The organism is Paenibacillus sp. DS2015 (assembly GCF_050433705.1).
Classification (GTDB): domain Bacteria; phylum Bacillota; class Bacilli; order Paenibacillales; family Paenibacillaceae; genus Paenibacillus_AQ.
Genome location: NZ_JBNPWS010000036.1, coordinates 1 through 51,393, shown reverse-complemented (window position 1 = coordinate 51,393; position 51,393 = coordinate 1). Strand labels below are relative to the sequence as shown.

General features: G+C 38.3%; 49 protein-coding genes and 2 pseudogenes. 45 read left to right on the top strand and 6 right to left on the bottom strand.

From position 1 onward, the window contains the following. Positions 1-152 precede the first annotated feature (152 nt). Positions 153-860: an ImmA/IrrE family metallo-endopeptidase gene (locus J2T13_RS22625; RefSeq protein ID WP_429374631.1), complete on the top strand. Its 708-nt coding sequence runs from the start codon at positions 153-155 to the stop codon at positions 858-860. 169 nt (positions 861-1,029) lie between these two features. Here the strand turns inward: J2T13_RS22625 and J2T13_RS22620 are convergent, their stop codons facing one another. After that, positions 1,030-2,046: a hypothetical protein gene (locus tag J2T13_RS22620; protein WP_429374630.1), complete on the bottom strand. Its 1,017-nt coding sequence runs from the start codon at positions 2,044-2,046 to the stop codon at positions 1,030-1,032. 199 nt (positions 2,047-2,245) lie between these two features. Here J2T13_RS22620 and J2T13_RS22615 point away from each other — a divergent pair, with 199 nt between their 5' ends. The 22 genes from J2T13_RS22615 to J2T13_RS22510 all read left to right on the top strand — a co-directional run bounded on the left by J2T13_RS22615 (position 2,246) and on the right by J2T13_RS22510 (position 25,144). After that, positions 2,246-2,392, top strand: coding sequence for a hypothetical protein (locus J2T13_RS22615; protein ID WP_429374629.1), 147 nt, complete (start codon positions 2,246-2,248; stop codon positions 2,390-2,392). Positions 2,393-2,468: 76 nt separating this feature from the next. Next, positions 2,469-5,876 (top strand): RNA dependent RNA polymerase, encoded by a 3,408-nt coding sequence (locus tag J2T13_RS22610; RefSeq protein WP_429374628.1) that lies wholly within the window; start codon positions 2,469-2,471, stop codon positions 5,874-5,876. 316 nt (positions 5,877-6,192) lie between these two features. Next, positions 6,193-7,797 (top strand): DEAD/DEAH box helicase, encoded by a 1,605-nt coding sequence (locus J2T13_RS22605; RefSeq protein WP_429374627.1) that lies wholly within the window; start codon positions 6,193-6,195, stop codon positions 7,795-7,797. A 525-nt stretch (positions 7,798-8,322) separates the two neighbouring features. Beyond that, positions 8,323-8,808 carry a hypothetical protein gene (locus tag J2T13_RS22600; protein WP_429374626.1) on the top strand — a complete coding sequence of 162 codons (486 nt, stop codon included), beginning with the start codon at positions 8,323-8,325 and terminating at the stop codon, positions 8,806-8,808. Continuing rightward, the gene (locus J2T13_RS22595) at positions 8,805-9,878 is read left to right on the top strand and encodes a serine/threonine-protein kinase (RefSeq protein WP_429374625.1); all 1,074 of its coding nucleotides are present in this window, start codon (positions 8,805-8,807) and stop codon (positions 9,876-9,878) included. Before J2T13_RS22600 ends, J2T13_RS22595 begins: the two co-directional genes overlap by 4 nt. Positions 9,879-10,354: 476 nt before the next feature. Next, a complete protein-coding gene (locus tag J2T13_RS22590; RefSeq protein ID WP_429374624.1) occupies positions 10,355-11,596 on the top strand; it encodes a site-specific DNA-methyltransferase in 1,242 nt (413 codons plus the stop codon). An 81-nt stretch (positions 11,597-11,677) separates the two neighbouring features. Further along, a complete protein-coding gene (locus J2T13_RS22585; protein WP_429374623.1) occupies positions 11,678-12,064 on the top strand; it encodes a hypothetical protein in 387 nt (128 codons plus the stop codon). Between the two features lie 54 nt (positions 12,065-12,118). Beyond that, positions 12,119-12,865, top strand: coding sequence for a transposase (locus J2T13_RS22580; protein ID WP_429374622.1), 747 nt, complete (start codon positions 12,119-12,121; stop codon positions 12,863-12,865). A 160-nt stretch (positions 12,866-13,025) separates the two neighbouring features. Further along, positions 13,026-13,871, top strand: a complete 846-nt coding sequence (locus tag J2T13_RS22575) for a tyrosine-type recombinase/integrase (RefSeq protein ID WP_429374621.1) — start codon at positions 13,026-13,028, stop codon at positions 13,869-13,871. Positions 13,872-14,055: 184 nt separating this feature from the next. Then, the gene (locus tag J2T13_RS22570; protein ID WP_429374620.1) at positions 14,056-14,457 is read left to right on the top strand and encodes a hypothetical protein; all 402 of its coding nucleotides are present in this window, start codon (positions 14,056-14,058) and stop codon (positions 14,455-14,457) included. A gap of 2 nt (positions 14,458-14,459) precedes the next feature. After that, positions 14,460-15,662: a DUF6575 domain-containing protein gene (locus J2T13_RS22565; protein ID WP_429374619.1), complete on the top strand. Its 1,203-nt coding sequence runs from the start codon at positions 14,460-14,462 to the stop codon at positions 15,660-15,662. 3 nt (positions 15,663-15,665) lie between these two features. Further along, positions 15,666-17,285: a phage terminase large subunit gene (terL, locus tag J2T13_RS22560; protein WP_429374618.1), complete on the top strand. Its 1,620-nt coding sequence runs from the start codon at positions 15,666-15,668 to the stop codon at positions 17,283-17,285. A gap of 18 nt (positions 17,286-17,303) precedes the next feature. Then, on the top strand, positions 17,304-17,819 hold the full coding sequence (locus J2T13_RS22555) for a hypothetical protein (RefSeq protein ID WP_429374617.1): 516 nt from the start codon (positions 17,304-17,306) through the stop codon (positions 17,817-17,819). A gap of 70 nt (positions 17,820-17,889) precedes the next feature. Beyond that, positions 17,890-19,194: a phage portal protein gene (locus J2T13_RS22550; protein ID WP_429374616.1), complete on the top strand. Its 1,305-nt coding sequence runs from the start codon at positions 17,890-17,892 to the stop codon at positions 19,192-19,194. A gap of 576 nt (positions 19,195-19,770) precedes the next feature. Further along, complete coding sequence (locus tag J2T13_RS22545) at positions 19,771-20,385, top strand: DUF4355 domain-containing protein (RefSeq protein ID WP_429374615.1); 615 nt, start codon at positions 19,771-19,773, stop codon at positions 20,383-20,385. Between the two features lie 26 nt (positions 20,386-20,411). After that, on the top strand, positions 20,412-21,242 hold the full coding sequence (locus J2T13_RS22540) for a P22 coat protein - protein 5 domain protein (protein ID WP_429374614.1): 831 nt from the start codon (positions 20,412-20,414) through the stop codon (positions 21,240-21,242). Positions 21,243-21,325: 83 nt separating this feature from the next. After that, the gene (locus J2T13_RS22535) at positions 21,326-21,496 is read left to right on the top strand and encodes a hypothetical protein (RefSeq protein ID WP_429374613.1); all 171 of its coding nucleotides are present in this window, start codon (positions 21,326-21,328) and stop codon (positions 21,494-21,496) included. Continuing rightward, entirely contained in the window at positions 21,496-21,804 is a 309-nt protein-coding gene (locus J2T13_RS22530) for a phage head-tail connector protein (RefSeq protein ID WP_429374612.1), read from the top strand. Before J2T13_RS22535 ends, J2T13_RS22530 begins: the two co-directional genes overlap by 1 nt. A 47-nt stretch (positions 21,805-21,851) precedes the next feature. After that, positions 21,852-22,082: a hypothetical protein gene (locus J2T13_RS22525; protein ID WP_429374611.1), complete on the top strand. Its 231-nt coding sequence runs from the start codon at positions 21,852-21,854 to the stop codon at positions 22,080-22,082. A 12-nt stretch (positions 22,083-22,094) separates the two neighbouring features. Beyond that, on the top strand, positions 22,095-23,246 hold the full coding sequence (locus J2T13_RS22520) for an Ig-like domain-containing protein (RefSeq protein ID WP_429374610.1): 1,152 nt from the start codon (positions 22,095-22,097) through the stop codon (positions 23,244-23,246). 69 nt (positions 23,247-23,315) lie between these two features. Beyond that, entirely contained in the window at positions 23,316-23,438 is a 123-nt protein-coding gene (locus J2T13_RS22515) for an SHOCT domain-containing protein (RefSeq protein WP_429374609.1), read from the top strand. Positions 23,439-23,527: 89 nt separating this feature from the next. Continuing rightward, positions 23,528-25,144, top strand: a complete 1,617-nt coding sequence (locus tag J2T13_RS22510; protein ID WP_429374608.1) for a recombinase family protein — start codon at positions 23,528-23,530, stop codon at positions 25,142-25,144. A gap of 62 nt (positions 25,145-25,206) precedes the next feature. Here the strand turns inward: J2T13_RS22510 and J2T13_RS22505 are convergent, their stop codons facing one another. Continuing rightward, positions 25,207-25,497, bottom strand: coding sequence for a hypothetical protein (locus J2T13_RS22505; protein ID WP_429374607.1), 291 nt, complete (start codon positions 25,495-25,497; stop codon positions 25,207-25,209). Positions 25,498-25,621: 124 nt separating this feature from the next. On the opposite strand from J2T13_RS22505, the gene J2T13_RS22500 reads away from it, so the two are divergent. After that, positions 25,622-27,331 (top strand): Cthe_2314 family HEPN domain-containing protein, encoded by a 1,710-nt coding sequence (locus J2T13_RS22500; RefSeq protein WP_429374606.1) that lies wholly within the window; start codon positions 25,622-25,624, stop codon positions 27,329-27,331. 466 nt (positions 27,332-27,797) lie between these two features. On the opposite strand, the gene J2T13_RS22495 is transcribed toward J2T13_RS22500, so the two are convergent. Next, the gene (locus J2T13_RS22495) at positions 27,798-28,412 is read right to left on the bottom strand and encodes a biotin transporter BioY (RefSeq protein WP_429374605.1); all 615 of its coding nucleotides are present in this window, start codon (positions 28,410-28,412) and stop codon (positions 27,798-27,800) included. A 120-nt stretch (positions 28,413-28,532) separates the two neighbouring features. Here J2T13_RS22495 and J2T13_RS22490 point away from each other — a divergent pair, with 120 nt between their 5' ends. From J2T13_RS22490 to J2T13_RS22430, 13 genes and pseudogenes are all read left to right on the top strand, one after another. After that, complete coding sequence (locus J2T13_RS22490; protein ID WP_429374604.1) at positions 28,533-29,384, top strand: ATP-binding cassette domain-containing protein; 852 nt, start codon at positions 28,533-28,535, stop codon at positions 29,382-29,384. Further along, positions 29,374-29,889, top strand: a pseudogene (locus J2T13_RS22485) (ABC transporter ATP-binding protein); the annotation flags it as partial. The gene J2T13_RS22490 and the pseudogene J2T13_RS22485, both read left to right, overlap by 11 nt. Before the next feature lie 246 nt (positions 29,890-30,135). Further along, complete coding sequence (locus J2T13_RS22480; RefSeq protein WP_429374632.1) at positions 30,136-31,083, top strand: energy-coupling factor transporter transmembrane component T; 948 nt, start codon at positions 30,136-30,138, stop codon at positions 31,081-31,083. A 368-nt stretch (positions 31,084-31,451) separates the two neighbouring features. After that, positions 31,452-31,895, top strand: coding sequence for a hypothetical protein (locus tag J2T13_RS22475; RefSeq protein ID WP_429374603.1), 444 nt, complete (start codon positions 31,452-31,454; stop codon positions 31,893-31,895). Between the two features lie 94 nt (positions 31,896-31,989). Beyond that, entirely contained in the window at positions 31,990-32,187 is a 198-nt protein-coding gene (locus tag J2T13_RS22470) for a hypothetical protein (RefSeq protein WP_429374602.1), read from the top strand. A 59-nt stretch (positions 32,188-32,246) separates the two neighbouring features. Next, positions 32,247-32,573, top strand: a complete 327-nt coding sequence (locus J2T13_RS22465) for a DUF3829 domain-containing protein (RefSeq protein ID WP_429374601.1) — start codon at positions 32,247-32,249, stop codon at positions 32,571-32,573. Beyond that, positions 32,566-32,796 carry a hypothetical protein gene (locus J2T13_RS22460; RefSeq protein WP_429374600.1) on the top strand — a complete coding sequence of 77 codons (231 nt, stop codon included), beginning with the start codon at positions 32,566-32,568 and terminating at the stop codon, positions 32,794-32,796. The genes J2T13_RS22465 and J2T13_RS22460 overlap by 8 nt, the downstream gene beginning before the upstream one ends. Before the next feature lie 41 nt (positions 32,797-32,837). Further along, a complete protein-coding gene (locus J2T13_RS22455) occupies positions 32,838-33,155 on the top strand; it encodes a hypothetical protein (RefSeq protein WP_429374599.1) in 318 nt (105 codons plus the stop codon). A 49-nt stretch (positions 33,156-33,204) separates the two neighbouring features. Next, on the top strand, positions 33,205-33,945 hold the full coding sequence (locus J2T13_RS22450) for an AraC family transcriptional regulator (RefSeq protein WP_429374598.1): 741 nt from the start codon (positions 33,205-33,207) through the stop codon (positions 33,943-33,945). A 32-nt stretch (positions 33,946-33,977) separates the two neighbouring features. Then, a complete protein-coding gene (locus J2T13_RS22445) occupies positions 33,978-34,688 on the top strand; it encodes a transglutaminase-like domain-containing protein (RefSeq protein ID WP_429374597.1) in 711 nt (236 codons plus the stop codon). 182 nt (positions 34,689-34,870) lie between these two features. Then, positions 34,871-35,908, top strand: coding sequence for an NADH:flavin oxidoreductase/NADH oxidase (locus tag J2T13_RS22440; RefSeq protein WP_429374596.1), 1,038 nt, complete (start codon positions 34,871-34,873; stop codon positions 35,906-35,908). 160 nt (positions 35,909-36,068) lie between these two features. After that, on the top strand, positions 36,069-36,503 hold the full coding sequence (locus J2T13_RS22435) for a MarR family winged helix-turn-helix transcriptional regulator (RefSeq protein ID WP_429374595.1): 435 nt from the start codon (positions 36,069-36,071) through the stop codon (positions 36,501-36,503). Between the two features lie 254 nt (positions 36,504-36,757). After that, the gene (locus J2T13_RS22430) at positions 36,758-37,378 is read left to right on the top strand and encodes a TVP38/TMEM64 family protein (protein WP_429374594.1); all 621 of its coding nucleotides are present in this window, start codon (positions 36,758-36,760) and stop codon (positions 37,376-37,378) included. A 135-nt stretch (positions 37,379-37,513) separates the two neighbouring features. On the opposite strand, the gene J2T13_RS22425 is transcribed toward J2T13_RS22430, so the two are convergent. Continuing rightward, positions 37,514-38,608: a serine hydrolase domain-containing protein gene (locus tag J2T13_RS22425; RefSeq protein WP_429374593.1), complete on the bottom strand. Its 1,095-nt coding sequence runs from the start codon at positions 38,606-38,608 to the stop codon at positions 37,514-37,516. 28 nt (positions 38,609-38,636) lie between these two features. Next, positions 38,637-39,215: a TetR/AcrR family transcriptional regulator gene (locus tag J2T13_RS22420; RefSeq protein WP_429374592.1), complete on the bottom strand. Its 579-nt coding sequence runs from the start codon at positions 39,213-39,215 to the stop codon at positions 38,637-38,639. Positions 39,216-39,409: 194 nt separating this feature from the next. Between J2T13_RS22420 and J2T13_RS22415 the strand changes: the two genes are divergently transcribed. Both J2T13_RS22415 and J2T13_RS22410 read left to right on the top strand, forming a co-directional pair. After that, entirely contained in the window at positions 39,410-39,853 is a 444-nt protein-coding gene (locus J2T13_RS22415) for a MarR family transcriptional regulator (RefSeq protein WP_429374591.1), read from the top strand. 46 nt (positions 39,854-39,899) lie between these two features. Beyond that, positions 39,900-40,721, top strand: a complete 822-nt coding sequence (locus J2T13_RS22410; RefSeq protein ID WP_429374590.1) for an MBL fold metallo-hydrolase — start codon at positions 39,900-39,902, stop codon at positions 40,719-40,721. Positions 40,722-40,902: 181 nt separating this feature from the next. Here the strand turns inward: J2T13_RS22410 and J2T13_RS22405 are convergent. Further along, a pseudogene (locus J2T13_RS22405) lies at positions 40,903-41,223 on the bottom strand (SDR family oxidoreductase); the annotation flags it as partial. A gap of 136 nt (positions 41,224-41,359) precedes the next feature. On the opposite strand from J2T13_RS22405, the gene J2T13_RS22400 reads away from it, so the two are divergent. From J2T13_RS22400 to J2T13_RS22375, 6 genes are all read left to right on the top strand, one after another. Then, positions 41,360-42,265 carry a LysR family transcriptional regulator gene (locus J2T13_RS22400; protein WP_429374589.1) on the top strand — a complete coding sequence of 302 codons (906 nt, stop codon included), beginning with the start codon at positions 41,360-41,362 and terminating at the stop codon, positions 42,263-42,265. A gap of 249 nt (positions 42,266-42,514) precedes the next feature. Continuing rightward, on the top strand, positions 42,515-43,330 hold the full coding sequence (locus tag J2T13_RS22395) for an AAC(3) family N-acetyltransferase (RefSeq protein ID WP_429374588.1): 816 nt from the start codon (positions 42,515-42,517) through the stop codon (positions 43,328-43,330). A gap of 340 nt (positions 43,331-43,670) precedes the next feature. Continuing rightward, positions 43,671-44,684 carry an RHS repeat domain-containing protein gene (locus J2T13_RS22390; RefSeq protein WP_429374587.1) on the top strand — a complete coding sequence of 338 codons (1,014 nt, stop codon included), beginning with the start codon at positions 43,671-43,673 and terminating at the stop codon, positions 44,682-44,684. Between the two features lie 127 nt (positions 44,685-44,811). Beyond that, positions 44,812-45,279 (top strand): hypothetical protein, encoded by a 468-nt coding sequence (locus J2T13_RS22385; protein ID WP_429374586.1) that lies wholly within the window; start codon positions 44,812-44,814, stop codon positions 45,277-45,279. 993 nt (positions 45,280-46,272) lie between these two features. After that, positions 46,273-47,481, top strand: a complete 1,209-nt coding sequence (locus J2T13_RS22380) for an S-layer homology domain-containing protein (RefSeq protein WP_429374585.1) — start codon at positions 46,273-46,275, stop codon at positions 47,479-47,481. Between the two features lie 14 nt (positions 47,482-47,495). Continuing rightward, the gene (locus J2T13_RS22375) at positions 47,496-50,885 is read left to right on the top strand and encodes a DUF5704 domain-containing protein (protein ID WP_429374584.1); all 3,390 of its coding nucleotides are present in this window, start codon (positions 47,496-47,498) and stop codon (positions 50,883-50,885) included. The last annotated feature ends 508 nt before the right edge of the window (positions 50,886-51,393 follow it).

Genomic DNA, 51,393 nt, shown 5'->3' with positions numbered 1-51,393 from the left:
ATATGAATTAGCATAACAGGGTGTTGGCTCAGGGTGGTCAACTTTTGGATTAGCAATGACTATGTAAGTGGTACACTTTTAGATTAGCAGATACACCTGCAGAAAATGCACGACAGTTATTGCGTGATTTCAGTATTTCAAATACACCAGCATTGAGCATTAATCGAATATTTGAAAATCATAATATTATTTACGACGAATTGGCATACGGCGATCCAAATTATATGGGAAGCTTAATTCGCGCCAAAGGCAAGACAATCATTCTCGTTAATACGGATATAAAGAATGCTGGAAGAATTAATTTCACAAAAGCCCATGAACTCGGACATTTTAGCTTAAATCACAAAGGACAGCAGTTTGAATGTTCACGAACCGATATGTTAGATTCTACAAGAAAGCCGTTCGAGCTAGAGGCGAATCAATTTGCAAAAGAATTTCTTCTTCCTGAACAAATGGTCAAGTCCATATCTATGTCAGCACCATTCGATTTTGATACAATCAAGTCAATGGGTAACGAGTTCATGGTTTCCAAACTTGTAGCAGTTTTTCGAATACTCGATTTTCATTTGGGTGATTATGCTGTTATTGGATCTAATCATGGTGTAATCACTCAGGTTGGAATGTCAAAGAGTCTTATTGGAAGGGTTAATCTCTTGAAATTAGGTGGGTTAATTGATAATAACTCTTTTGCTAAAGAGTGTCTGATTTCAAATCTTCGAATGAATGGATATTCAACTATTGATCCTAATACTTGGATTACGAGAAATATGAGGGGTTCAACAATTTCATTGAAGGAATACTCAAGAGCAGATAAATCGTCTGGAAGCGTGATGACTCTTCTTAAGGTCGATTTCAAGTAATGACATCCGCGAATGGTCACCTGAGCATGATAAGATGGGCAAAGGTGTCACGTTGTCTAAGGAAGAGATTATTGTGCTGCGGGATATGCTGATTGGGTTGGATTTGTAGATTACGGTGTGTAAAAATAAGACCTGCTGATATTAAATTAGCAGGTCTCTTGGCATTTTTTTAATATGCCTCGAATTTCTCCTCAGAAACTGTTGGTTTATCCGAATGTTTATCTATCAATGCAGATAAATCTGAAAGAAACGACTTTTTTTCTTCTTTATCCAAATTGGTCAATTTGAAAAATTCACTCCCAATTACAGCTAAAATAAATGATGGATCAATTGCGAAACTTTCCTCTAAATTCTTCAATTTCTGATTGGCATAGTCTATGTTCCAGTCACTGAGCATCTTGAGGTGCTTCATGATAGTATTTACTACGGTTATATTCATTTTATCAAACTCAGTTAGAACCATATCAAGTTCTTCACCATTTATTTTTTCGCGTAAAAGTTCCTTTTTTTCATATAGACTAAAGAATTTATGTTCGTTTAATGTGGAAACTGCCTTCTCAGAAGCTTCATCTACTGATAAGTCATGCAATTTATAAAGGGTGCGAACAATCCCTTCCATCGTTATATAGTTAATATTACTTATCTTCTTATTAAGGATATCCTCCAGTAAAGTTTCCTTCAAATCGAATACGATATAGGAAGTTGATTTTTCTTTACTTCGTTCATAGATCAGAGAGTTCGTCTTTTGTTGTAGAATATTCCGATATGACAACTCCTCATTCTTATTCATTTTAAGAATGACTTGATTGGAAGTCAGGCCCAATTTCTTTAACATCTCCTTAATGAATGTTATCAATGAATCTGAAATTGGTATCCGACGATACTCTAAGTCAAATACCTGTATCCATTCTTGTTCTTTAATTTCATCTGGAGTTAATTCAATCGTTGTTTTTTCAAGTAATGGCTGTATGTATTCAAGGAAATCTTCCGTTTTACCCATTAGAAATTCAAATATGTTATAGAGAACCTCCAAATCAACAAATTCTGCATTATGGTTCTCTAACTTACTTATATATGCAAGACTTCTGTCGATATGCGCAGCTAAATCAGATGCTTTGACTCCTTTGTCATTTCGAGTATTCTTTATCGCTTTGCTTAGTTCTTCGGTTAATTTGACTTTTGGCATATAGGTCACCTCTTCGGTAAATATTTTAACATTGAATTATAAAAATAACAATAAATTATCATACGTAAAATATTTTACGAAAGTATAGACGTATTGTAATTATTATGATATATTTATTTTGTAGTAATTTATTTCCACTATATTGATTATTACGAACGTGGGTTTAGAAAATTCTAAAATAGGAAGGTGGTGAAGGTTAATGAGTTGGAGATATGATACGAGGCATTTGAATTCGCAGCAACAATCGATTATTCGGAAACGTGATGAAGAAGAAGCAAGCCTGAAAAGAGAAAAAGAACTACATAAGAAAGAATTACAGAAGAAAATAGAAATTATCGAAGACTGAGATTGATAGCTTTCCTCAACGGATGAAGCAATGAAGAGGAGCCGATCCTCTTTAATAAAAATAAGGAGACTAGAATTTGAAGAATAGCAAAAAGCGAAACCAACATAAAATTAAATTATTTAACTTTGAAGAGATTACCGATTCATTCGGACAACTCACGGCACCAGAGAATATAGATCGAACTATTACTGTTTCTAATAGCATCTATCTAAATCAACTTCAACAGGTCGTTACTGCACAAGAAACTATCGTTGATACCACAGATATAGCCTTTATGCTCAAAGCCAACAACATCGACGAAGATGATCCAGTCCAGCTTGCCCATTTCGAATGTATGCTGCGTGATGGTATTTATTATAAAGGAAAAAAATATGTTCGTTCGATTAAGAGTCCAGCAATGGGACGAACACAACGTACTGAGTTTATTCAAGAAGAGTATGTTGCAGATCTATATAAATATATTACTCTTGCTAAGATGCCACCACTAACCAATATTAACAAATGGGAAGCGGCTCTCGGTGTTAGTCGTTCAACTGCATTACCTGTTCCTTATATCCCTCGTATTGTCGTCATTCCAGATTACGAGAAGGATGAAATTATCGAGGATGTATGGAAAATCGAAGAATGTGCTTTTAATTCAGAGGAACAGAAACGAGTATTAGCTGAGAAAATAAAGCATAATACATATTTCAAATCTAAGAAGGAACTGAAGCCATCAAATGAACACTTGAAAACGTTGAGTCGAATACCCAATAAGAATATCTCATGGAGTGGCGGTACTAAATCTGTTCCCGATCAAACAGAGTATAAAACCTTCAACAGATGGGATAAAGAGAATCGTCGTGTAAACATCGAAGATATTCCTCTCCCTGCTCGCTCGGTTATGTATAACGATGTGCTTTATCCCTGTTATTCCATTGAACAGACGGAGGAGATTCCGATCATTCCAATTACTGAAGAATCTATTGGGATGAAACGTGTCGAGTATCCGAACTACAAGAATAAAAATGTTCAATTTTTTGATGGGCAAGGACTCATGAGTTTTGAGTTTGCAGAAAAGATTGGTAGTGCTCTTGAATTGAACTACGCTCCTAATGCGGTTCAAGGACGTTTACCTTACATCAAAGGGAACTTTATTCGATTTGATATCCTCAAGTGGTTTGAAGAAAATGAAGTCACAGAAATTATAGATATATTCAATCAACCACAGCTAATGATAGATGATCAGGATCGTCCAATAGATCTAATAATTACTAAATCGTGCTTCAAAGCATGGCATCAATATACCGAAGGTCAAGAAAAACCTAAGTGCTTGGTTGAAGACATTAAGCAATATGAGGAATTACTAAAAGTACATAATCATAATAATTTTTGGGTCGCTAATTATGCGAAGCCATCTCACCAGATGAATGCTTACACACCGCTGACGTATCAATATATTCACGCATTGAATCTAACATTAGAAGATATATTTGAATTGGCTACACCATTGATGGACGTAATAAAGCGAATATTACATGGTAAGAAAAATAATACCGCTGGTATGTGGCTCAGAGATATTGCTTACACGAAAGCATTCTTGAACATGCTAGTCCAAGAAGATGATGAATTAAAAGATACAGATGATAATGATGGAATAGAGGAGCAGAAGAACGAAATAGAACTTGGGGATAAGAAGAAATTCACCAATGAAATCATACAAGCCATTGACCTAAATGAACTCATGCTTTATGACGGGAATGTTCGTAAGTTTATTGTGAAGCAAGCCATGATCAAAGTGCAGGATATGCTGAAAGGTCGCATCCCGATTCGAGGCAGCTATTATTATCTGACCAACGATCCCATAGCTTTTATGGAACATGCAGCAGGAAAGTCGGTAATAGGTGTACTGAAGAAGAACCAGGCTTATATGAATCGTAAACTAGGTACTCATGCTTTATTCCGTTCACCTCTCACGATATTTAATGAAGTCGCTAAGCTTGAATTCGTGAAAGTACATAATCCATATATGCGTCACTTGGACAATGTGATTGTTCTAAACTGTCATGATTTAACACTTGCAAGACTTGGGCTCGGTGATGTGGATGGAGACACTGCCCTTTGCACCAATGAGCCCATCATAATATCGGCAGTAATTGATGCCTCTACGATAATAAATGAAGATGATAAAAAAGTGGCTGATCCAGTATTAAACAACATAGATAGTATCGTCAAAATGGAATTGAAGAGCCTACATAATCTTACGGGTAGATGTACAAATGTAAATACGTATTTTCAGAATCTTGCGATGGAGGAAGGAGATCTTCGATCTCGTGTGTTGGAGAACTCGGTACTCAAATTTCTTCAAGGTCAGATTATTGATGCTACAAAAAATGGCCGAGAAGTTGAGATCCCCTTTGTATTAGATCGATTCGCAGTTAAACTACCTTATTTTTTTCGGTTCATAAATGGGGGATCATCGAATGACTATCAGCATTCAACTAAATCACCATTTAACCAATTTTGCGTAAAAGCAGAGAACTACATCAAGGAAAATTTTCAAATGGAAGATGGCAAATTGAATCAATCAATATTGGGCATCCAGAGTACTAAGCAGCTGTTGCAGGATATGAGTAAAACACAATCAATGTCATCCAAGTATCTGGAATATATCAATTTGATCGAGCCATTGTATAAGGAATATAACAAGCAAAAGGGTAGCATCGATTATCGTCGGAAACAATTTAACGAGCTGAAGAAGTGGGAACGAGATAATGAGACCCGGAGAGCCATCAGTGCACAGTATGCAGAGTTAAAAGCGGAGTATAAAGAGAAGTGTGAAGAGGTATGTCCCTACCCTTCCATCCTCTCCAGTGTTGCAGTCGAGATTGCTTACAATAGATATGGTACACAATCATTTGCTTGGTTGTTCATTGATGGATTGCTAGAGAATCTGAAGAAGCATGAGAATGTCATAAAGAAAGAAGTTCGGAGAGTATACAGGCTCACGAATCAAATCCTGGAGGGCAATGAACTTAGTCTTAAGGATGGCATAGCTACAATTGATGATTTGAAGTTCAAATTTGAAGCACCGGATGGTAAATATCCATTGTTTGAAATTATGGGACAATATTTTATTTGGTACGAAGCTGAACGAGAAACGGTTGTGGAGACAAGTGAAACTCCTTCTCTGTTTGAAGGTGAAAGTACGAGACGAACACTAATGGGCTACTCATTAGGATTCAGTACACTGAAAAGATCGCAGGAAGAGTCACGGTCTGTCGCAGATGAAGTTATGGGCAAGGAGTGGCTGATCAGTATAAGAGGAAACTATGTGAATGTAGTCGATGAAAATGGGGAAATCAAGTGCTGCATTCCAGGGGATAAGCTAATTCAGCGTGATGAGAAATGGTCTCTGTTTGATTTTGAAGGTGCAGTGATTGAGTTTGTGCGTATTGAGAAGGTAACTAATTCAAGCTTCAAGTCAGTAGTGAATATTAAATAATTCATTGGTCTATTGTCATATTGTGCGCTCGCTAACGCTGGCGCTCGGGTGACGCCTGATATTGGGTGATATTTAAATATGACAGGAGATATTGAGTTATGAACTATTTTTACTGTTACGATGTGAATTTATTTAATCATCTATCCCAAAAGGGGTTCACATTTATCACGAAAGCACGCCACTATAAAACAAATGATTTATTTTCAATGTTTGTCAAAACTTCAGAATTATCAGTAGCAATTGATGAATGGGAAGAAAAAAGGAATTAATAGCTACATATTAGGCTACATATTAGAAATTATGTGAGGAGAATTTAATGAGAATAGATAATTATAAACCGCAACAAAATGTGACAGATAAGATTAATGGCCAACAAACTGAATGGAAAAATGGAGATATAGTTTTAATTAGTAGTGGTACAGCATCGGGGAAATCATACTTTATCAGAAATGAATTAGAGGAATTGGCTGAGAGTGAGGGTACATATATATTACTATTGGTCAATCGTTCAAAATTATTTAAACAGAATATGGAACTGATCGGGCAATCATTCTTATCACGTATCAAGGTTGAACTGTATCAGAATATCGAGAGAGAGATAAATAGTGGTAAGGGTTATGACTTCTCTCGATATAAATATATTGTCTGCGATGAATCACATTACTTTACGACAGATAGTGGATTCAATGATAGTTCCGATGAATCCCTCAATGCCATATTATCACTTCATTCACATATTCGGATATTCATGTCAGCAACAGGAAGTATATTGTTCTCACACATTAAGGAAAAGCACAGAAGACTACTTAAGAAAACTGACAATAAAATATGGAACTATAGCATCCCTAGAGATTTCAGTAATATCGCATCGTTATCATTTTACAGCGACTTTTCAAGTATAGAAAGACTAATTAAAAAGAAACTCAATAACGAAAATGATAAGATAATTCACTTCTCTAAGAGTGTAGAAAGAGCGTATGAACTACATAAAAAGTATCATGACAATTCAATGTTTGTATGCAGTAATAGTAATAAATATAGTAAATATATCGATTATAATAAAGTGGAATCAATGGTCAGAAGTAATCAATTTGATTGTAAATATCTATTCACAACTACAGTGCTAGACAATGGATTCGATTTGAAAGATGAGAATATCAAATTAATCATATGTGATATGTCTGATATTGATTCGATGTTGCAGTGCATTGGACGCAAGAGATTTAAGAACAATAAAGATAAGGTACATATCATCCTGTTCAATCACACAAATAGAAATTTGTATAATTATAAGTTGTCCGTTGAAAAGAAGGTCAAAGAAGCCGATGCCTTTATTGATGGTGGAGTTAAAGAGTATATCAAATTGGTTGGTAAATTTTCTAAAGGTAGCAACCATATTATCAAGGATAATGTATCATCAGAAGGAAAATATAAATCTAATAAGACGGTATCGATTACTAAGTATCTACAGTCAGTTGCTACAAGTAATCGTATTAGTGAGATGTTAGATAATAACCGTGAAACAAATAAATATCGTGAAGTAGACGGGCATAAAAAGGAGAGCGATGCTTACATGATGTATATTGCTGACTTGTTAAAAAAGAATAAGATTACTATTTTGGAGAAGGAACAGAAGCAAGAGGATTTGTGCGTTTATCTGGATAGAATGGTCGGTAAAAGAATATATAAAGACGAACAATTAGATGTGTTAGAAAGATTCAATTTACGTGACTATGATAATCGGTTACAGAAGGAAATCAACCAATTACAAGCATATCTCATGGCTAATAAAATTATGTATTCGATTGCTAGTTTTAAAGATAATCGAAAGCTATTAGATGATGCTAGCAAAAATTCTAATCGGGGAAAATATTACTGGTCAATATCTAAACATGAGGAAAAGATAGTTTGTCATAAATAACCTAACATGAACACTGCTATAATAATGATATATCCCTTATTATTACTATGATTTTAAATTTATGGACACCAAATTGTGAGATTGAGTATATATTAGATGATCCGCAAAAATGGTGTCCAGAAAAGTTAAAAGTCAATGTTTCCCTATGATAATCGTGTTTTTGACTATCAAAAAAGGGCCGATTTTAATGACAAGGTGTAAATAGTTGGATAGGAATTTTACTCCAAGAACCTAATGTCAGCCCCATGGAGCGGAGATTGTGTGATGAATCAAATTGTTTATTATGATTAATAAACAATTTGAAACTACGATATATTAATCAATCGGTTTAAGCAGTTAACAAGAATTCAAACTTCACGCTGTGAGGGTGAATTGCCGACTTTCAGGCAAGGGGGTGGTGTAGCGAAGCGAAGCTTTTCGTCCTTTGAAAAGGTGAGGTATAGCACCCCAATGTCTTGTGATAACATTTTGATAGGAATTTGTTCCCATTTGTCGTATTGTTAGACAAAAGGGAGTGTGAATTATTTGAGATCAATCGGAATAAGAGTTGCATCAAATGAAATTTTTTATGCTGTATTTGAAGGTAATCCATCAGAACCAAAGTTATTTTTTTATAATAAACTAACAATACCGAAATCGTATAAGGATGGTCAGGCTTTATCATGGATTAGAGAAAATTTCTTGAATATACTTAAAGAATATCAGATTAAATCAATGTTTATTAGAACGATGGAACTAAGATCTCAAACGAAAAAAAAGGCAATAATGGACAGATCGAAAATAGAAGGCGTACTATGTGAAGTGGGTTATACAAGTGGAGCAAAGACAAGAGACGGTGCGCTAACTACTATTACTTCGCTGATGGTCACTCAGACAAAGAAAAGTGCAAAAGGATATATGGAATTGGATGAGTTCAGAGGAGTAGAAGAATGGACTAACTTAAATGACAAATACAGAGAAGCGAGCCTTGCTGGAGTTGCAGCCCTTGCATTACTTGAGGATAGTCTATGAAGGTAATATCAGAAATAGTGGTCGAGAAACTTCATAGAATTGGAGCTACACAAGGTGCTAACTCTGAGGTATGGCTTGCAAGAGATATTCAGTTAAATGCAGAAGTTGTTCTAAAAGAAGTATCACTTAGTAAAATTTCTAACCCCAATGAATATTTTAGAGAAGCACAAATTATTTATGCAAATAAGCATCCAAGAATTGTTCCCATAAATTATGCTTGTAAGGATAATAAATGTATAAGAATGACTATGCCTTATTATCCCAATGGTTCGTTACAAGATACTTTAGATAAAAAGCCATTAACCGTTGGTAACACTATTAAAATTGCTCAGGAGTTTCTGAGTGGGCTTCATTATGTACATATAAATAGGTTTGTACATTACGATGTTAAGCCGACCAATATTTTTATTGCGGATGATGGCTCGGCTATGCTCGCAGATTTCGGGCAAACCAGAGAAACCGACATTATGGGAATCGCAAGTATCCCTCCAAACTACACCAAACATGTGGCTCCAGAACTAATTGGGAACAGAGTATCTACTAAGCTAACGGATATATATCATTCTGGTTTAACTCTATATCGTATGTGTAATGGAAATGGTCTCTTTGAAGAACAATATGGAAAATATAAAACTAATGGTATTCTTGATCCGCACGCTCTAGCAAAGGATGTTCTTGATGGGAAATTTCCAAACAGAACAATTTATTTACCTCACATTCCCAAAAGAATCAGAAAAATCATCAATAAGGCGATATCTGTTGACCCTAAGAAACGGCATCAAACCGCACTGGAATTAATGAACGATATAGGTAAAGTGGATACCTTATTAGATTGGCAATATCAAGAGAGTCCAACTAAAACAACATGGAATAAATTCACTGCAGAACATATGTGTGAAATTTTGCTATCCTTGAATAGTAAAGATAACCTATGGTATATTAGTGGTAAAATTATAAAAATACTAGATGGTAATGTAAGAAAGAAAAATTCATGGAGTAGGCAGCTTGGATTTAAAAGAAAAAAGATGGCTGAAAAAGAACTGTGTAAAATATTTAACGAAATGAGCTGATTCTAAAATGAAAGCCACTTGCCCCTATTGTAAAAGGAAATTTACTGTCGCTGATCCTCGTTCGTTGTTAGCAAATGAATTTTGCAACAAGTGTATAGGCGAAAGGATATTAACAAGTGGATATAAATGGCCAGAAACAGATGGTTTCAAATATATACCACATTCTGATGGATATGGCATCTTTGCTTCGCTTAATTTAAATTAAATAGATTTAATACATATTTAGTCACTTCTTCGCGGAGTGGCTTTTTTGCGTTGTCTGATCAATTGTCATATGACACACTCCCTACCAATGATAAGAGGTGATATTCATGAAAAGGTATAACCAGTTGAAATATTTAGTTTATCGAGTACAAAATTACCAAGTTAAATGGCAGTTCAAATTGCCGAAATTTTAAACTATACATAACGAATCACAGGAACTCTGGCTAATCGCTAGGGTTCTTTTTGCTTTGTAAAGAAAAGGGGAATAGAAATTGGAATTTATAAAATTGAAGATAGATGAGTTGAAACATGCTGATTATAATCCGAGAAAGGAATTGAAAGCTGGAGATCCAGAGTTTGAAAAGATTAAGAATAGTATAGCTGAGTTTGGATATTGTGAGCCGATTATTTGTAATAAGGATTATACAATAGTAGGTGGACATCAGAGACATAAAGTATTGAAGGCACTCGGATACGAAGAAGTGGAATGTGTCTTAATTGATGTGGATAAAACAAAAGAGAAGGCTCTAAACGTAGCTTTAAACAAGATTACAGGTGAATGGGACACTGATGCATTGGCTGTCTTGTTGGAAGAGTTGAAGGCTGAAGATTATAATATTGAGTTAACAGGATTTGATTTTGCTGAAGCTGAAAAGTTGTTTGATGAGTTACATAAGGATGATGAGCCAGCGGAAGAAGAGTTTGATGTTGTTTTACCGGAGAATCCTATTACACAATTAGGTGATGTATGGTTGTTGGGGAAACACAGGTTAGTTTGTGGGGATTCAACAAGTGAGAGTAATTTTGCAACGTTGATGGAAGGAAAGAAGGCTAGATTAATAGTCACCGATCCTCCGTATAATGTGGATTATGTTGGGAAGACAAAAGATGCATTAACAATTAGAAATGACAAAATGGATGATGAGCAATTTTATGAGTTTCTGTTGGCTGCTTATACAAGAATGTATGAAGTAGCAGATGATGGAGCAAGTATATATGTGTTCCATGCGGATAGTGAAGGATTGAATTTCAGGAAGGCTCATAAGGAATCAGGATTTAAACTATCTCAATGTTGTATATGGGCTAAGCAAGCGATGGTTATGGGAAGACAAGACTATCATTGGCAGCACGAACCAATATTAACAGGTTGGAAGCCAACTGCTGGACACTACTGGAACTCAGATAGGAAGCAGACAACAATATGGAAATTCGATAGACCGTTTCGGAATGAATTCCATCCAACTATGAAGCCTGTACCATTGATCTCCTATCCTATTAAAAATTCTAGTAAGATTGGGGATATTGTTCTTGATCCATTTGGTGGGTCTGGTTCAACGTTGATAGCTTGCGATGATACCGATCGTGTGTGCTATACGATGGAGTTAGATGAGAAGTACGTAGATGTAATTGTGAACAGGTATATAGGGCGTGTTGGGGCTGACAGTGGCGTATATTTGATTAGGGATGGGAAGAAGTATGACTATCAAGAAGTCGTTGCTGGCTCGGTAAGGTAAGAGGTATCATGTGCTGAGTGCTCATTTATCATTGAGATTAATCCAATGCAGATGTATAATTTGGAAAAGGAGTGATCCCAAGTGTCATTTGATTGGAATATTGAGTCAGACGTATTTAGTATCACAAATCTCAAGGCTAGAGTTAATGCGGACAAGTTGTTCGTCTGCCTTATGCTAGAAATTGAGAGACAAGGCATTGACATACGTAAGAGCTTCTCTATTTCAACTATTCAAGAGTTTATACCCAAAGGAACTGCTGGTATAGATAACAATTCAGTTTATGGATTTTCTATATTAAGCATGTTAAGTAGTCAAAAGAAGCGTGATTATTTTATATTTGATGATCCGAATCTGAGAGATGAGTTTGCTTCAGTCGCTAATAATAATTATAACCGTGACAATTACTATTGGCTTAAGAACTACCCGAACGAACTAATACGGATCAATCCCATATTTATTAAAGCTTAATTGGAGCCTATGATAAGGCTCTTTTTATTTTATTGAAATTGGAGGTGAGGTGAAATGAAGAAAGATAAGGAATTTATGGACAATAATAAAAATAAGAACAAACCAAAGATAATGACCAAGTACGATCAGTTTGTAATACCTCGACTTAAGGATATTCCTGTATGGGTACGAGAAGGAGTAACCGATGAAGAAATAGCAAAGCGCTTAAATATCCATGTTTGGACGCTAGGAGATTATAGAAGGAAGCATCCTAAGTTTGCTGAAGCATTGACCAGACCGACTAAGTGGGAGACACATGTTTATCCACGATTAGCGGAGATTCAGGAATGGTTTCAAGAAGGTGTGAATGCAGACGAGATTATCAAAAAACTCGATATAGGTCATACAACTTGGTATGAATATATCGATAAGCATCCTATGCTTGCCGAACTTGTTAAATGGAGCAGGTCTGTTATAATATCTCGCGTGGAAAATTCACTTCTGAAGGCAGCAATGGGTTATGATTTTGAAGAATTAAAAACGATTGTAGAAGAAGATAAAAACGGGAAAAAGCGGACTCGCATTGAAAAAGTCAAGCGCCATCAACCCCCGAACCCGACAGCAATGATATTCTATCTGAAGAACCGTGCTCCGAACGAATGGAATGATAGACGTGAGATTATAGTTGATACGAAGGCAGCGGAGTTGGAACGCAAGCAGCTATTCCTTGATATGATTGAAGCTGATGTAATAGAAATAGAATATGAAGCTATAGAAGAATCCAGCCATACCGAAGAAGGCTTCGAAGAATCAGATACATAGGTTATGTCGTCAGTTATTCGATAGATAAACGCCAGTTTTAGCCTTAATAATGCCCCGAATTAGCCCATACAGACTGCATAAGAAAGGTTATGTATCTAGTTGACTGTCTCCCCCCACCAACGGTATGATGTGACACAATGAAGGGAAAGGTGGGGGCAAAGTGGACTATTTACAAGGGTTTGAGGCACACTTACGAAGTAAGGATCGAAGCGAAAATACAGTATCTTGCTACTTGAGGGACGTACTACAATTTATAGCTTGGTATCAGAGTAAGACGGAGTATGGATTAGACAAGCTGATCGAACTGGATGGAGTAGAGTATAAAAAGCAACTACAACGAAGCGATCAAGCCATACTGACCATCAACCGGAAGATAGCCAGCGTCAATGTATTCTGCCGTTGGATGCTTAAACAAGGATATATAATGGAAGAGATACGCGTTGAAGCGGTTAGGAATAAGGATGTAAGGCAGTATAAGGGGCTTGAGGATACGAATTTCTGGAAGCTACGCAACGAGATCCACCGATCGGGTAACCGAATGCATATATGTATGATAGAGATACTAATAGGAACAGGCATCAGGGTAAGCGAGTTAGTAAGTATACGGCTAAAAGATATAGACATGAGCGAACGTAAGGGGTTATTACGGATACTTGGCAAAGGAAACGCACAACGAACGCTTCCTATTAACAAGGATGTACGTAAAGCTCTCACTCGATACTTAGAAATCAGAATGGAATGCAACTCGGAATACTTATTTATAGGGCAGCGAGGGGCATTTGAGAGAAACGCAGTCAATCTTATACTCAATAAGTATGGAGATCGGGTTCAGGTAAAAATAACTCCTCATATGCTCAGACATACGCTAGGATATCGGTTGGTTAAGACTACTCCACTGACAACTATTCAGCAAATACTCGGCCATGACCATGTTTCCACTACAAATATCTACACTTTGACAACAGAAAAGGATATGGCTGAAGCATTAGCAAATATTGAGTGGTAGAGATACTGCTCTTTTTTTGCTTGTCAGGGGAGGGGGCTTCTATATGGGAAAACGGAGCCGACAGCAAGGGATACAGAAATTTTTGTTGAAAAATAGAGGTGAAAACATTGTATTTGTAGAATTGTTTATATAACCTCGGGTTATGAAGTTGGGGAAATAACTACATAATAGGTGATATAAACATATGAGTATAAATATTAAACTTTATCCAGACTATTTTCCTACGAATTGCCCTCCAAATGATGCGTTAGAAGAAGAAATAATTGTTTATCGTTTATATGAAAGTAATCCATTAAATGAGAATGACTTTTTATCACACTTTGTATTGAATCCAAATAGAAATTATAATGGGAAGTTGCAAGCTTATGGGTTATCTGTTATTTCTGATATAGAGGAAATTGAGATAATGAGAAATATATCTCCAATCATGCGAAAAAAGAAGTGCGTTGCTACGGGAGTGACATTGCGATCAAATGGTGTAATTAAAAGGACTCCGAGTAATAATTGTAATTCTCATATAACTTGGTGGCTAATTAAAGAGGCACTTCCTCATGCTTATTTTAAAGTATGTAAACAGGTGGTTTAATTATGGAAGCAGAATTTATTGGTGTAGATTTATTGGGTAAGCTCTATATGGAAGAAATGTTTTTGTTTTATGATGAACCTCAATTATTTACTTGTATAAGTAAATTTGGGCAAAGGTTTATGGTTCTTTATGTTGATTATACTGAACAAGCTCAAATATGGTTATTTGCTCCACTAACCGAGGCAAGACTGGCATCCGCAAAAAGTAATAGGATATCACTTTATGATATATTTACTAAACCTGAGGATGAATTCATATGGAAAGTGATAAAAGAAAATAACTCAAATATTGCAAAAGCAACCCAAATTGATCCAATGGGTTTATCGCGTGATCTATTACCGACTGAAGATGCATTTCTTAATTGGAAAAATGATGAAATGATGCCATACATAAATGAAAAGATCTTTGAAATGGCTCAATCCCAGAGAAGAGATATATTAAATTTATCATTGGAAATAGCTGATGGTCATGTGAGAGAAATAGATTGTGTTGCATTAGGAGAAGTTCTTTCGAATACACAGAATATATTGTACTCGCTTGCTGATAAAGGTAAAAGTGCGAGAGGGAAAATACCTAGCAAAATTAAGGTTGAAAATGCTCTACAAGTAACAGGAACATATGCAGCTTCGTTTGGTATTCAATTAAAATCAAATGAGCTAAGCGATCTTTTAGGAGAAACTCGACTTAGTGATACATTGAAGTTATTCGCACAATTATTGATGATCAAAAGCAATCCTGTAGAGTTAAAATCTTTTTTAATTACCCAGAATCAAAGAGTTGTTCTAAAATATAGGAATTTAATGAAAACGTTAATTGAAGCAGACACCGGAATAAAAGTTGAGATTGCTTCTCCAAATAAAAATTATTATGACGTAAAGTTATCTGTTCAAGATGTGAAGAATACTCTTAGTATTTTAGATGGGGAAATAAATAATATGGTAACAGTTGAGACGATATTTGGTGAAATTGTTGGTATTCATACTGAGAAAAAAACCTTCTCATTTAGAAGTGTCGATGGGGAACACATTACAGGAAAACTCGCGGATCATTTTAACGAAACAACATTTGAGGTTCCAAAACATATGGAAATAGTGGTTGAACAAAAGATTCAACTAAATAATTTAACTAAAAAGGAAAAGTATATATACAAACTAATCAAAGTTAATGACTCTACGGAAGAATTGACTGATAAAGATGTAGAATAGGAAGTGATTAAATTTATAACTGCTGAGGGGAATTACAATGTATTACGACAAAGCGAACTATTAAAGCATTATATGGATAAATATTTCAAAGCGCCCAAAATGAAACAGCTAATCGAAACCTTTTCTTTCTCAGAATTACGAAAACTCATAGCTGAAATGGACATCGAATTTTTTGCTCTTTGCTACTTCCCCAAATACTTTGATCGAGAGTTCGGACAGTTTCATCGAGAACTATTCGCTGAGTTAAAACATATGCTGTCCAATACAGGACTGATTACGGCTTTCGGACTCCCACGGGAACACGGAAAATCCACGATCAGTTCTTTTTTATTTCCGTTATACGCAACTCTTTATGATAAATCTCAATTTACACTTATCATATCGGCAACAGAAATAATTGCACTCCCTTTCCTCGATATGATAAAAGATGAACTTGAAACAAATACAATGCTGATTCAAGATTTTGGCATTCGTAAGGGTAATCGTTGGAACAATAACGAGATTTGGCTGCGGAGTAAAAGCGGATTAGATTCCTGTATCATGATTAGAGGTGTTGACGGTTCTCTCCGAGGTATCCATTATAAGCATCATCGTCCAACACTAGTTTTACTGGATGACTTGCTAAAGGATGATACTGCTAAATCGGAAACCAAACGTGATCAGATTAAAAGTACATTCACCGACGTCGTTTTGCCAATTGGTACAAGAGATACGAATATTCTCATCTGCGGTACAATTCTAAATGAAGAAGATATCATGGCTGACTTGTTAAAGGGTAAGATTCCAGGAGTTAGAAGTATACGAAAGGCAGCAGTTATTCAATTTTCTGATCGAGATGATTTATGGTCAGAATGGGAAATCAAATATAACAACCTTCAAGACGAGGACAGGATCAACACTGCCTTGTCTTTTTTTATTGCGTATAAAGATGAAATGCTAGAGGGTACAGAGATATTGTGGAGTGAGTATCTAGACTATTACTATCTGATGTGTAAGCGGCAAGCGATGGGATTTAATAGTTTTCAGAAGGAACTCCAAAATGATCCTCGTTCTACTGATGATTATATATTTCAGCATCTTGAATATTGGGACAGGCTTCCTGAATTTGATGAGATGGAAATTGTTATGTACATTGACCCTGCAATTAAAGCAGGGAAGAGAAATGATTACTCAGCTATCACAATTTTAGGACAACATCGTAAGACGAAACAGCTATATGTGATTGACGGTAACATTTATAAGCTATTGCCAGATGATTTGTTCCAAGTGGCTGTCGAAAAGTTGACTACCTTTCCTGTTGATAAAATAGGATTCGAGACAATACAAGCACAAAGCTACATGAAGCAAAAGTTTGAGGAAGAGTTGTGGAAATCGAAAATACATACGCCAGTTGAAAGTATTAATAGTAGAGGCCAGAAGCATGAACGGATAATTAGTTTAGAGCCTGATGTGAAGAAGGGTCATATCTTGTTTAACGCAGATAATATCCGTTACAATAATCAAATAAAGGATTACAATAGAAATTGTAAGTATGACGATGCGCCGGATAGTTTATATGGAGCAGTTCAATTAGTCCAGTCGGTGAAGAGTTTAAAGTTTTATGATAGGAATTTATTGTTCTGACTTTTAGGGGGAATAACATTGGAGAATGATAATCAAGTAACGCTTTTCCTTAAGAATATTGCTGGAATAAATGGATATAAAATTTTTGACAACAAGTGCGGAAATATTACATATAATACCACTTCTTCGAAGTTTGATATTTTATTAAATTCAGGTAGCGTATATGGAATATGGGTTAAACTAGATGATTTAAGCAAGGAGCGACTATGGAAGGAAACAAAAATTACAGTAAATAAGAACACAAATATAAATATAAAAAGTATTAATGAATTAATTGAACTTACAAATAGTTGGTTTCCATTATATTGGGGTAAGGACTTACAGGGTGCTCAAAGAATATTTGCGCATATTAAAGGTCATAAAAATAATGGCAATATCAATATGCCACAATACACTACATTGAAGGAACTTGAAATCATCTACGGTTCAATAGCAATATCTAACTATGCCAAATTCGAAAAGTTATTAATGAAGAATCACCCAGCACTATTAGGTACTTCTCGTGTTGGGAGTACTAGTAATACCGAATATTAAATACGATGAATGAGACCTAATTGGAAGAATCCTGTTAGGTTTTTTTTTTTTGCGTGAAAGGAAGCGTATAATGCAAATAACAGAACCACTAATATTACAGTGTCTATATGAACTCAATCAAGCAGCACTAACGAAACAAATATACTTTGACTATTATAACGGTGACCATGCCATTCTCAAGGATTATGCCATGCAGGAGAGCCGAAGCAATAGAAAGCTAATCTTCAACTTCCCTAGAAAATTTGTGGATAATGAAGTAGGATACATACTCGGTAAGCCTTTAAATTATGTGTCAAAGTCTGATGATAATGAAGTGACTCATAAGATTGATTTACATACTAGCCATTGGGAGAAAGAACATAATATTAATCTAAGAAAGCAAAGTGAAATCTATGGTGAAAGTTTTGAACTGAATTACATTGATACCGATGGGCAGTTCTCTTCAACAGTATTAACACCGCAGAATGCTTATGTACTGGAGGATGGAACAGCAGATCGAAATGTGCTAATGGCCATTCATAAGTTTGTAAGGCGATTTGATGATAAGGTTTACTTGGATGTATATACCGACAATGAGATTTTACATTATGAATTGATAGGAGATAAGAACAATCTAAGCAAACAGAGTAAGTCATCTGAACTTCAATATATAGGTAAACATAATCACATCTTTGGAAGAGTCCCCATTATATCTTGCCCAGCAAACACTGAGCGGAAATGTGGCTTCCAAGATGTGATTTCTTTATTTGATGCCTATAACGCTTTAAATAGTGACCTCGTAAATGAAATCAGCGACCATCGTAATTCATATCTAGTCATTGAGAATGCCAAGTTAGAAGAGCAGGATCTACTCAATATGAAGAAGATGGGCATTATCCAAGTTCCTGCAGGCGGTAAAGTTACATGGCTAATTAAGGAGATCAACGATTCGTTCGTTAAAAATGAACTGGATAATCTCGAACATAAAATTTATGACATGATGGATCAGGTTAATTTTAATGAAAATTGGGCTAGTAATACGTCCTCACTTGCACTCCGGAATAAGCTGCTGAATTTAGAAAACAGAGTGGCGATTCGAGAAGCGATGATGGAGAAAGTGATCAAGAACCGTTTACGGAATCTCTTCACATATCTACATAAAAAAGAAGGTGTTCAATATGATTATCGGGATATCGCTGTTAAGTTTACACGTAACTTGCCGACAGATTTGGTTGGACTAGCTGATGTAATCGTAAAGCTGAAGGATATTGTTTCGCATGAATCATTGCTTGCCATATTGCCATTTGTTGAAAATCCGAAGCTCGAACATAATAAGTTTCATGCCGAAAAGAAACAATTTATGGAATCGACTGGGGATTTGGCACATGCAGAATAAAAGTAAGATTAAACAACTTATCAAAAATAATTGCGCTTCTTATCTCGGAGATAGGCATGGTATCTCCAACTATTGTTGTTTAATGGAGACCTCTTGCGTCTATTTCGATCAAGATTCCATTCTGCCTATATGCCAGTATTTTGAAAATGGAGTTCTGCCAACTGATGAGAGATTGGAACGCGAATATAAGGTGGAAAGGAATATAGATGTTGAAAGAAAGTCAGCCAAGCCAAGAGTTAAATGTAAGAAGTGTGGGAGTACATTCGAGGCTAATTCTAACAGGCAATCTTATTGTGAAAAGTGCCGAGAAAAGAACACACGGGAACAGTCAAAACTGAGGATGCGCAGAATGAAACAAAAGAAGCTAGGATTTACGGTTTAGAGGGGTCAATTAGCTATATATATCAAGGGTTAATAATATACAAAAGTGGGGAGTGGGTATATTTGTACCTTTTCCTCATTTTGCGATTTCTAATGCGTTACATCTTTGTCCTGAGCATGACGTTAATCTGCTACAAAAAAAATAGCGTGTTCGGTTCAAAAGAGTCGAGTGGGCACCAAAGGAGATTAATGAATATGGAACTTGAACAAGTTAAACAATTTATCGAAGAAAATGGCACATCGGAGGAAGTGAAATTATATCTTCAGGGTTTGAATCCTATTAGCGTTGAAGGTATAGATCAGTTTCTTCAATCGGATAAGGAAGGGAAAAGTTGGTTTGATAGCACGGTGGATAAGCGTACCACGAAATCGCTGGAAACATGGAAGACGAATCATCTGGAAGGATTGTTGAATACAGAGATTAAGAAGCGTTACCCAGCCAAGGATGAAAAAGAAATTGAAATGGAGAAGCTGCGTGCTGAAGTTGAAAACATGAAGCTGGAGAAACAACGTGAACAGTTAACGATCCAAGCCATCAAAATAGCCAGTGAAAAGAAACTTCCACTCCAGTTAGTGGATTTTTTTATTGGTGTAGATGAGTCTACAACGACTGCTAACTTGGCTGCATTTGAACAGTCCCTGCAATTGGCGGTACAACAACAAGTCGAGCAACGATTAAAAGGGGATGGCTATACTCCTCCACAAGATTCAACAGGTAAGAAGTTCACATTGGATGCCATTAAAGGAATGTCGCAAGACGAAATCAACAAGAATTGGGATCAGGTCAAACAAGCATTACAAAACAAATAAAAACGAAAAGGATATGGTGAATACATATGTCAGTTAACAATTTTATTCCAACAATATGGAGCGCACGGTTAAATGAAAGTTTTAAGAAAAATCTGGTCTATGGGAATATCGTGAATACAGATTACGAAGGTGAGATTAAAGGCCAAGGATCAACAGTAAAGATTAACTCTATTGGTGCAGTAACCATTGGTACATATGATAAAGTAGCAGGAATAGGTAATCCTCAGGAACTAGATTCTGCACAAAAGACACTTGTGATTGACCAAGCCAAATTTTACAACTTTACTGTCGATGATGTGGATGCTGCTCAGTCCAATGTTGATTTGCTAAGTGGAGGTATAGTGGAAGCATCTTATGGGTTGGCAAATGTGGTAGATCAGTACATAGCTGGGTTCTACACTGAAGTAATAGCAGGAAATACAATTGGAAATGATACAACGCCTATTATTCCTACTTCGGTAACGGCCTATGATTTGCTTGTAGATTTAGGCGTTATCTTGGATGAAAATGATATTCCAGAAGGAGAGCGGTTTGTTGTTGTTCCTGCGTTCTTCTATGGTTTACTTGTTAAAGATCCACGTTATACAAAGGATACCAACGTTATGAGAACGGGATTTGTTGGAAGTATTGATAATATGTCGGTCTACAAATCGAATAATGTGCCAAATATAACTGGTGCAAAATATAAGATTATTGCTGGACATAAGAGTGCCATTTCTTTTGCGGGTCAAGTGGATTCAGTTGAAGCTTATAGACCAGAGAAGCAATTCTCTGATGCAATCAAAGGACTTCAAGTGTTCGGTGCAAAATGTATTAGACCTGAGGCCATTGCTGTATTGACTGCCAATAAGTCTTAAACGAGAACTCATTATAATAGAAGAAGCATGTCAGGGGTGTCCATTTTGGATGCCTCTATTTTAATTTTAGGAGGCTGGAAAATATGTGGTTTTTGAATGAAGAAACAGGATGTACATGGGAAGTGTCAGACCAGGAGTTGATTCAGCGGTTACAGTTAAATGTGAATTATAAACAGGTGGATGAATCAAAAAAAGAAGCACTGAAAACACCTGAGGTGAAAATTACGAAGCGTAATGATAAGGAACCAGCGTAATGGTAGAACAATTAAATTTGTTGAAACGGTTGTTAGGTGTGGATGATTCAGATACATATAAGGATGATATTTTTCAACATTATTTAAACAAAGCTAGGAGCAATATCATCGGGTATTGTAACATGGAGAGTTTACCGATGGCTTACGATGAAGTGGTTGTGGATTATGCCTTGTATCTGTACAAGAATAAAGATTCAGTTGGTTTGATGCAAAAGCAAGAAGGGGAACGTTCATCCACTTATGAATCAGGAATCCCACAAAGCATTCGACTGGCTCTTCCCCTGCCTAGAATCAAAGTAGGGTATTAGTCATGTTTAATGATACGAAACTTGAGATTTTAGAATCTGTACATTTGATGACTATACAATCGATCTATGCCGATGTTCAGCCATACATCAAAAGCTATACATTTGAGGATGATATTTCGTTGGAAGTTACACAACGAGCCTTTTGCGATAAAAACTCTGATCTGGAACTGTATCGACTTTTACGGATTAATAATCAAATTTATATCATCTTGGATTTGAAAGAATGGAGCGATCATATGGAACTATATCTATATCGTTGTAAGTCTGATTTTGAATAGGAGAGAGTATTGATGACACGAAGTATTGACATGAAGTTGGATTTCTTTCTTCGAGAGAAGGGCGAACTCGTATATATAAACGGTATGCAGCAGATTGCTCTCATTCGAGATGCAGTCGATAAGATACAGGCAACAGATGAAAAAATAGTACGTACAGCAACACCAATACATACGGGTGATTATATTGATTACCAAAATGAACGCTATCTGATAACAAGCGAAATTGACCATAATGATCAATCGTATCGAGGAAGGATGAGAAAATGCAATTATAACATCGCATTTAACTGGAGTGGGAACGTGAAGTGGTTTGATGTCATTGTAGAGGGGAAAAGTTTTTATATTAATGTAGGCAATATCATTTCAATGGCTGAGGGCAGTATTAATGTGTTTTTACAGAATAATGCTGACACTAGAAATATTATGCTTAGCCAGCGATTCTACAATACGAATCAACCGTTTAAAGTCGAGGGAATAAATCGTACTGTAAAAGGGATCATCCAGTTAAGTTGTACGTTGGACAGTATTTCTACCGCTTATGATGATGTGTCCAATAATATTGCAGACCGATGGAAATTTGAAATTGCACATACATACGCATTAAACATTGACAATGGAACGACAGCTAATATTCTGTTGAATGATATTTTACAATTGAATTGTACAGCCCTTGATAATGGCAATCCAATTGTGAATCCCGCGATTACTTTTACATCAAGCGATCCAAGTGTTGCTACTGTAGATAATGAAGGTAAGGTTATGGGGATTCAAGCAGGACAAGCCATGATTATTGCGAAGCTAACGTATCATTCAAATATTGTTGATACGATTCAGGTTACGACTAACGAGACAGTAACACATAATTATTCGATTACGATTACCGGAAATGCAACCATAAAAGTGGGGCAGAGCACATCATACGTCAGTCACTTCTATGACAACGGAACCGAAGTGTTTGATCAGTCGGTACAGTGGAGTTTAAGGAATCAAGCCGATACTACTCCGATTATGGCTAGCATCACAGCCAGTACAGGGAATAGTGTGACCGTTAAAGCGGGTAGCAGTAGTAGTTACTATAATAAATATATCGTATTGTCTGGAACGCTAACGAACGATCCAACAGTGACAATGGAGAAGACAATACAAATAAAAAGCATAATATAACATTCATACATAATCGGCTTGCCCACTTGGGTGAGTCATTTTTATTTATTTGAGAAGGAGCCAATACATATGAAAAAGTCCATCGAATACATACTTAGCGTGAGTCTATTAAAGCAACTCAAATCACAAAATTTAATCACTGAAGAAGAGTTTTCTGAGATCGATTTGTTAAATAAAAAGTCTTTTAAATAGCTTGAAAAATGGACGAAAATGACTTGATGATGTCTAGAAGTAATCGTAACATGTGACAGTGAAAGGAATATATTTAAGGGGGAAATATTATGGCTAAAGTATTGAAAAAAGTTGTAGTTGTACCAATTAAGACGTTGGAATTAGTAGATGGTATGGTACAGATAATTAAGAAACGAGTATGTGCTTACTGCAGGGTCAGTACGGATTCAGAGGAGCAGCGTGAAAGTTATGAAAACCAAGTTCGGCACTATACACAACATATTGAAGGGAATTCGAATTGGGAGTATGTAGACATATATGCGGATGAAGGTATATCAGGGACGAACACAAAAGATCGAGTAGCTTTCAATCGAATGATAGAGGATGCTCGTGCTGGGAAGATAGACCTGATATTAACGAAGTCGATATCGAGGTTTTCTCGGAATACAATGGACTTGTTGAAATATGTTAGGGAATTGAGGAGTCTTGGAATTGGTGTACTATTTGAAAAAGAAAATATTAATACACTCGAATCTTCTGGCGAAGTATTTCTAACTATCTTCAGCTCAATCGCTCAGGATGAAAGTAGAAATATATCCGAAAACTCTAAATGGGGCATTCAGAAAGGATTTGCAAACGGTAAAGTACATTGTAATACAACACGCTTTCTTGGCTACGATAAGGATAAAGAAGGAGAGCTTATCATTAATGAATCGGAAGCTGAATTAGTACGCAGGATTTATGAGGAATACTTGGAAGGTAAAAGCTATCAAAAAATAGCCAATGGCTTGATGAAAGACGAAATTAAAACGGTAACAGGAAATGTGAAATGGTGGGACTCCACTATTACCACTATGTTGACTAATGAGAAATATTACGGAGCTCTACTTCAACAAAAAACGGTGACTGTAGACTTCCTATCGCACAAGCGAGTGAGGAATATAGGACAAGAACAGCAATACTTAATTGAGGATAACCATGAGCCAATCATCTCTAAGGAAGTGTTTGAGGCCGTACAGAAGGAAAAAGAGCGCCGAGCAAATCTCAAAGGGAATATCATGGGTGATCGAAAGAAATACTCAAGCAAATATCCATTCAGTAGTAAAGTGTTCTGCGGATGCTGCGGAGCAAACTTTAAAAGGCGAACATGGAACAGCAACAATCTTTCGAAGAAAGTGGTCTGGCAATGCCGAACCTACGTCAACGAAGGTAAGGATGCTTGCGATGCTAAAGCGGTTGATGAATATGTGTTACAGAATGCCTTTGTAAGGATATTTAATCGGATGCATGAAAATAAGGATGGATTTATCCGAACCTTAAATGCGAATATTGAAGCGATACTTTCCAAACGAGAAGGGCATGAGGCACTGACTAAAGTAGAACAGAACATCGAACAATTAAAAGCCGACCTCAAGGGATTGGTAAACCTGAAGCTTCGGGATAATATAGATGAGATTGTATATAACGAAGAAAATAGTAGGATATCTCAGGAACTGGATGAACTCCGAAAGAAGAAAATACATATTGAGAAAGACTTGGATCAAAAATCACAAGTAACACAACGAGTAAACCAAATCATACAGATCATGAATACAAGGCAGGATTTACTCGAAGAATTTGATGATGAACTATTTAACGCGTTGGTAGAGAAGATAACCATTCTCTCACCAACGCGTTATTTGTTTACACTGAAGAGTGGGTTAGAGATTGAGGGGTTCGAAGAATAAACTCCAACCTAAAAATTACAATAGAGACAGATGGCATGGAACGAATTCATGCTGTTTAGTCGTCATAATTTAGATTGACTCCCCCCTACAAAGCAGCCAATCGAATGAATCAACCTCATACCATCCTTCATACCCTCGGAATACATCCACTCTTTCTCCTTAGTCTGCTTATGGTTAATCGTCTCTTCCCATTCAAGAATTTTCAAAAACACCTCTGGTTCAAGTTGTTTCTTCAAATCATCCGTAATATCGCTCAGCTTGATTCTGACAGTGTGAATATCATGCTGTTTTTCTGAAGCACCCGCTATTTCATCAAAGCGTTGATCCAATGCTTGCTTAAACCAATCTACCATAAGATATTCTCTCCCCATTATTCGAGTGTGTGTATGGTAACTCTGATGGAAGGGGATGGCAAGATCATATTATTAGATCATTATATGGTATGATTAATAAAAAGAAACAGATTGGAGAAATATCATGTGGCAGAAGATGTTCAGAAGTAGATATTCATCAAAAACTTATCGAAAACGATATAAGTGTCCAGAGTGTGATGGATATACTCTTCATATTGATCACGACAATTTTGCCGAGTGTGAAGAGTGGTGTGATTCTATCACTTCAGAAAAAATAATATCTAAAGTCGTGAAGGAAGACGACTTCGAAGGTTATTATACAACAGAAGAAATAAAAGAAAGTTTTTGTGATATTAATGAAAAGGTAGAAGAGAGAATGAAACTTCTAAAACAAAACAATAAGTATAAGAGTATATACTCTCGGATGCAAATTAATAGAATGAATAGTTCGTTTAATAAATCTGTTTATATTGATGAATTATTGAATGATTACGATATTAAATATTTCAGGAAATATCCTGAGAGACATAGTCAAATTCAAGTGTCGGGTCTGAATGATTCAGAAATCTTGTTGAGCTTGATCGAAGACGTTCACTTTTTTATTAATAAAACGTTAAATGAGTTAGTTTTGTTTGAGTTTGCTGTTGATCGTTTTGATGATAGTAAAACTCACTCGGGAAGGTTTTTTTTGAATAATTCTAAGTTACACACAGTCGGAGCTTGGGAAAGAGTAATCAATGTTCTAGCAGTATTATTCAATGTTGAATATGATAATATGAGGAAGAATTCTTTTTGGGATTTGCATAGTAAACTAACACAGAATGAGGAATTCAAAGAAACTAATTCCTTTAAATTATTGAACAATTTAAAGGGAAGTCAATTTTTCCGAAAAATAGTTGAAAGTAGAAAAAAAAATGATCATGATATTTCCGAACATATAAGTTTAATACTTAGCGGTGCTACTAATAAAACATATGATCCCAATTATAACTTTGATTTAGAATTAATTCCTGATTGCGATGATATATTGAAAAATGCAGAGACTGTTTTGAGCATTTTAGAAGAAAGCATAACCATATATGAAAAAGTTGCACTCAACAACAATCAGATATATGTATACGATTGTTTAAAGCAAAGCTATTTTTCTGATTTCCACAAAATTAGAAGCGATATAGACGATCTTAAACCATTATCATTCGATGTGGAATTTAAAGGTTTTTATGATGAGGTTTCAACCCTGATAAAAAAAATAGAAGTTCAAAAAAATAATTTTAATTCTAGTAAAACTCAACAAAATATTGAATACTTTAGAGAAATTTACACATACCATACAGATGTAATTTTCAGGCTTCATGAGACAAGTAGATGTTTTTTTGATTATGGCAGATGTCTCAATGGATCAATATTAAATCATTACCCATTCCCCGATTTTATTATCAATAAGGAGTACTTTGTGTATGCAGCAATATATAGAACTTATGCATGTTTTGATAAATTGGGTAAGATAATTTCAAAGGTATATGGGATTGTACACAATAAAGAACACTACTATTTTGAAGATGTGGTAAGTAATCCTCAGAGTGAAGAAAAATTAATTGATACCATCTTGTTTGAGATGATTAACAATTTATCAGCTAATAATGACTTTAAAGTATTGGCTGAATATAGGGATAATATTTTTCATAATATGAGACCTGGTACTATTTATGGTGCTGAAGGTGCGGATACTCATGAACATATCATGGTGCATTACATTTATAGAAATTGCCATAACCTCTTGAATATTGTAAATGAATTGAATAATGAGATTATTAAGAAATTCAATCTAACTTAAAGGATTATCTATATCCCTATTACCGTCTCCACACATGTGGTCTGCGGAAAGATAGTCCATTATATTATGGGGACGAATTGGGGACCAAAACAGTCACCAAGTATCATAAAAGAACCAAAAGGATCATACGATGGTTGCTACAAACCCTTATAGAATAAGGATTGTTCGTAATTTAGCATACTTAATCCTATCTGATCTCTATCGCTGGCAGCGATGAGGTCAGGGGTAAGGTTTTCCTCCCTAAAACCATCTCTACTTGATTGACATTTGTAGAGTTAGGCGTAGTAGAACTATTTGTAAGGATATTAAATAAAGCCACTTTACTCCAAACGATTACGCTCGTTTCGGAGTAAAGTGGCTTATTTTACTGATTGCTCTGGAGATTCGTAATAGGGGTATGGGTTCTTACATCATAGTGCGTCATTTTCTAGATAATTCGTGATCCATACAGGACTTTTGACAACCACTATAACGTAATCGTAGTTTCTTTCATGCGTTTGTTAACCGTTGACGTACGAATATGGACAATGTAAGGTGTTAGGGAGACTGCCACAATGGCACCGACGAATGATTTAATGGCGTCTCCTAGTAGGAACGGATAGCAGCTGGCAACCAATGCTTTCGGCAGTGACATGCTCAATACGTGCATAAACCAAGGGATACCGGGTACATAAGCAAAAAATGAACTAAATAGTTCAAATACAATAAAAAACGCGATGAAGGCAATGACTTTGTTCTGTTTGATGCTTGGGCTCTGTAATAGACGGCCTACGGATAGACTGAGGAGCAGCGCGCAGAATGGGAAGGCGAATATAAAGCCGGCTGTGTATCCTGTTAAGGTAGCCCAGCCACCTTGGCCGCTGAATAGCGGTAAACCGAATGCGCTGAGCACAATAACGATAAAAATGCTAAGAAAAGCGTTGCGAGGTGTGAGGAAAAGGCCGGATAATACAACGGCAAAGGTCTGCAATGAAAACGGTACTAACCCTCCTCCTAATCGGATTGAGATCGTGCTCATGACAATAAAGAGTGCTGCGAATAAAGCGATAAATACGAGTGAGCGGATATTATTGGTTTTCAAAATGAGTTAGCTCCTTTATATAGTTGCATTTTAATCGTTAACCATTTATATTTATGTTGGTTAACAAATGAAATTGTAGCATAGCCAATCGTTTTGGGGAAGAGGTTGGGTGAAATTTTTGTGGAACAACATTGTCTGGTGGAATTAGTGCAGGTTACGGTTACACCAACCGAGTGGGTTGAAAGGTTGGAGGCTCTGCCTATTTTGAAGGAAGTAAGCATTCGTATCGATAGAGGACAGTTTATTACACTCGTAGGACGCAACGGGAGCGGGAAAAGCACATTGGCTAAGGTTGTCGCTGGTTTTCGGACGGCCGGTGTAACTGGGAGTATGATTCTTCGAGCAGAATCAGCCGCTGGAGTCCATCGGATTCCTATAGTGATGCAGCAGCCTGAGGCAGCAATGGTCGGTGCTACGCCGTGGGAAGATGTTGTGCTTATGCTGGAGCAGAACGAAATGGAATGGAGTCAGATCATACCGTGTGCTGAGCAAGCGCTTCATCAAGTCGGTATGGGTGAACGAATGCATCAGCCGATCGAAACACTGTCAGGAGGTCAGAAGCAGTTGGTTGCAATTGCAGGTTGCCTTGCCGCGCACTCACCGCTGCTTGTGCTTGATGAAGTAACAGCCATGCTTGATCCAGAGGCTGCTATGCTTGTACTAGAGCGGGTTCGAGCACTCCATAAGAGTGGGGTAACTGTCATTTGGATAACGCAAAAGCTGGAGGAATTAAGACCTGGGGATCGAATTGTTGCTATGAATGACGGCAAAATTGCTTATGATGGACTTCCTGAGGGTTGGTTCTCTCGATCAATAAACGGTCATACAGAGAGTGTATGTGAGCAGCTAGGCTTCGAGGCCCCTTATGCGGCCCGAGTTGCATGGGAGCTGGAGCTGCTGGGAGTTCGGCTACAGCCGTTTCCATTCACTGCCGATATGCTTGCAGAGGCGGTGAGTAGTGATGAGCGGTGATTGGAAGCTTCATGGAGTAACCGTTTGTGCTGAGGGAGCAGATCATCGAGTACTGCTTCAGGATGTAGATGCACAATTTCAAACGGGGAAGATTACGCTACTGCTTGGTCATAATGGAGCAGGGAAGTCAACGTTGCTTGAGACGATGGCCGGTATTCGCTTACTGCACAAGGGAAGCATCGAGCTGGATGGTGAGTCGTTATGGGTACAGCATGGTCGTAGGCCTAAACATAACCTCGATGTGACGCTGAAACTCGGTATTTCAATGCAGCATTCTGAAGCACAATGGTTTGCATCAACTGTTCGCGAGGAGATGCTTTACTCCTTGAAGCCGTATCAGGTTCAGATGGATACGGTGGAGCAGCGAATGGAAGAAGCGCTGGCTAAGGTCGGTCTCAAGAAAGAGCTGCTGAAGCGTGACCCTTGGACACTCAGCGGTGGTCAGCAGCGTAGGTTATCGCTCGCCTGTTTACTGGCATGCGAACCGGATTGGCTGCTGCTGGATGAGCCGACAGCTGGGCTCGACGCTGCCGGGATACGTAGCCTGTGCGCAGTACTTGAGGCGCACAGGGCTGCAGGGCGCGGAGCGGTCGTTGCAACGCACGACCTAGACGCGCTACTGCCGCTCGCGGACGCGGTCGCCGTCGTTAGCGGCGGCGTAGTCCGCGAAGCGGCTCCTGCAGCGGCGATAGCGCATGCACCACAGGCGCTGCATGCGCTAGCGAAGCTACGTGCCGCTGGTGTGGTGGCGTTGCCGCCGCAGGAAACCTTACCGCAGCACGGCGGTGCGCCGTGGCCGGAGCCGCACGAAGTTGCTGCAGTGATTGCTGCCGAGCTTGCGCGACCAGCGCGCGTGCTCGAGCAATCTCGCGCTGAAATAAATAAGGTGGATGAGTCGAAAGTAGCAGATCAACAGCCTCCTAGTTCAGATATGGAGACATCTCCATCCCTATCAAACGAGCAGAAGTGCGGGACCCGCTACGATCCAAGAGCGCTCGTCATGATGTATTTGTTGCTCACAGCGGGTGTACTAGCACAAAGGAGCTTTCTGCAGCTATTGATTACAGCGGTAATCATAGCAGCTTTATTAACGCCGTTTCGAGCGCTGATTCGGCCATGGATGAGAGTTATTCGCGCATATGTGATTATCATTGTCGTTTTTTGTATTTTTTCAGGAGTATCCTTCCAACCTTTCGATGTGGATTGGGAGAAGACGCTTCCGACGGCACTTCGTCTTAGCAAGTTACTACTTGTTATGCTGCTGGGTATGCCGTTGTTGAAGTTAATGACACCTCTAAGGCTACAGCGTGCGATCGAGCAGACTTTCGGCTGGCTAAGCCGCTTTAAGTTGCCTATTTATTCGTTTGCGCTACTCGTTACACTTATTTTTCGCTTTATTCCTTTATTAACAGGGGAATGGGAAAGGTTCGCGAAGCTTGCTCATGCGAGGGGTAAGGCGGTAACACCGCTGCGATCTGTACCCATTAGAACGATTAGATCGGTCATCATTCCTTACGTTCGTTCGATTCTTCGCTTAGCGGAGCAAATGGCTGACGCGCTTGAGGCGCGCGGCTTCGGCTATACGAAGCGCAAGCCATCATTCGGCTTCCGTCTTCGTTTCGGTCGCTCTGATGCGGTCCTAATAAGTGTATCCGTCCTTTGCAGTCTATTGCTTTTTTTACTCCCAGCCGTTTTGTAGCATAGAGAGCGAGTGTGAAATCCACAAGATATCCAGATTATCGGCAAGTAGCGTTCGCCACCCATGCGACGTTGCTTGCCTTATTTTGTCCTAATCATACGAAAAGCACGGTAACGTCATCAGGCGTCAGTGTTCTGTTCAATTAATAGTAGGTACTCTTCTTCCGTGTTGTTCTAGCATTCATAATCATCCTACTTTCACTCATCATGTAAAGAAATGGTTCTTCTTGCATAAATGGATACTCTTTTCCTTCGTGAAATAGTACTATAGAAGTTTATCTTTATCTAGTGAAGAAACGAGTCACCTAATCTTAACGGCTTTATAGTTTTTAGGTGTGACGTAAACTCGTAGATTGTGATCTATTTAACATGAAGGAGACGAGTATCCTGAAAGGGCTTACAATAGGATCAATGGCAGAGAACAATTGGCTGAAGAATGAAAATGTTAGCTACCTATTTCAAGGAGTTTCTGATGCATGCGAGAAAAACGATGCTAATTTGATTCGGTTTGGTTATATGAATGCTAACGAGTTATTGGACGTAGAGTCTCAACATCTTGTGATCACTGACTTGATAAAGGAGTTTCATCTCGACGGATTGATATTTCTTGGTTGGACACTTCCTGTTCAAGGTGAGAACCTTGAGATGTTATGGCAAATGGTGAAAGTGCCAATGTTCAGTATCGGGAAGCAAGTCGAACATATTCCCAGCAATTTCAATGCATGGGGGCTATTATTTACAAAAGCTTATTCTGCATCTGATTCGGTATCATGGATACAAGAAGATAGCATATATTTGTCCTTGGTCTTATGACGGTAGAAATGAAATTTATGAGCGGACATTAGTTAAGCAGGGTTTGTTTGATCCCGAATTGTATGTCAGCGAGTTGGAACTGAAAGGGCTGAACATGTATGAAAGGACACAACATGCGGTTTCTATTCTGTTGGATGAACGCAAGGTCGTCCCTGATGTTATTATCGCATTGACGATGGAAGAAGCGTATACCGTGCAAATGCTTCTCAAATCGAGAGGATATCTCATTCCAGATGATATCGCTATTTGTTCTTACGAGGATGGACAACGTAATCGGTACGCAAGATCATAATCGGAGTCAGTATAGGAATTAGAGGAAATCAGGAAGAGGAGATTAGTAAGGCGAGTGAATTGGAGAAATTCAATGCTTATGTTGATCTAGGTAACTATATTACGGGTTGGCTGGATATGGATGTGTATAGCTATACAGAGGACTTTGGTTGGGAGGAGGAAATGACCTTCAAAAATAATTTTGATATCCAGAAATTTGATAGTAGGGTGTTATCACCGATAATTGAAGGAGCCTTTGACATTGTGGATACAATATTGGAATATACCTCCAAAGACCCATCCTTCGGTGCCGCGGATGAAACAATGAAAGAACTGGCGCCTCGATGCAAATTTACTGGTTATTCAGAAATATACCGCTTATGCGAAGTTAGATCTATTCGTGGCTGACAATTTGGATAAGATTATGCGGTACTACCTCGAGAAATTTGGGGACACCGTAGAACTTAGCGTGGATAGCGGTATTAGCGTAAATAACGGAATCATGTTGGAGATTCAATCAGGTAATCTGCTGGGATTAGAATCGTTCATTACGATGGATCCATCCGTCGAGGGACTCGATAGTAGTGTTGGGGTCATATATCCGAAGCTGAACCATGAGGTAAGCCGCTGAAAGTTGCCTTCCATTCCGAGTTCTTGGGGAGTTTCACGAAGATGATTGAGAGTAAATTGGAGGGAATCGATCAAGATCAGTTCACGTTGACCACCAGTGCCTTGATGATGTTGTTGAATGCAATCGAGCTTGAAGAGGAGCTAGAGACGCAAAGAATCGCATCATTCGGTGAATGGACACCTGAGGATCTTGATGCCTTTAAGGTGAAGTATGATGTTCTTACGAAAAATACGAATCTCTTCTTGGAAAATACGCAGGATCAGGAACAACTAAAGAAGGAGAATCTGGATGGGACCTTACGGATCGCCGGATACAAATGTTGCTTCGTATTTACTAGAACTCCTATAATCTACAAGTAGGGATTGCAAGAAATAGTTGCTCGAGTAGTCGGTAGAAGGGGGAGGACAAATGTTACATCTATTATTTAGAGAGGAAGCTGTTCTATTCTCCATAGATTCACTTGACGCTGAGGAGCATCGCCATCATCTGTTGCAGATTATATATGCTGAGAAGCAACCGATGGAGATAACGATAGCGGATCATATGTTCCAAACATCATTTGTAATTATCGATACAGATGTTCCACACAAGGTGAACTCCTTAGGAACTGTAACGCATAATCTGCTAGTGGACCCCAGTTCTGCGTTATATGAATATTGTGATGCTAGTTGGTTAGTAGGGAGACCGTATGTATGTATAGACCAGCTCTGGATGGACTATGGAATTATGGAATCATCCGAGCATTTGTATAAAGTTGTTCAAGGGCTCGCAGACAGAAATACAACAGTTCATGCCATACGTCCGGATAATAGACGCAGACAGATCGATGAAGCGTTAAGTGTAATGCGCAGTGCTAGCAAGTTCTATACGCAAACCGAGATGGCTGCCTGCTTGAATTACTCTCCAAGTCATTTCTCCCGAGTCTTTAAAGCAGAGTATGGTGTAGCCTATAGCAGTTATGTCATTTTACTTAAACTAAAAAGTGCTTTTATCTTCATAAATAAGGGGTACTCTCTAACCCACGTTGCTCATGAAGCTGGATTTAGTCATTCCGCCCATTTGGCTGCCGTAGCCAAAAAAACATTGGGTATGTCGCTAACGAAAATTATGAAAGACAGCATAAATTTGAAAGTCATCGACCTTGGGTAGCATTAAGCTATAGCTAAGGGAGTTGATCAAGAATGAATACATATTTACAAGAAACGCAACTATTAAATTACAGTCATCCAATGATCGAACAATTGATTGAATCGAATCAATGGAGAAAGATCGATTCTTTACAGCAGCAGATTTCAGAAGTCTATAATTTTGTCAGGAATGAAATCAAATTCGGCTACAATCGTGGAGATGCTCTGACCGCAACTGAAATTCTGGGGGATGGCTTAGGGCAATGTAATACGAAAGGGATCCTCCTGATGGCTCTTTTGAGAGGTATAGGAGTACCATGCAGAATTCAGGGCTTCACTATTGACAAAAAAATGCAGAAGGGCGCGTTGAATGGAGTCGCTTATACGCTTGCACCCGCCAAGATCATTCATGCATATACAGAGATTCTGTATAATAACGAATGGTTAGCCTTGGAGGGCGTGATCGTTGACGATAAATTGCTCTCTCAAACGAAGAAACATCTTAGTGAGCAAGGGGATAAATGGATCGGTTATGGCGTTTCCGTTAAGAAAGAAGAGGGGTTCAATACATGCTTCAATGGAAAATCTACGTTTATACAATTTGCCTCAGTTATAGATCATTTGGGAACTTTTGATTCTCCAGATGAGTTATTTCTACAATATTCAAATAATAAATTGAAGTTTAAGATGTGGATCTTTAACACGTTTTTGAGAAAGGGGATGAATACTAATTTGCAAAATATACGCGATCACGGTGTGAAATAGTTGCGTAGCATCGGTAACGATTCATCAGATCAAGTGATCGGATAAAGCGTAAGATCAGTTGACAGATGCTATTATATTTATTATACTTCATTACATGCATGAGCATGCATTTAATAATTATACTTAAAAGCTCGTATACATGAGCATAATAAACTAGATGTTCTACATAGAGGAGAGAGATTATGAAAGATCTATTTACACCCTATGAACTTAAGGCGTTGAAACTAAAGAATCGTGTGGTTATGCCACCGATGTGTCAATATTCAGTAAGCAATAAAGACGGTATCGCTACGGATTGGCATTATATGCATTATGTGAGTCGAGCAGTAGGTGGAGCAGGCTTAATTATTATAGAAATGACCGATGTTGACCCTGATGGTCGAATTACCGATTTTGATCTTGGGATCTGGTCCGACGAACATATTCCGGCTTTAGCGAGAATCGTTGAGGCATGCCATTCTTATGGCGCTAAAGTAGGTATCCAGATTGCTCATGCTGGACGGAAGGCCGAAGATGCGGCGGTTCCTGTAGCTCCATCGGCAATTCCCTTTAACACTGAGTCTAAAACGCCTAGGGAATTATCGACTGAAGAAGTAAAAGAAATGGTCGAAAAGTTCCGAATGGGTGTACAACGTGCTATTAAAGCGGGAGTGGATGTGATAGAGCTTCATGGAGCGCACGGTTACCTCATTCATGAGTTTCATTCTCCTCTAACCAATCGTCGAAAGGATGTATATGGACAAAATTTAAATTTATTCGGAGAAGAAGTCATACGTGCGGCGAAAAGTGAAATGCCAACAGGTATGCCTTTAATCATGCGTATTTCCGCTAAGGAATATGTAGAGGGGGGATATGGCATTAACGAGAGCTTGGAGTTCAGCAAGTCATACAAAGAGGCTGGAGCAGATATGTTCCATGTGAGTGCTGGGGGTGAAGGTCCTATTGCAGCTGCTGGGAAACCAGGAACGCATGCAGCTTATCAAGTCTCCTTAGCCAGAGAAATCAAACATAATCTGAAAGTACCGGTTATTGCGGTTGGAAGATTGGATGAAGCTGTGCTTGCCAATGCTGTAATCGGTAATGAAGATGCTGACCTTGTTGCTGTAGGACGGGGAATGCTGAGAAACCCTTACTGGGCTTTAGAAGCGGCGGTTCAACTTCATAAAGAGACAGACATTCCCAAACAGTATGAACTTGGATATCCTCGAATATCAAGATAAGGACGACATCGGAATGTCATGATTTCCTTCTAAGGAGACCGGCTTTGCTAGCTTAAGCGGGTCTCTTTCTTTTATACAAAATCGGTGTTGTAATGTTATAATACGCTAAGAAAAATAATCAATTCATGACTATCTTTACACACAGGAGAGGAATTGTGAGATGAAGAATGTCCTTAACAATGACCTTATAACTAGCTGGTTCACTTTAACGCACATACAAATGAACGTTGCCAATACATTGGAAGCGAATTTGCAAGAGAAGCACCAGTTGTCTTTAAAAGAATTTTATATGCTGTTATTCCTGTCTGAAGCACCAGAGCAGAAACTCAAATTACAACAATTAGAATCCATGGTCGGCTTAAGTCAGAGCGCCGTCTCTAGGCTGGTTAGCCGATTTGAAGCAAAGGGCTGTGGAGCTTTACAAAGACATGCGTGTGATCAAGATCGAAGAAGCATCTATACTGCGTTGACACCGCTGGGTCAAGACAAGCTGGACAGGGCACAAGGAACTTTTAAGGAGATATTATTAGAGGCCTTTCCCGACCAACAAGTAGAACAACTGCTACAACAGATGCTTGATTTAAAACAACAATAAGACTCGCTAGATGGGTGAAAGTAAAGGACTGTTCCTAGAGCAGTCCTTTTAGTATGACAACGAAGTTGTTTTAATTTATTTTGAGTTTATATAGTACTGTTATAATCATAGTAGTCATTATATAAAGAGTAAGATCAGGAGATACTCCTGAGGATGCACAATCATATATATTATAACCTAGGGGGAAATCTTCAATTCATAAAAAAATACGCATCGTCTCTTTTGTTTCCCTAATTATCATTGTTATTGTTCTATTGAAATCGGGTATTTTGTCGGCGTTAGTAAAGGTTGATTTGAATACGATTCGTGAAATGTCCGATGGGAACCTTTATATAGCTCTGCTCATTACGTTAGTTATAATGATCATACAGAATGTATTCACGATCATTCCTTTAATTCTGGTGATTTCACTGAATATTTCCTTGTTTGGACTCTTTAACGGTTACTTATGGAGTTGGATAACAAGTGTTATAGGAGGTGTTGCGGTCTTTTTAATGTCGCGGTATTGGTTTCAAGATCTATTGTTGAAGCATCTTAATCCCAAATACCAAAAGTGGAGTGCGGTAGAAAACAAAGGTTATCTATTTGTATTTTTAGGGAGGATTTTTCCCTTTGCTCCTACCAGTCTGATTAATATCTTAGCGGGTATTAGTACCGTTTCTTTAGGGAAATTTATACTCGGCACAATAACCGGAAATATGATTTACTTCTTCATTCTATCCTTATTTGTCCATGGGTTCTTTTCTATCCAATTTGAGAACAACATCACGATTGTCCTCTGTGTTGTAATTTTACTGTTGGCATTGATCCTATGGCGATTCAAATCTAAGCGCTCCAGGAAAAGGGGAAAAGGAACCGACCTAGGAAGATTATAGGAGAGAATAGAAGAAGTGGCTGCGGATACTGGTACTGATCAAGATCGCCGTAATTAGCGACGATACGTTATAAGAGAACAGCTGGGCAGAAGAAGATTAACTTCTTCTGCCCAGCTGTTCTCTTAATAATGGACTCTAACGATCATCACATTTCGCAAGGATATCAATGGTTTTAAGCATTAGACGTATTCCTTTTCTATTGTAACGAAAGTGATTCAGACCGCCAATTAGATAAGTATCCATGACTGGATGGTAGAACATAAACGTTCCGGTTGATCCGGCATTTCCCCATACATTATATCTTTTTGGCATAAATAACGGAACGGTTTTATAATTCATTATTCCATAGCCATAATCAATACCTATGAAAAACTTCGCCCAATCTTTCTTCATATCTGCCAGAGTATCTTCTCTAAGAATCTCATGATGTACCAGTGCTTTCATGAATTTAAGTAAATCCTCATTCGTAGAGACAATTCCACCTCCAGCATAACTAATACTAAGGCTAGTATAGTCTGTGATATTGATATTTCGTCCATAGAACTGAGCCATGGGATATTCGCTTGGTGTCGTAGATTTAGAATGATGAGAAAGATACGAGTGTTTCATCTCAAGCGGTTCAAATAGAGTATGCCGAAGAACTTCGTGAAAGGGTTGCGATGTTATTTTCTCAATGATTAATCCCAATAGATTATAGCCAGTGTCTGAATAATGAAATCCTTTACCTGGAGGAAAATGTGATCTCAAATGCTCTTTAGACCATTGAATGACTGCTTGTGGTGTCCAGAAATGGGAGGGTTCATCGAAAACCAAATCAAGTAAAGATTTACCCTGTTTAGGTTGATCTTCGATAAAGCAGTTCAGGCCGGACGTGTGATTCAATAAATGTTTAATTTGGATATCGTGTGTATAATCGGTTCCTTTGAAAATATGTAGATCCTGCAAGAGGTCTTGATCCAAATATGTAGAGAGGGTATCTTCGTAGGATAGCAGTTCCTGTTCAACGAATAGGCCAATCAATACGGCTGTGAACAGCTTTCCAATGCTAGCAATGAAATAAGGTTGTTGGGTATTTGCGGTCATACTGCCCGTGGAACCCTCCGCCCTATTCCAGTGGATGCCGAGTTTATCCGAATGGACTAACATATAAGCATTATATATTCTAGGATCCTTGTGTACTGTCTTTCTAAAAAGGTCTGCCATTAAGGCTTCAACGTTGTTCTTATTCATGTACACATCACTCCTAAATTGAATGGTGTCACTTCAACGTTCCATTCTTGCGCGAGCGAACGCCAGCAATAATATCTTTGCCTGTGCTTTCCATCATCTCGATTAACTTCTCTTCATTAACATCTGCTGGAAACAACCCGTTGACATCCATGACGGATAGACCCATTTGAAATACTTGCATCTTGAACAAAACTCCCATTATATCCTGATCAGAGAATCCCTCAAGCTCTGGTCCTTGCTTCATCTGTTCGAGAATGGTTCCCATTGGCGGCTGGACATCTTGCAAGTAAACATTGTTATTCATGACCATGTCATTAAAAAGAACGCGATACTCTCGAGCAAATTTTAGGCTGGCAATGCCGATATTAAGAAATGGATCTGGGCTATACTGCGTCATTAACATCTGCTGGGAAATCTCATGGATTCTGTTCATTACTTCCTTCTTAAGCTCATCGATATCAGTGAAGTTCACATAAATAGGAGCGATTGAGCTTCCCATGTGCTCAGCCACTTTTCTTATTGTGATATGATCCATACCTTCTGCCTTCGCAATGTCAAAGGCTACTGAAATGATCGTTTCCTTCGTGAATTTTTTCTTGGGTGCCATAAGGATCTCCTTGTTCTTATCTTAATGTATCATATGTTATGTATCATGTGATATACATTGAATATTATACAATCTATTTAGAATTGTAAAGAGTTATTATGTGTGATGATGAGCTATTGACTTATCAAATAATACAATATACAGTGTGTTTAGTAGCTAAACAGATAGAGAGGAAGGGTTTTATGGAGAGTTCCATGACAGTCGAAGAGCTTGTTGAGATTTTTGATAGAGTAGTAAATAAATATATCGCAAACGACAAAAAACCTAATTATTATGGAACTGATATTCTACTTCATGCTTCCGAAGTCCATACGATTGATGTGATCGGGAAACATGAAGATGTTAACATTACGCAGTTAGCTAAATACCAGGGAGTAACCAAGGGCGCAGTCTCGCAAATGATCAATAAACTATGTAAAAAAGAGCTGGTGAATAAGGAGGCCTCTCCCCAAACAGAGAACGAAGTGGTTTTGAATCTTACACTGAAAGGGAGAGTGGTTTATGAATCCCATTTAGAGTATCATCGCTTATTTTATAAGAGATTATCAATCATGATAGAAAAGTTACCAGCGGATTCCATTCGTATTTTTAACAATATGATTTGTGAACTTGAAGCGGTTTTAGACGAAAGAGTGTAGTTTGCCACACTTAGTGAAATTAATCACTTGTTATGGAGGAGTTCCCATGCAGATAAAAGTTCTAGTTGAAAACACTACGATTTCTTCACAATATCGTTCTAAACATGGACTATGTGTATATATTGAAACACAAAAGCATAAGATACTTTTCGATTTAGGTTCTGATCAACTCTTTTTAGAAAATGCCTCTAAATTAAGTGTGGATATTGAGGATATAGATATTGTGGTTATCTCTCATGGTCATAAAGATCATGGGGGTGCATTAAGAATCTTTCTACAACATAATAGTAAAGCTAAGATCTATATTCACCAATTAGCTTTTCAAGAATATTACACTAGTGTCATAGGATTTAAATATTATATTGGTCTCGATAGAAGTTTAGCGAATAACGATAGATTTATTCTAATAGAGGATGACTATATCATCGATGATGAGTTGCAATTGTTTTCTAATATTCAAGAACATGAGCTATGTTCGAAGTCTAATGATTCACTTTACATAAAAACGAATGGTAAATATCTGCAAGATACATTTCTCCATGAACAAAACTTGATCATTACAGCGGATAATACAAAAGTATTAGTTGCAGGTTGTGCTCATAATGGGATAGTGAATATTCTGAATAATGCTGAACAATGTTGTGATTCTGATATGGATGTTGTCATATCCGGCTTCCATTTATTTAATCCCGTTTCACGGAAAAGTGAGAGTGAAGAGTTGATCAAGGGTATTGCTAACCAATTGAGTACAAAACAAACCCAGTTCTTCACATGTCACTGTACAGGAAAGAAAGCTTACCATATGCTGAAAACAATGATGGGGGACAACTTAATGTATTTACCGACGGGGAGTTGCTTGGAAATTTAGAAAGATAGCCCCACCTCGTCCTCTTCATCCAAAATGCTAAAGGCACCAGCAGAAGACTGTCCCATATGAGGTTACAACATGGGGTTAGTGCTTCTGCTTAACCATAGTCATGTGTACAATGTACTCAACATGGAAATCTCATTGTGTGACATGAGATCGTGATCCCATTGGCTGGTTCTAATCAGGTTTCCGTCATGATGCCGCCATTAACATGCAGTACCTGACCAGTCATGAATGACGAGTCGTCCGAAGCCAAATAAATGTATGATGGGGCGAGTTCAAACGGCTGACCTGCACGCTTCATCGGCGTCCATATGGGACCCGGTGCCACGGCGTTGACGCGTATTCCCCGATCAACTAATTGCAGTGATAAGGAACGTGTAAAGGACACAACGGCTCCTTTGGTTGAAGAATAATCGACGAGAAGAGGAGCGCCTGCATAGGCGGTTACGGACGCTGTACTGATGATGGAGCTGCCGGGACAAAGACTAGGGAGTGCGGAATGGTGAGTTTGTTTATTGGATAGTTAATTTCGGTTGGAATTTTTATCGGACTTCGAATTTGATATATAATGTAAACCATACAAAGGGTTCATGCTTCCCTGTAGATTGATGGGAACATAGAAAGGATTAAATCTATTGACTCTACAACAACTGAAATATGCTATTGAAATCGCTAATCGGGGTTCGATGAATGAAGCTGCGAAGCGGTTGTTTATATCCCAGCCTAGCCTTTCTAACGCGATAAGGGATTTGGAAGAGGAACTTCAAATCACTATTTTTGAGAGAACCAATAAAGGCATTACACTTTCTATAGAAGGGGTAGAATTTCTTGGGTACGCGCGACAGGTCATCGAACAGGCAGAACTACTAGAAAGTCGTTATTTGGATGGAAAGCCCTCACCCCAGCATTTTTCAGTATCTACCCACCATTATGCTTTTGCTGTGAATGCATTCGTGAATCTAGTTCGAGAATATGGACTGGATGAATACGAATTGGCTCTGCGAGAGACAAAAACGCATGAAATTATCGAGGATGTCAAGACTCTGCGTAGCGAGATTGGGATACTGTATCTTAATGAATTCAATACCAAGGTGATTAACAAGATGCTTACATCTGCAAGTCTGAAGTTCAACAGCTTGTTTACAGCTAAGCCGCATATTTTTATTAGTGTTAATAACCCATTAGCGCAGCAATCGATAGTTACTATTGACCAGCTTGAGCCTTATCCTTATCTGTCCTTTGAACAGGGTGAATACAATTCTTTTCATTTCTCCGAAGAGATTCTTAGCACTTTATCGCATAAGAAGAGTATTCGTGTAAATGACAGGGCAACACTTTTCAATCTATTGATTGGCTTGAATGGTTATACGATTTCTACGGGAGTGCTTAGTGCTGATCTGAATGGTAATGAAATTATTCCTGTCCCTTTGGATTGTGACGAAACGATCAGTGTGGGTTGGATAAGTCATAAGAATGCCTCTCTCTCAAAGCTTGCAACAGCTTATATTGAAGCTCTTCATCAGGCAATAACGGAATGGTAAGTGGAATATAAGTACTTAACGCTTGGATTTATCAGAGAGATCGCCGACGGAATTTGGAAGTAGAACTCATGTAAGAGATGCACCTCATAGAATATTCATTGAAGAACCCTCTAGGTTAATCCAATGAATATCTAAGGGGTGCATTTTTTAGCGAGAAAAGGACGAGTCGGGAGTGGGTTGAACTTAATTAGATAGCCATGTAAGCTTAACCCTATAAAGGAAACAACAACATCAAGGAGGTTGTGATTTATGCATACACACATTAGCCTATCAGAACAGTTACATCAGATGGGAATTAATCAACAGGGTGTCGTACTTGTTCACTCTTCTTTAAAAAGCATGGGTGAGGTAGACGGAGGAGCTAATACGGTCCTTAACGTTTTGGAAGAGTATATGAAAGAGGGGCTGCTTGTTCTTCCTACGCATACATGGGCTAATATAAATGCAAATAATCCTACATTTTATGTGGAAGAATCACCCTCGTGTATCGGCATTATTCCAGAACTTTTCCGTAAGCGCCCAGGTGTCATTCGGTCTTGGCATCCAACACATTCCGTGGCAGCTCTGGGTCAGGATGCGCTGTCATTCACTACGGGTGATGAGCAGTTTGATACGCCTTGTGCGAGAGGTTCAGCTTGGGGCAAGTTGTTAGATCGACAAGCGACCATTCTACTTCTGGGTGTGGACTTACGTAGGAATACTTTTATGCATGGAGTAGAAGAATGGCTTGATATTCCAGGTAGAATGACAGATGATCATGAGAATCTGCAGACCGTTCTTAGTGACGGTACAGTCATTGAAGTCCCCTCTCGTAGGCATTGTGGAGAGTCATGGTCAGAGTATTTCTGGAAGGTTGAAGACATATTGGTGGAGAAAGGTGCAATTGTATATGGACAATTAGGTGATGCCGTTGTGCGCGTATGTGACACTGTTAAGATGACGGAACTGCTTACGCAAATGTTACGTGTATTTCCAGATTTGTTCTCGGACAACGAACCCCTAACTGAGCATATGCAACAGTTATTTAGGCAAGGCAATGAAGCATGGCCACGTGACGGGAGATGAGAAAAACTTAGTATATATATTATTGGATTATAGAAATCGTGAAATTATTGCTTCAAGCCACCACCTGAAGGATATGAATAAAGAGTAACTTTAGGAAAAACCTCCGCAAAGAATGAACGGAGGTTTTTTGATCCTTCTAACCTTTAGGGAATTGAGAATTAGTATGACCTAGCTAATGATACCTACAGGGAGTAGTATACAGGGATAATATTTTTTGCCGTATTTAATAAAATAATTGAATCTAATGCAATAAAAAGTTTAAATGGAATATCATCCACTACACCACCAGGCTTCGAGTTGCTAACAACAAATGGACTCCTAGCGGAATATGATCCACCGTATGGACAGCGACAAGGAAGAATTTCCAACTGTAGGATATACCAAGGATAACCGATTGTTTAGTATAGGCGGGTATCCCGTGGAGATGGATGCGGACGGGAATCTGCTGTACATGAGCGATGGACAGACGATGGCATCCTATGAATATGATGCCCGTAACCGACTGGTGAAATCGGGTAAAGCCCTTTATACGTACGACTCTCAGGGGAATCGGACCTCCATGACATGGAAAGGGAAGACAACTCGGTATGTGGTCGATGCCGTGTCGGAATTAAGCCGAGTACTGATGGAGTTAGATCCTGAGGGAAACCCGAAAGCCACCTATGTCTATGGTCTAGGGCTGATCGGACGAGAAGATGCACAGGGGAATTACCAGAGCTACCACAGTGATCTCCGTGGAAGTACCACCCTATTGACGGATGAACAAGGCAGCGTGAGCGACCGATATACCTATGGACCGTATGGAGAGCTAGAAAAGCACGAAGGAAAGACAAATCAACCGTTTGGTTATAATGGTAGGGATGGCGTGCAATCGGATCCGAATGGACTCTATTATATGAGGGCAAGGTACTACCATCCGGTATTACAACGATTCTTGAACCGAGATGTCTTGCGTGGAGATCTGTTGGATGGACAGACGCTGAACCGCTATGCCTATGTAAACGGAGATCCGATTCGTTATATTGACCCGATGGGATTAATGAAGGGGCAGTGTGATGGTTTACCTGAGGGTAAAGGTCTTGAAACCAGAGGATACAAACCGCAAGGGGATGAGAGAACATTTGAAGGGTATGTGAAGAAAAACGTTCCTGCTAATAAAGAAACAACACTTCATACACAATCAAAGGGATTTAATAACAATTCGAAGGGTACTAATCCTGAAGGACAGTTCAAAAGATATGGAATTGAACTGCACGCAGGTCTATCACCTCACGTTCACCAACCGACAAGACATGTGAACAAAAATGGTGAAATATTTGGGGGCAAGGTGTTAAAACACAAAATGGAGGAATGACTACTCCCGGCAAAAAAGATATTAGTCAGCTCTATGACTATTTGAACAACGGAAAGTATCGAAAATAGTAGTATGACTTTAATAAATGGGGTGGCTAAAATTTATGCCATCCCTATGGGGTGAAATAATGGCGGAAGTTATATTTGACTGCACCCAGTTCCTTTCATTTGATTTGGATGAAAATGCTGATGTGTCTTATTTACTAACTGTTTTTGAAGAAAAGAATAATTTCAGAGTTCTACCAGAAGGTGAAATACTATCGAAGAAGTTATCTCACCTCAATCGGTTTTTGCATTCCACTACTTTTGAAATTCAAAATCAAGAATTTATAGGCGAATTTGATGAGTGGTTAGAGCTAGAGGAGATTCCAAGTGCAATTGTAGAATTCGGTCGGAATTTACAGGAATTCTGCCGAAACAAGCATGTCAAGAATCTCACTATTATACTGGTTCGATATGCGTATAGCGAGAAGAATGATGACAATGTCTTTGTCGGAGAGTTCCATAGAGATAATATCTTCGAAGGATTATACCATGCTTCAGTTTTTGGAAACTCAGGAAACATAGTTGCATTGAGGCTATTTAACAACATTTAACTTTTGTTTGGTGGAGCTATCCACTGCCAAATGAACCCATCATTCAACCAATAACACACTTAACCTATGTAATAACGCTACGGGAATTTCTTCATTTCCTTTATACGCATATAAATGCTTGAAAAGCATAACCTAAATAACGCTATACAGATATATCTAACAGGTCGATTATGGTCAGATACCACCATGATTGACCTGCTTTTTGCTATCTTCGTTTTCTAACGGTTTTTTCAAATTTGTTCGCAACTGTAAAATACCCTACAACGATAGGGATGGTGAGAAGGGTATGAATCGCAACTTTCAAAATAGACAGTACAACAACTACAGTAATAGCGGTGGACAAAGATTCCTTTATCTGCAAATTAACTGACCAGAGCGACGATTCTGTGCAAGAGAAGATTCTGGTGATGACCAGTCAACATATAGTTTGACATCCCATTACCTATATCAGAGTTATTCACTTTATTAATTAAACGGTTATTATCGGATTTATGAACAAAGAGATGCAAAAATTAAGGAGAAAAGTAGAGAATATAAAAACATAGATACTAGGATTTTATTTGATAAGAAATAATACGACAAATAATCCCAAATTACTATAGTATACTTAAAAAGTCCTACTATGCCGTATCTTCTCAAATACAGTGTTATAGATTAAAGAATCTACTCTAACAAAGTACTTTAGCTAGCTACATAACAGTAGTGCTTGTAATCCAGAATGAAGGTTGCTACACATACCTCATATCGAAATGTAAGGAACCATGACAATCAAGTTTAACTACTCGCAGCTTCTACCCGCGTTGCCTAGCCTAGCCTCTAGTTGAACTACACGCGAAGTATGCCTGTGGAGCTCACTCGACATGTAAGCTTGTGCCAAGCGGCAAGCATAACGGTCGATACTCAGTTTATAAACTGTCTAAGCAAGATCAATCCTTTTTTTTGAGAAGCTAGAGATTCTAGTAATTTATCCAAGATCATAGGAGTGTGATGAAAGTGAAAGTATTTATGAAATTATTAATGGTAGGGAGCATCGCTTTTTCTGGTATGACAAGCTTTACAACGAATGTTTCGGTGGCAGCTTCGGTAAGCAGTTTCAATGATGTTAAAGCTGGGTTTTGGGCGGAAAGTACTATAAAGGCGGCTGTAGAGAAGGGTTATGTGGATGGTTATCCAGGCGGATTGTTTAAACCTAATCAAGAAGTGACAAGGGCTGAATTTGTGAAAATGTCGGTGACAGCTTTGGGGCTTTCTGTAGAAAAGGGAACAGGAAAATGGTATGAGGACTACGTAAAAGTAGCTGAGGAGAACAAGTTATATCTTACTAGCGATTTTAATAACCAGGAATCAGAGTGGAATAAAGCGATGACACGTGCAGAAATGGCCAAAGTTGCGGTACGTGCTACAGGTAAACTTGAAACAGAAGAAGATAAGTGGATGTATCTTGCTACTAAAAAAGGCCTTATCACGGGTCTAGGTGCAGGACAACTTGGGTTGAATGAGAAGACGACTCGGGCACAGTCTGTAACGATTATAGAGCGTATTCTGAAAGTGAACAATGGTGAAACATTGGCTGTTGATAAGTATGCGGTATCCAGTGCAGAACTTGTATGGCATGGTACTAATATTTTCACGGTTATGCCCGAGTTCTTCGTTGATTCAAGGAAGACGGAGAATGTTGAGGAACTTTGGAAGGAAGAAAAGATGACGATTACTTCGAAAGATGGTCTTTGGAAAGGGCAACTTATAGAATTAATTGCGATTGACCTTGAAGATCCGAAAGATCCGAACTTGAAGCAGATACCTGCAATATCTAAATTGAAATGGGAAAATGAAGCCCATAGTATGCAAAAGGGGATAGCAGTAAGTAAATTTATGGATAGTTATATTTTATATTATAAAACTAAGGTTTTATACAATAAGGCTCCTGATAAATATTTTGATAAACCTTATGTACCGTTTGACTTCACTGGATTAAATTCACCAAATGAGGATCTCTTTTATGCTGGAAAACAATTAAACATGGTTGCTAGGGTATTCGAAAATAAGGCATTAGACTTATCAATGTTTATTGTTCCAAAAAAAGGATGGAGGCAAGGTACGGACTTAAGAATTAAACTTAGAATACCATCATTTTCAAGCTACAACTTTTTGTCACAAGAAATTTTAAAAGTATCAGGCCCTCAAATTAATGGATTATTCTAATAGGGGGTAACAATATGATTTGTAAATCGAGAAAATTCACGAAAGTTTTTCTACTGACTTGTTTAATTGGTTCGATTCTACAGCTATTGTTTATTGATTCTATCGAAGCTGTGGCTGGTGAGACATTGTGGAAAACAGCAGATATTATATACAATGCTAATTCAGATAATCTTAAAAAGTCGCATAGTTCTGTATTCTACAAAGAAAAAACGGTAGAATCGAAACCATTTAGCTTAGATGCAGGTTCAGGAAAAATCATAACAAAAATTGTCTTGAAAAAAGATGGAGTTTCATATCAGGAGCCTATAATTGTAAACTCACAAAAGTATACAAATAAAATCACTCTGAATGGACAAGGGGTACCTGTAAAATCAACTGATAATGAAAAAAATGGATCATGGTTTTCATGGGAACGCGGAAGTCGAGATGTACACTGGAAACCTGGTGATGGTGATAACTACACTATTGGGGCTATTACCACACCAGGTAGTGATACCTCAAATGGATTTTCGAGGGATATGTGGCCCGGTCGATTTATTACACAGGTCGTTTCTTACACACGTGCAAATCCTTATGTGAGTGTGGGGTCCGTCGATTATGGGCAGTTTGCTACAAAATATATAGATGATAGTACTGAAACATTACTAGCAGCCAATCCATTCCAAAATGGAATTAATGTTTCTAAATCTATTAATGGTGAAGTAATAACTCCCACAGGGGTTTCTGGACCAACAGATCCAACCACAACAATTAATGGTATGAAAGTATTAAATCTTGATAAAGCAGAGATTGAATTCACACAGGATCATGGTCATGAAGGTGAAAGGGTAAATTTAGGAACCCCCGGTGCAGCCATGATGTATTACTTTGCTTTTTACAGATATGATATTAAAACGTTTACGTATCGCTACCCAGATACATATGAGGTTTATGTCAAAGACGGTGATGGAGAAGATACGCCAGGAGGGGCAGGAAGCTGTACGTGGACGATTCAGCCACCAAGCCAAATAGCTGCACCACAGACGATCTCTATGGACCCTAAGGCAACAGGTGTGATCAAAGCGGATGATCCTAGTAACTCACCCTATAGCTTCGATGTTGGACAAGGTATACCTACCTCAGACTATCTATACGCGAATACATTAGGATTGAATTATCTGTTTCAGCACACATTCGGAAATCAAGTCGGGAAGATTAACTATGATTGTAGTGTAGATCTCACCTACGTACTGACTTGGAAAGAAAAGCAGGATGATATAATAGGAGCCGACGGGGAAGCAATACCTCAAGATGATAAAGAAATGTCTGAAACGGAGGACAAGAATTATTCATTCAGTTTCACACGCGATTATGACTACTGGACGATCAATCATTTAGAAGTTTATATCATCAACAAAGCAATCATGAGCAATTACGCCCTACCTAGCGGTACGGTGACGTTAAATCCAACGGGATATATACCGCCAACATTGGAAACGAAGCAGAGTGATCCTGTAGGAGATCACGTATATCCAAAGGAAACAGGAACTATTTCATTCACTCCACCAATACAAGATGGAGGATATTCTAGACCTTCTCCAGATGATCATTCAGGTTTGTTACTCGGAATGGCCGAATCTCAAACTCAGGATGCCGAGGTTCAGAATGATAAGGTGAACTTTAATGGGGAAATCATCATGAAAGATGACAAGGTTATTAAAAAAGCCCCTACGCCAGGAAAGATTCCTGAGTCTCCTATGATCGGTAACAGAGTGCTATACATGGATAACCAACTCATTATTAAAACGCTTATCAACAAAGCCAATACGCCAAGTTCGGGCACGATATTCTATGATCTCCTAGACGGTCATGTAGGAGGCAGTGGTGGAAAGGACTTCCCTATCAATAATATCAATACGGTGACAGTACATACACCTGTGGTGAATTATTCCTCCGTGACCGATGATGAAGAACATAATCAGAAGACAAACCCGAATTATAATCGTGCGGCTTTTATATTGGAGAGACCTTTCACCGTCCGAATTCCTACGGAGGGGCAACATGTGAATTATCCGGGTTATGGAGATCGGGATTACGCCAAGTATTATCGAACGAAACAGGTATGGTTTCCGTTCGATGTATACAATGGAAGTCGAACCCAGTTTATTCCTAAGAATACCTGGATAGATATTCCGGTTAACCAGTTAGATACTGCATTCTATTTACCGGTATGGGTGGATGAAGGAAATTACCAGGTGTTGCTCCGAAATATTGCTGAGAATGCACCCGCAGATTTCGATGTTCAACCGGACGCCAACACGGAACTGAGAAATCATGTGGCTACAGATGAAATATCGGTAGAGGTGATTGGAAGGTTATATGATTTCCACATCACAGATATAGTGGATTACAATTGGGAAACGGTCTTCCGGACACGGAAAGGAAGCCTCCAACAAACAGGAATCTCCTATTGGGTGGGAATGAATAGTATTGATGGCGACCCACGTGGGAACGATTCGAAGTTTACAGTACCCATTCTTCCCGGAAGTCATCCCATACAGGGGTTTAAAAACGTGGCGATTAAGCAAGGATACCACTACAAATTTGATTTCAAGACCAAAGGAAATATGTTTGGTCCCACAGATGGGATTCGGATCACACCTACCTTTAATTATGTAAGTAAAGATGGAACAATGACCACGCCGGTGGATTTATATTATCATGCAAGCGACAAAAATTTTGTGAAAATAGGTTCGAATGATGACCAGGTCAAGAGATATGTCCTGATGAACGAAAGAATGCGAAATGTACCGAATGAGGAGTTAACGGATACTGCTGAATTTAAGTATAGGAACTACTATACTTCAGGCCAACTCATCAATACATCTATGAACCAATTCGTAGAGAACTATATCAACAAGAGTACGAAGCAAAAAACACCTGTGGGTGGATATGATCTGTTATTACTACCCGAACAGCTACGAACATTTATAGGACCTAAAAGTAGCATTCCATCATCTGTCAATACAGACCGAGCTTTGGCTGCGATCCAACATTGGTATGGAGAATATAGCATTCCAGCGGATACGTACGTCGTGAAGCAAGGGATCAAACTGTACCAGAATGGTCCTTTTGATGAAAAGGCATCGATGTTCTTGAAAGATGGATATATTGTAGTGAACTTCAATATTGAATCCATACAACAAGGAGATTTAGCGAATCCACACTTACAATATATCAATGCTCCCCTGATGAATAAAGTGGTGAATGGGGTACAGAGGAACAATCAGTGGAGAATGGAAGGATTTAATCACAACATCCAAGATTCCTATGGCAATCGATTTCATCTGATAGATGGAGACGTAGTATTCTACAACGCGGACAAGTCGAGCCGAGATGATTTTGGATCACAGGTACCCCATTAGTTCAGGAGTGATATTGAAACTGAAAATCTCCAAGCGGTATAATCATTAAATGAATAACCTCGATTAGCTTAAATGCTAGCCGAGGTTTCTTTTTCATTATAAGGTTGGATGCGATCGATGCGATCAGGTGTCGAGTTCATAAAGGAATAACATTCTGCCCCCATATGGAATGGACGGATTCAATAAGAGTGTTTTTGTCGGACTTATGAACAGGGAATTGCAGAAATTAAGGAAATAAGTAGAAGTATAGAAACTAAATTTGATATTTTTATTTAATAATACATAAAACGATAAATATTTCAAATTGACTACTATATAATTGAAAGAACTGAAAACGAACGAGTGGTGGATGCTCAATATTTCAATTTCGATATTAAAGATGATCCGACAAGAGGAATTCCAAAATTTTATTAACTCAACTTTCGCAGCTGGATTATCAGCTTAAACCCTTAAGACCGTAAGAAGAAATCAATAAATTTATCCGTATTGACAAAAACACCTCGCTTGT

Excerpts from the sequence above, each read along its gene's own strand:
- J2T13_RS22445 (WP_429374597.1), top strand. The coding sequence starts at position 33,978 with ATGAATACATATTTACAAGAAACGCAACTATTAAATTACAGTCATCCA.
- J2T13_RS22455 (WP_429374599.1), top strand. The coding sequence starts at position 32,838 with ATGATTGAGAGTAAATTGGAGGGAATCGATCAAGATCAGTTCACGTTG.
- J2T13_RS22435 (WP_429374595.1), top strand. The coding sequence starts at position 36,069 with ATGAAGAATGTCCTTAACAATGACCTTATAACTAGCTGGTTCACTTTA.
- J2T13_RS22535 (WP_429374613.1), top strand. The coding sequence starts at position 21,326 with ATGTGGTTTTTGAATGAAGAAACAGGATGTACATGGGAAGTGTCAGAC.
- J2T13_RS22605 (WP_429374627.1), top strand. The coding sequence starts at position 6,193 with ATGAGAATAGATAATTATAAACCGCAACAAAATGTGACAGATAAGATT.
- J2T13_RS22620 (WP_429374630.1), bottom strand. The coding sequence starts at position 2,046 with ATGCCAAAAGTCAAATTAACCGAAGAACTAAGCAAAGCGATAAAGAAT.
- J2T13_RS22475 (WP_429374603.1), top strand. The coding sequence starts at position 31,452 with ATGAAGGAGACGAGTATCCTGAAAGGGCTTACAATAGGATCAATGGCA.
- J2T13_RS22385 (WP_429374586.1), top strand. The coding sequence starts at position 44,812 with ATGGCGGAAGTTATATTTGACTGCACCCAGTTCCTTTCATTTGATTTG.
- J2T13_RS22450 (WP_429374598.1), top strand. The coding sequence starts at position 33,205 with ATGTTACATCTATTATTTAGAGAGGAAGCTGTTCTATTCTCCATAGAT.
- J2T13_RS22415 (WP_429374591.1), top strand. The coding sequence starts at position 39,410 with ATGACAGTCGAAGAGCTTGTTGAGATTTTTGATAGAGTAGTAAATAAA.
- J2T13_RS22410 (WP_429374590.1), top strand. The coding sequence starts at position 39,900 with ATGCAGATAAAAGTTCTAGTTGAAAACACTACGATTTCTTCACAATAT.
- J2T13_RS22505 (WP_429374607.1), bottom strand. The coding sequence starts at position 25,497 with ATGGTAGATTGGTTTAAGCAAGCATTGGATCAACGCTTTGATGAAATA.
- J2T13_RS22425 (WP_429374593.1), bottom strand. The coding sequence starts at position 38,608 with ATGAATAAGAACAACGTTGAAGCCTTAATGGCAGACCTTTTTAGAAAG.
- J2T13_RS22565 (WP_429374619.1), top strand. The coding sequence starts at position 14,460 with ATGGAAGCAGAATTTATTGGTGTAGATTTATTGGGTAAGCTCTATATG.
- J2T13_RS22545 (WP_429374615.1), top strand. The coding sequence starts at position 19,771 with ATGGAACTTGAACAAGTTAAACAATTTATCGAAGAAAATGGCACATCG.
- J2T13_RS22500 (WP_429374606.1), top strand. The coding sequence starts at position 25,622 with ATGTGGCAGAAGATGTTCAGAAGTAGATATTCATCAAAAACTTATCGA.
- J2T13_RS22470 (WP_429374602.1), top strand. The coding sequence starts at position 31,990 with ATGTATGAAAGGACACAACATGCGGTTTCTATTCTGTTGGATGAACGC.
- J2T13_RS22510 (WP_429374608.1), top strand. The coding sequence starts at position 23,528 with ATGGCTAAAGTATTGAAAAAAGTTGTAGTTGTACCAATTAAGACGTTG.
- J2T13_RS22550 (WP_429374616.1), top strand. The coding sequence starts at position 17,890 with ATGCAAATAACAGAACCACTAATATTACAGTGTCTATATGAACTCAAT.
- J2T13_RS22375 (WP_429374584.1), top strand. The coding sequence starts at position 47,496 with ATGATTTGTAAATCGAGAAAATTCACGAAAGTTTTTCTACTGACTTGT.
- J2T13_RS22440 (WP_429374596.1), top strand. The coding sequence starts at position 34,871 with ATGAAAGATCTATTTACACCCTATGAACTTAAGGCGTTGAAACTAAAG.
- J2T13_RS22580 (WP_429374622.1), top strand. The coding sequence starts at position 12,119 with ATGAAGAAAGATAAGGAATTTATGGACAATAATAAAAATAAGAACAAA.
- J2T13_RS22595 (WP_429374625.1), top strand. The coding sequence starts at position 8,805 with ATGAAGGTAATATCAGAAATAGTGGTCGAGAAACTTCATAGAATTGGA.
- J2T13_RS22395 (WP_429374588.1), top strand. The coding sequence starts at position 42,515 with ATGCATACACACATTAGCCTATCAGAACAGTTACATCAGATGGGAATT.
- J2T13_RS22540 (WP_429374614.1), top strand. The coding sequence starts at position 20,412 with ATGTCAGTTAACAATTTTATTCCAACAATATGGAGCGCACGGTTAAAT.
- J2T13_RS22525 (WP_429374611.1), top strand. The coding sequence starts at position 21,852 with ATGACTATACAATCGATCTATGCCGATGTTCAGCCATACATCAAAAGC.
- J2T13_RS22520 (WP_429374610.1), top strand. The coding sequence starts at position 22,095 with ATGACACGAAGTATTGACATGAAGTTGGATTTCTTTCTTCGAGAGAAG.
- J2T13_RS22570 (WP_429374620.1), top strand. The coding sequence starts at position 14,056 with ATGAGTATAAATATTAAACTTTATCCAGACTATTTTCCTACGAATTGC.
- J2T13_RS22530 (WP_429374612.1), top strand. The coding sequence starts at position 21,496 with ATGGTAGAACAATTAAATTTGTTGAAACGGTTGTTAGGTGTGGATGAT.
- J2T13_RS22515 (WP_429374609.1), top strand. The coding sequence starts at position 23,316 with ATGAAAAAGTCCATCGAATACATACTTAGCGTGAGTCTATTAAAGCAA.
- J2T13_RS22390 (WP_429374587.1), top strand. The coding sequence starts at position 43,671 with ATGGACAGCGACAAGGAAGAATTTCCAACTGTAGGATATACCAAGGAT.
- J2T13_RS22615 (WP_429374629.1), top strand. The coding sequence starts at position 2,246 with ATGAGTTGGAGATATGATACGAGGCATTTGAATTCGCAGCAACAATCG.
- J2T13_RS22420 (WP_429374592.1), bottom strand. The coding sequence starts at position 39,215 with ATGGCACCCAAGAAAAAATTCACGAAGGAAACGATCATTTCAGTAGCC.